At 72.3% G+C, this 55,960-nt stretch carries 55 protein-coding genes and 1 pseudogene (1 of these 56 running past the window's edge); 43 read left to right on the forward strand and 13 right to left on the reverse strand.

What is annotated here, in order from left to right:
- From AB0D67_RS06000 to AB0D67_RS06085, 18 genes and pseudogenes are all read left to right on the forward strand, one after another.
- A pseudogene (locus AB0D67_RS06000) lies at positions 1–1,194 on the forward strand (hypothetical protein); the annotation flags it as partial.
- A gap of 40 nt (positions 1,195–1,234) precedes the next feature.
- Positions 1,235–1,615, forward strand: coding sequence for a hypothetical protein (locus AB0D67_RS06005; protein WP_362930425.1), 381 nt, complete (start codon positions 1,235–1,237; stop codon positions 1,613–1,615).
- Positions 1,616–1,853: 238 nt separating this feature from the next.
- On the forward strand, positions 1,854–3,122 hold the full coding sequence (gene glyA / locus AB0D67_RS06010; RefSeq protein ID WP_362930427.1) for a serine hydroxymethyltransferase: 1,269 nt from the start codon (positions 1,854–1,856) through the stop codon (positions 3,120–3,122).
- 57 nt (positions 3,123–3,179) lie between these two features.
- Entirely contained in the window at positions 3,180–4,514 is a 1,335-nt protein-coding gene (locus AB0D67_RS06015; RefSeq protein ID WP_362930429.1) for an MraY family glycosyltransferase, read from the forward strand.
- A 153-nt stretch (positions 4,515–4,667) separates the two neighbouring features.
- On the forward strand, positions 4,668–5,093 hold the full coding sequence (locus tag AB0D67_RS06020) for a hypothetical protein (protein WP_362930430.1): 426 nt from the start codon (positions 4,668–4,670) through the stop codon (positions 5,091–5,093).
- Between the two features lie 75 nt (positions 5,094–5,168).
- Positions 5,169–5,384 (forward strand): AtpZ/AtpI family protein, encoded by a 216-nt coding sequence (locus AB0D67_RS06025; protein ID WP_362930432.1) that lies wholly within the window; start codon positions 5,169–5,171, stop codon positions 5,382–5,384.
- 64 nt (positions 5,385–5,448) lie between these two features.
- Complete coding sequence (gene atpB / locus AB0D67_RS06030) at positions 5,449–6,240, forward strand: F0F1 ATP synthase subunit A (RefSeq protein WP_362930434.1); 792 nt, start codon at positions 5,449–5,451, stop codon at positions 6,238–6,240.
- 61 nt (positions 6,241–6,301) lie between these two features.
- Positions 6,302–6,538, forward strand: a complete 237-nt coding sequence (gene atpE, locus AB0D67_RS06035; RefSeq protein ID WP_362930436.1) for an ATP synthase F0 subunit C — start codon at positions 6,302–6,304, stop codon at positions 6,536–6,538.
- A 32-nt stretch (positions 6,539–6,570) separates the two neighbouring features.
- A complete protein-coding gene (locus AB0D67_RS06040) occupies positions 6,571–7,119 on the forward strand; it encodes a F0F1 ATP synthase subunit B (RefSeq protein WP_362930438.1) in 549 nt (182 codons plus the stop codon).
- A complete protein-coding gene (locus AB0D67_RS06045; protein WP_362930440.1) occupies positions 7,119–7,928 on the forward strand; it encodes a F0F1 ATP synthase subunit delta in 810 nt (269 codons plus the stop codon). Before AB0D67_RS06040 ends, AB0D67_RS06045 begins: the two co-directional genes overlap by 1 nt.
- 23 nt (positions 7,929–7,951) lie before the next feature.
- Entirely contained in the window at positions 7,952–9,601 is a 1,650-nt protein-coding gene (gene atpA / locus AB0D67_RS06050; protein ID WP_362930442.1) for a F0F1 ATP synthase subunit alpha, read from the forward strand.
- A gap of 3 nt (positions 9,602–9,604) precedes the next feature.
- A complete protein-coding gene (locus AB0D67_RS06055) occupies positions 9,605–10,504 on the forward strand; it encodes a F0F1 ATP synthase subunit gamma (protein WP_362930444.1) in 900 nt (299 codons plus the stop codon).
- A 1-nt stretch (position 10,505) separates the two neighbouring features.
- Positions 10,506–11,933: a F0F1 ATP synthase subunit beta gene (gene atpD, locus AB0D67_RS06060; RefSeq protein ID WP_362930446.1), complete on the forward strand. Its 1,428-nt coding sequence runs from the start codon at positions 10,506–10,508 to the stop codon at positions 11,931–11,933.
- A gap of 66 nt (positions 11,934–11,999) precedes the next feature.
- Positions 12,000–12,404, forward strand: coding sequence for a F0F1 ATP synthase subunit epsilon (locus AB0D67_RS06065; protein WP_362930449.1), 405 nt, complete (start codon positions 12,000–12,002; stop codon positions 12,402–12,404).
- 37 nt (positions 12,405–12,441) lie between these two features.
- Positions 12,442–12,855, forward strand: a complete 414-nt coding sequence (locus AB0D67_RS06070; RefSeq protein WP_362930451.1) for a DUF2550 domain-containing protein — start codon at positions 12,442–12,444, stop codon at positions 12,853–12,855.
- Between the two features lie 279 nt (positions 12,856–13,134).
- A complete protein-coding gene (locus AB0D67_RS06075; protein ID WP_362930453.1) occupies positions 13,135–13,494 on the forward strand; it encodes a GntR family transcriptional regulator in 360 nt (119 codons plus the stop codon).
- Complete coding sequence (locus AB0D67_RS06080; RefSeq protein WP_362930455.1) at positions 13,491–14,357, forward strand: ABC transporter ATP-binding protein; 867 nt, start codon at positions 13,491–13,493, stop codon at positions 14,355–14,357. The genes AB0D67_RS06075 and AB0D67_RS06080 overlap by 4 nt, the downstream gene beginning before the upstream one ends.
- Complete coding sequence (locus AB0D67_RS06085; protein WP_362930457.1) at positions 14,354–15,061, forward strand: hypothetical protein; 708 nt, start codon at positions 14,354–14,356, stop codon at positions 15,059–15,061. Before AB0D67_RS06080 ends, AB0D67_RS06085 begins: the two co-directional genes overlap by 4 nt.
- Before the next feature lie 116 nt (positions 15,062–15,177).
- Here AB0D67_RS06085 and AB0D67_RS06090 read toward each other — a convergent pair whose 3' ends face one another.
- The 3 genes from AB0D67_RS06090 to AB0D67_RS06100 form a co-directional block, all read right to left on the reverse strand.
- Complete coding sequence (locus AB0D67_RS06090; protein WP_362930459.1) at positions 15,178–15,588, reverse strand: type II toxin-antitoxin system VapC family toxin; 411 nt, start codon at positions 15,586–15,588, stop codon at positions 15,178–15,180.
- Between the two features lie 3 nt (positions 15,589–15,591).
- Positions 15,592–15,828: a hypothetical protein gene (locus tag AB0D67_RS06095; RefSeq protein WP_362930461.1), complete on the reverse strand. Its 237-nt coding sequence runs from the start codon at positions 15,826–15,828 to the stop codon at positions 15,592–15,594.
- Positions 15,829–15,904: 76 nt separating this feature from the next.
- Positions 15,905–19,825: a DUF6531 domain-containing protein gene (locus tag AB0D67_RS06100; protein WP_362930463.1), complete on the reverse strand. Its 3,921-nt coding sequence runs from the start codon at positions 19,823–19,825 to the stop codon at positions 15,905–15,907.
- A gap of 145 nt (positions 19,826–19,970) precedes the next feature.
- On the opposite strand from AB0D67_RS06100, the gene AB0D67_RS06105 reads away from it, so the two are divergent.
- From AB0D67_RS06105 to AB0D67_RS06115, 3 genes are read left to right on the forward strand one after another with little or no spacing between them, the layout of a single operon-like run.
- A complete protein-coding gene (locus tag AB0D67_RS06105; protein ID WP_362930465.1) occupies positions 19,971–20,399 on the forward strand; it encodes a YbaB/EbfC family nucleoid-associated protein in 429 nt (142 codons plus the stop codon).
- Positions 20,396–20,737 (forward strand): hypothetical protein, encoded by a 342-nt coding sequence (locus AB0D67_RS06110; RefSeq protein ID WP_362930467.1) that lies wholly within the window; start codon positions 20,396–20,398, stop codon positions 20,735–20,737. The genes AB0D67_RS06105 and AB0D67_RS06110 overlap by 4 nt, the downstream gene beginning before the upstream one ends.
- A 3-nt stretch (positions 20,738–20,740) precedes the next feature.
- Positions 20,741–21,229, forward strand: coding sequence for a hypothetical protein (locus tag AB0D67_RS06115; protein ID WP_362930469.1), 489 nt, complete (start codon positions 20,741–20,743; stop codon positions 21,227–21,229).
- Between the two features lie 134 nt (positions 21,230–21,363).
- On the opposite strand, the gene AB0D67_RS06120 is transcribed toward AB0D67_RS06115, so the two are convergent.
- Positions 21,364–21,954, reverse strand: coding sequence for a cob(I)yrinic acid a,c-diamide adenosyltransferase (locus tag AB0D67_RS06120; RefSeq protein WP_362930471.1), 591 nt, complete (start codon positions 21,952–21,954; stop codon positions 21,364–21,366).
- A 65-nt stretch (positions 21,955–22,019) separates the two neighbouring features.
- Between AB0D67_RS06120 and AB0D67_RS06125 the strand changes: the two genes are divergently transcribed.
- Both AB0D67_RS06125 and AB0D67_RS06130 read left to right on the forward strand, forming a co-directional pair.
- Positions 22,020–25,217, forward strand: coding sequence for a S41 family peptidase (locus AB0D67_RS06125; protein ID WP_362930473.1), 3,198 nt, complete (start codon positions 22,020–22,022; stop codon positions 25,215–25,217).
- A gap of 343 nt (positions 25,218–25,560) precedes the next feature.
- Complete coding sequence (locus tag AB0D67_RS06130) at positions 25,561–25,878, forward strand: STAS domain-containing protein (protein ID WP_362930475.1); 318 nt, start codon at positions 25,561–25,563, stop codon at positions 25,876–25,878.
- 99 nt (positions 25,879–25,977) lie between these two features.
- On the opposite strand, the gene AB0D67_RS06135 is transcribed toward AB0D67_RS06130, so the two are convergent.
- Together AB0D67_RS06135 and nucS are read right to left on the reverse strand one after the other, a co-directional pair.
- Positions 25,978–26,568: a TetR/AcrR family transcriptional regulator gene (locus tag AB0D67_RS06135; RefSeq protein ID WP_362930477.1), complete on the reverse strand. Its 591-nt coding sequence runs from the start codon at positions 26,566–26,568 to the stop codon at positions 25,978–25,980.
- Positions 26,569–26,877: 309 nt separating this feature from the next.
- Complete coding sequence (nucS, locus tag AB0D67_RS06140; RefSeq protein ID WP_362930479.1) at positions 26,878–27,537, reverse strand: endonuclease NucS; 660 nt, start codon at positions 27,535–27,537, stop codon at positions 26,878–26,880.
- Positions 27,538–27,667: 130 nt separating this feature from the next.
- Here nucS and AB0D67_RS06145 point away from each other — a divergent pair, with 130 nt between their 5' ends.
- From AB0D67_RS06145 to AB0D67_RS06160, 4 genes are all read left to right on the forward strand, one after another.
- Positions 27,668–27,850: a hypothetical protein gene (locus AB0D67_RS06145; RefSeq protein WP_362930481.1), complete on the forward strand. Its 183-nt coding sequence runs from the start codon at positions 27,668–27,670 to the stop codon at positions 27,848–27,850.
- Complete coding sequence (locus AB0D67_RS06150) at positions 27,847–28,191, forward strand: ATP/GTP-binding protein (RefSeq protein ID WP_362930483.1); 345 nt, start codon at positions 27,847–27,849, stop codon at positions 28,189–28,191. Before AB0D67_RS06145 ends, AB0D67_RS06150 begins: the two co-directional genes overlap by 4 nt.
- 124 nt (positions 28,192–28,315) lie before the next feature.
- Positions 28,316–29,029 carry an alpha/beta hydrolase gene (locus AB0D67_RS06155; RefSeq protein ID WP_362930485.1) on the forward strand — a complete coding sequence of 238 codons (714 nt, stop codon included), beginning with the start codon at positions 28,316–28,318 and terminating at the stop codon, positions 29,027–29,029.
- A gap of 149 nt (positions 29,030–29,178) precedes the next feature.
- The gene (locus AB0D67_RS06160; protein ID WP_362930487.1) at positions 29,179–29,970 is read left to right on the forward strand and encodes an alpha/beta fold hydrolase; all 792 of its coding nucleotides are present in this window, start codon (positions 29,179–29,181) and stop codon (positions 29,968–29,970) included.
- 255 nt (positions 29,971–30,225) lie between these two features.
- Here the strand turns inward: AB0D67_RS06160 and AB0D67_RS06165 are convergent, their stop codons facing one another.
- Positions 30,226–31,521, reverse strand: coding sequence for a DivIVA domain-containing protein (locus AB0D67_RS06165; protein WP_362930489.1), 1,296 nt, complete (start codon positions 31,519–31,521; stop codon positions 30,226–30,228).
- Positions 31,522–32,006: 485 nt separating this feature from the next.
- Positions 32,007–32,453 carry a methylmalonyl-CoA epimerase gene (gene mce / locus AB0D67_RS06170; protein ID WP_362930781.1) on the reverse strand — a complete coding sequence of 149 codons (447 nt, stop codon included), beginning with the start codon at positions 32,451–32,453 and terminating at the stop codon, positions 32,007–32,009.
- 84 nt (positions 32,454–32,537) lie between these two features.
- Between mce and AB0D67_RS06175 the strand changes: the two genes are divergently transcribed.
- Together AB0D67_RS06175 and meaB are read left to right on the forward strand one after the other, a co-directional pair.
- Positions 32,538–33,725 carry an acetyl-CoA C-acetyltransferase gene (locus tag AB0D67_RS06175; protein ID WP_362930491.1) on the forward strand — a complete coding sequence of 396 codons (1,188 nt, stop codon included), beginning with the start codon at positions 32,538–32,540 and terminating at the stop codon, positions 33,723–33,725.
- Between the two features lies 1 nt (position 33,726).
- Positions 33,727–34,707, forward strand: a complete 981-nt coding sequence (meaB, locus tag AB0D67_RS06180; protein WP_362930493.1) for a methylmalonyl Co-A mutase-associated GTPase MeaB — start codon at positions 33,727–33,729, stop codon at positions 34,705–34,707.
- Positions 34,708–34,782: 75 nt separating this feature from the next.
- On the opposite strand, the gene AB0D67_RS06185 is transcribed toward meaB, so the two are convergent.
- Complete coding sequence (locus tag AB0D67_RS06185) at positions 34,783–35,457, reverse strand: DUF4230 domain-containing protein (RefSeq protein WP_362930495.1); 675 nt, start codon at positions 35,455–35,457, stop codon at positions 34,783–34,785.
- 179 nt (positions 35,458–35,636) lie between these two features.
- Positions 35,637–37,034 (reverse strand): hypothetical protein, encoded by a 1,398-nt coding sequence (locus tag AB0D67_RS06190; RefSeq protein ID WP_362930497.1) that lies wholly within the window; start codon positions 37,032–37,034, stop codon positions 35,637–35,639.
- A gap of 340 nt (positions 37,035–37,374) precedes the next feature.
- Between AB0D67_RS06190 and AB0D67_RS06195 the strand changes: the two genes are divergently transcribed.
- The 5 genes from AB0D67_RS06195 (at position 37,375) to AB0D67_RS06215 (ending at position 43,101) form a co-directional block, all read left to right on the forward strand.
- Positions 37,375–37,908 (forward strand): MarR family transcriptional regulator, encoded by a 534-nt coding sequence (locus AB0D67_RS06195; RefSeq protein ID WP_362930499.1) that lies wholly within the window; start codon positions 37,375–37,377, stop codon positions 37,906–37,908.
- Between the two features lie 271 nt (positions 37,909–38,179).
- Positions 38,180–39,847: a methylmalonyl-CoA mutase family protein gene (locus AB0D67_RS06200; RefSeq protein WP_362930501.1), complete on the forward strand. Its 1,668-nt coding sequence runs from the start codon at positions 38,180–38,182 to the stop codon at positions 39,845–39,847.
- Between the two features lie 104 nt (positions 39,848–39,951).
- The gene (locus AB0D67_RS06205; protein WP_362930503.1) at positions 39,952–40,893 is read left to right on the forward strand and encodes a tetratricopeptide repeat protein; all 942 of its coding nucleotides are present in this window, start codon (positions 39,952–39,954) and stop codon (positions 40,891–40,893) included.
- An 82-nt stretch (positions 40,894–40,975) separates the two neighbouring features.
- Complete coding sequence (locus AB0D67_RS06210; protein ID WP_362930505.1) at positions 40,976–41,605, forward strand: cytidylate kinase-like family protein; 630 nt, start codon at positions 40,976–40,978, stop codon at positions 41,603–41,605.
- Positions 41,606–41,688: 83 nt separating this feature from the next.
- Complete coding sequence (locus AB0D67_RS06215) at positions 41,689–43,101, forward strand: NAD-dependent malic enzyme (protein ID WP_362930783.1); 1,413 nt, start codon at positions 41,689–41,691, stop codon at positions 43,099–43,101.
- A 96-nt stretch (positions 43,102–43,197) separates the two neighbouring features.
- On the opposite strand, the gene AB0D67_RS06220 is transcribed toward AB0D67_RS06215, so the two are convergent.
- A complete protein-coding gene (locus tag AB0D67_RS06220) occupies positions 43,198–44,142 on the reverse strand; it encodes an NADP-dependent oxidoreductase (protein WP_362930785.1) in 945 nt (314 codons plus the stop codon).
- Between the two features lie 73 nt (positions 44,143–44,215).
- On the opposite strand from AB0D67_RS06220, the gene AB0D67_RS06225 reads away from it, so the two are divergent.
- The gene (locus tag AB0D67_RS06225) at positions 44,216–45,211 is read left to right on the forward strand and encodes a helix-turn-helix domain-containing protein (protein ID WP_362930507.1); all 996 of its coding nucleotides are present in this window, start codon (positions 44,216–44,218) and stop codon (positions 45,209–45,211) included.
- 37 nt (positions 45,212–45,248) lie between these two features.
- Entirely contained in the window at positions 45,249–45,827 is a 579-nt protein-coding gene (locus AB0D67_RS06230; protein WP_362930509.1) for a YqgE/AlgH family protein, read from the forward strand.
- On the opposite strand, the gene AB0D67_RS06235 is transcribed toward AB0D67_RS06230, so the two are convergent.
- A complete protein-coding gene (locus AB0D67_RS06235; RefSeq protein ID WP_362930511.1) occupies positions 45,824–46,462 on the reverse strand; it encodes a TetR family transcriptional regulator in 639 nt (212 codons plus the stop codon). The genes AB0D67_RS06230 and AB0D67_RS06235 overlap by 4 nt on opposite strands.
- 149 nt (positions 46,463–46,611) lie before the next feature.
- Here AB0D67_RS06235 and AB0D67_RS06240 point away from each other — a divergent pair, with 149 nt between their 5' ends.
- The 7 genes from AB0D67_RS06240 to AB0D67_RS06270 all read left to right on the forward strand — a co-directional run bounded on the left by AB0D67_RS06240 (position 46,612) and on the right by AB0D67_RS06270 (position 55,615).
- Entirely contained in the window at positions 46,612–48,204 is a 1,593-nt protein-coding gene (locus AB0D67_RS06240) for a DHA2 family efflux MFS transporter permease subunit (protein WP_362930513.1), read from the forward strand.
- Positions 48,205–48,366: 162 nt separating this feature from the next.
- Positions 48,367–49,179 carry a L,D-transpeptidase family protein gene (locus AB0D67_RS06245; RefSeq protein ID WP_362930786.1) on the forward strand — a complete coding sequence of 271 codons (813 nt, stop codon included), beginning with the start codon at positions 48,367–48,369 and terminating at the stop codon, positions 49,177–49,179.
- Positions 49,180–49,224: 45 nt separating this feature from the next.
- Positions 49,225–49,476: a DUF3039 domain-containing protein gene (locus AB0D67_RS06250; protein WP_346022096.1), complete on the forward strand. Its 252-nt coding sequence runs from the start codon at positions 49,225–49,227 to the stop codon at positions 49,474–49,476.
- 92 nt (positions 49,477–49,568) lie between these two features.
- Positions 49,569–50,801 (forward strand): M43 family zinc metalloprotease, encoded by a 1,233-nt coding sequence (locus AB0D67_RS06255; protein WP_362930516.1) that lies wholly within the window; start codon positions 49,569–49,571, stop codon positions 50,799–50,801.
- Between the two features lie 20 nt (positions 50,802–50,821).
- Positions 50,822–52,213, forward strand: a complete 1,392-nt coding sequence (locus AB0D67_RS06260) for an MFS transporter (RefSeq protein WP_362930518.1) — start codon at positions 50,822–50,824, stop codon at positions 52,211–52,213.
- Positions 52,214–52,513: 300 nt separating this feature from the next.
- Entirely contained in the window at positions 52,514–53,755 is a 1,242-nt protein-coding gene (locus AB0D67_RS06265) for a hypothetical protein (protein WP_362930520.1), read from the forward strand.
- A 111-nt stretch (positions 53,756–53,866) separates the two neighbouring features.
- A complete protein-coding gene (locus AB0D67_RS06270) occupies positions 53,867–55,615 on the forward strand; it encodes a DEAD/DEAH box helicase (RefSeq protein WP_362930522.1) in 1,749 nt (582 codons plus the stop codon).
- A gap of 113 nt (positions 55,616–55,728) precedes the next feature.
- Here the strand turns inward: AB0D67_RS06270 and AB0D67_RS06275 are convergent, their stop codons facing one another.
- Positions 55,729–55,960, reverse strand: partial view of a hypothetical protein gene (locus tag AB0D67_RS06275; RefSeq protein WP_362930524.1) — the final stretch only. 371 nt of this gene lie beyond the right edge of the window; the window shows 232 of its 603 coding nt (coding positions 372–603); the start codon falls outside the window, past its right edge — the gene reads right to left on this strand; the stop codon is at positions 55,729–55,731.

Genomic DNA, 55,960 nt, shown 5'->3' on the forward strand with positions numbered 1-55,960 from the left:
ACCGATCAGACCGGGACCGGTCAGCGGACCGCCGACCAGACCGGAACCGATCAGACGGGGACCGGACAGACCGGGACCGGGCAGACGGAGACCGGGCAGGGGACGTCCGGCGCCGACATCCTGGACACCCCGCGCAAGGACCACCCCGACGACATCGACCAGACCGACCCGAGGCCGAAGGTCGTGACGGTGGACGGCGTGAAGGTGCTGCAGATCCCGCTCAACCAGCCCACCGCCGCCGAGGTGACCGATCTGCTGAACAACGCGGGAGGCGTCCCGCCGGCCGACATGCCCACCGTGGACGGCACTCCGGATCCCGCGGGAGCGCCCCCGACTCAGGACGCCTCCCAGGGCGTCCCCCCGGCCCAGGACACTCACCGCGGCGTGCCCACCCAGGACACCGCGCAGGGCGTGCCCACCGACCAGGACGCCTCCCAGAGGGGTCCCACGACCCAGTACGGCCCTCCCGACGCCCCCACCGCCTCGCAGGGGGTCCCGACGGCCCAGGACGTCTCCCACCCCGCCTCCCAGGGAGTCCCCACGACGCACGGGACCGCGGACGCCCCGGCCACCGGGACGCCGGCCCCCTCCGGCGACTCCGGGACCGTGGGGGTCCCGCTCGACCGGCCGGGGCAGGTGGAGCCGCACGGGCCGGTGCGGGACGTCAAGCCCGCCTTCCCCATCCCGGACACCGTCGAGCCCGTCCCCGACCAGGAGATCCAGCCGCCGGGCACGGGCGGGGAGCCGGCCTCCTCGCAGCACGGCGCCCTCCGCCCGGACGGCTCCGCCGACCATCACTCCTCCGCCCATCACGTGGTGCGGCACCCCTTCGACGCCCCGGATGCCCGGAGCACCGGCACGGCCGGCGACGCCGTACCGCGGCAGGCGCCGCCGGTCGCGGGAGCGGCGGCGGGCGGCGGCCTGGGCGGTGACGCAGGCGGCGCGGGCGGTGACGTGGTCTCGGCGCGGGTGGTCCCGCCGGACCCGGACGTCCTGGCGGGGCTGGTCGACGACGCGCGGGACGTCGAGCCGATGGACATGCCGAGTGTGCGGGTCCCCGGCGGCGAGGTGTGGGGCGAGGGGGCCTGGCGGCCCATGGACGTCGGGCCGGACGGCCCGGCGGGCGACCTGGACCCGGGAGACCCGCTGCGGTCGATCCCTCCGCCCGGTGACGAGCGGCAGGGCGGACGGTGACGGTGGACGGTGACCGCGAGGCGACTGTGAGGAGCGTGTGATGTACGTGGACCCGCCGGCGCCGCAGCCCATGCGTCAGGGAGAGACCCCTCCGGTCTCCCCGAGCCCCGGCCTGCCGACCCCGGGCACGGCGACGGCCTGGGAGTTCAACCCCGACTACCAGAAACTGGTCACGCTGTGGCGGGAGGTCCTCCCCCTGCTCGACACGCTGACCACCAGCCTGGACAAGGCGTACCGGATGGCCAGGAGCGGGGACGTCTGGGACGCGCCCGTCGCCGAGCGCTACGTGGAGGACATGACCGAGTGGCGCAACCGCCTCGGCCTCTACCGGCAGGCGATCCTCACCTCGATCAGCGACCAGGCGGCCGACACGCCGAGGTGGGTGCCCGCCGACGTCGGGGCGCCGCACGCGTTCTCCTGACGGACACCCCCCCGGGCCGAAACGGCTGCCGGCCCCGGCCGGGACGGCCGCCGGACCTGGCAGGGGAGGGCGTCCGGCCCGGCTCGACGGCGGATCCAGGCCCTTCCCGGCGTCGGGTCCTGGTCCGGTCCGGCGGCCGGGCGCGGGCCCGGCTCGGCGACAGATCCGCGCCTGACCTGGGAACGGAGAGGCGGTTGGACTTAGAGTGGGGTGAGTCACCGTCCCGGGGATGTGAGCCATGGACGACGCAGATCCGTACTACGGTCCCGACTTCGGCCTCCTGCGGAGGCAGGACCCGGAGGTCGCGAGCGTCCTGCTGGACGAGCTCGAACGGCTTCGCGGGGGGCTCCAGCTCATCGCCAGCGAGAACTTCACCTCGCCCGCGGTGCTCGCCGCCCTCGGCTCGACGCTCACCAACAAGTACGCCGAGGGGTATCCCGGCAGGCGTTACTACGCCGGGTGCGAGGTCGTCGACCGGGCCGAGCGGCTCGCGATCGACCGGGCCAGGCGGCTCTTCGGCGCCGACCACGTCAACGTGCAGCCCCATTCGGGGGCCTCGGCCAACCTCGCCGCCTACGCCGCGCTGCTCCAGCCCGGTGACACCGTCCTGGCCATGGCGCTGTCGCACGGCGGTCACCTCACCCACGGCTCCAGGGTCAACTTCTCCGGCCGGTGGTTCGACGTCGTCGCGTACGGCGTGCGCCGGGACACCGAGCTGATCGACTACGACGAGGTGCGGGAGCTGGCGCTGCGGCACCGGCCCAAGATGATCATCTGTGGGGCCACGGCCTATCCCCGCGCGGTCGACTTCGCCGCCTTCCGCGGGATCGCCGACGAGGTGGGCGCGTGGTTGCTCGCCGACGTCGCGCACACCATCGGGCTGATGGCCGGGGGCGCCCTGCCGTCGGCGGTGCCGTACGCCGACGTGGTCACCTTCACCACGCACAAGGCGCTGCGCGGGCCGAGGGGCGGCGGGATCATGTGCACGGAGGAGCTGGCGGCCAGGGTCGACCGGGCGGTCTTCCCGTTCGTCCAGGGCGGTCCGCTCATGCACGCGGTGGCGGCCAAGGCGGTGGCGTTCGGGGAGGCGCTCCGGCCGGAGTTCGCCGGCTACGCCCGGCAGGTGGTGGCCAACGCCAGGGCCCTGGCCGACGGCCTGGCCGCGGAGGGCATGCGTCCCGTCTCCGGGGGCACCGACAGCCACCTGGCCCTGATCGACCTACGCGACGCCGGGATGTCCGGCGCCGTCGCCGAGACGCGGTGCACCGCCGCGGGCATCACGCTGAACCGCAACGCGATCCCCTACGACCCCGAGCCGCCCACGGTGACGTCCGGTCTCCGGGTCGGCACCCCCTGCGTCACGACGCAGGGCATGGGCGCCGAGGCGATGAAGGAGGTCGCCTCGATGGTGGCGCAGGCCGTCCGGAATCCGGACGCATCAGGAGAGATCAGGGAGCGGGTGGCGGGGCTCGTACGCGAATACCCCGCATATCCCAGCGAACTCTGAGGTGTTCCGTACCCCTTTCCGGTCACAGCTGGTCGTGGCATCCGCGAAACTAGGTCCGTGCGCGAGTATCTGTTCATGGCGCTGGTGGCGGCCGCGGTGACATACCTGCTGGTGCCTCTGGTGCGCGTGTTCGCCATCCGCATCGGAGCGATGCCGGAGGTCCGTGACCGGGACGTGCACACCACCCCGACGCCCCGGCTCGGCGGCCTGGCGATGTACGGCGGGCTCGTCGCCGGCCTGCTGGTCGCCGCCTATCTCCCGTACGCCGGGGGCAAGCTGGCCGAGGGCAAGACCGTCATCGCGCTGATCGCGGCGGGCGGTCTCATCACCCTGACCGGCTTCCTGGACGACTGGTGGGGGATGGACGCCTTCATCAAGCTGGCCGGGCAGATCGGCGCCGCCGGAGTGCTGGTGGTGTTCGACGTCAGCCTGCCCTGGCTGCCGCTGCCCGACTCGCTGGGCGGCCAGGTCATCCTCGACTCCACGCTGAGTCCGGTGATCACCATCATGGTCGTGGTGGTCATGATCAACGCGGTGAACTTCGTCGACGGCCTCGACGGGCTGGCGGCCGGGATCGTCGGCATCGCCGCGATGGCCACGTGGAGCTACTCGGTCGTCCTGTCGAAGGACTACGGCAACACCAGCATCAACGTGACGGCGGCGATCGCCGCGGTGCTCATCGGGGTGTGCCTGGGCTTCCTGCCGCACAACTTCCATCCGGCCAAGATCTTCATGGGTGACACCGGGGCGATGCTGATCGGCCTGGTCCTCGCCTCCACGATGATCACGATCACCCCGCTCGACTCCGAGACCTTCGAGGTCAACAGCTTCCCGGTGGTCCTGCCGCTGGTGGTGCCGGTCGCCATCCTGGTGCTGCCGCTGCTCGACCTGATCATGGCGGTCATCCGGCGCACGTCCAACGGGCTGTCGCCGTTCGCGCCCGACCGGGGGCACCTGCACCACCGGCTGCTGGACATCGGCCACTCCCACCGGCGCAGCGTGCTGCTGATGTACGCCTGGACCTTCCTGTTCGCCTTCGCCGTCGTGGCCATGGCCGCGTGGGGCGTGCCGCTCCTGCTGTTCCCGCTGGTGGTGCTGCTGGCCGTCGGCGTGCTGGTGATGATGGCGCTGCCGCGCTGGCGGGCGCGCCGGGGCGGCGGCGGGGCGGCGCCCGCCGCCGGGCACCACGACCGGCCGGACGCCGGTCCGGGCGGCCCGGACGGCGGCCGGGCCCGCCCGCTCCCGGGGGAGGCGCCGGGGCTGCCGCCGGAGATGCCCGGTCCCCGGTCCTCAGGCGCCGCGGGGGACGACACGGCCACGCTGGCGGTGCTGCCCGACATCACGGTCACCGCCCCCGGTCCGGGTGTTCCGGGTCCTGAGACGGGACGCTGATCGTCCTCGCGTTCACGCCTTGATCGTTTACTTGAAACGGCAGGTAAAGGCGCTCTTCCATGAGCTTGTGATAGCTTTCACTAGCAGCCGCCGAGTTGGACGCGCCCTGTAAGGTACCAATCGCTCGCTTGATAACAGTCATCTGGAGTGTCGATGCAGACCAACGACCTGCGCCTCCTGAAGGGGGCCGCGATCCCCACGTTGCTGGTGGGTCTGGTCGTGGTCGTCGTCGCCGCTCTGCTGGCGGGGGGCGGGGGAGCGCTCGGCGCGGCGATCGGCGTCGTGGTCGTCAGCGCGTTCTTCGCGCTCGGCATCCTGGCCGTCTCCTACGCCAGCCGGATCTCGCCGATGGCGATGATGACGGCCGCGGTGGTGGGCTACCTGGTGCGGATCATCGTCGTCATGGCGCTGTTCCGGATGTTCCGTGAGGCCACGCTCTTCGAGCCGAAGGCGTTCGGCTGGGGCGCCCTCGTGAGCATCGTGGCCTGGACGGCCGGCGAGATACGCGGTTTCATGAAACTCCGGATCCTCTACGTCGATCCGGCCGCCGGTCCCCCCGGGCAGGGCGGCCCGCGATGAGGCGTAGGATCCTCCCGGGCGTGATGGGGCCCGATATGACTAGCCCTCACCATGCCTGCTATCGTCGTGCCCGCGATGAGCGAGAAGAAAATCCGGCCCGAGGACGACGGCCGAGACTTCGCCGACGCCGCCTGGTCGATTCCCAGCTATCTTCTCGCCGGGATGATCCTGTACGGCGGCGCGGGGTGGTTGCTGTCCAAGTGGACCGGCGTGGTCGCCTTCACGCCGATCGGGCTGATCCTCGGAGTCGCGCTCGCCGTCTACCTGGTCTACCGGAAGTACGGTCGCTAGCCGGCGGCGGTCGCCTCGCCGACGAAGCCATTTCGATCCACTACCACGCTGAAGGGAACGCCGCGTGAGCACGCTGACGCTCCTCGCTTCCGGGGACGAGTTCGCCCCTCCGGGCCTTGAGCTCTTCAACTCCCCCCCGATCATCTCCGGCGTCGCCTGGTTCACCAAGCCGGTGCTGCTGGCACTGCTGAGCACGCTCATCGTCGTGGTCTTCTGCTGGTCGGCCTTCGCCAACCCGAAGCTGGTGCCCCGGGGCGTGCAGAACGTCGCCGAGATGGGCTACATGTTCGTCCGCGACCAGGTCGCCCGGCCGTTCCTCGGCAAGGACGCCGACCGGTGGATGGGCCTGCTGCTCAGCATCTTCTTCCTGGTGTGGATCTGGAACGTGATGGGGGTCGTCCCCGTCCTGCAGTTCCCGGTCGCCTCGCACATCGCCTTCCCGATCGTGCTGGCCCTGTCGATCTACATCCTCAAGATCTACCTGGGCGTCAAGCACCAGGGCGCCATCGGCTACTTCAAGAACATGATGTTCCCTCCGGGCCTGCCCAAGGCGATTTACGTGCTGATGGCCCCGCTCGAGCTCCTGTCGAACATGGTCATCGCGCCCTTCACGCACGCGGTGCGACTGTTCGCCAACATGTTCGCGGGCCACATCATCCTCGCGTTCTTCAGCCTGGTCGGCTTCTGGTTCCTCTTCGAGAAGCTCACGCCGCTGGGCGCCCCCCTCGGTGTGGTCGGCGTCATCATGACGATCGCCATGACCGGGTTCGAAATGTTCATCCAGTTCCTGCAGGCGTTCCTCTTCTCGATGCTCGCCGCGATGTACATCGGCAACTCGCTCCACGCCGAGCACTAGACCATCTTCCGAATGCCCAGACCGGTGAAGCCTCACCGGCCGACCAGTAAAGGAATACAGAATGAGCGTCCTCGCTGAGGTCACCGGCTCCCTCAACTCCCTCGGTTCGATCGGTTACGGCCTCGCCGCGATCGGCCCGGGCATCGGCGTCGGCATCATCTTCGGCCAGGGTGTGCAGGCCATCGCCCGCCAGCCCGAGGCGTACGGCCTCATCCGCCAGAACATGTTGCTCGGCTTCGTTCTGACCGAGGCGCTGGCCCTGATCGGCCTCGTCGCGCCGTTCATGTTCAATCTGTAAGACGCAGAGACCACTGACGGAAGGCTGCACCAATGATTAAGGCAGCTTCACTTCTGGCGGCGGCGGAGGGGGGCAACCCCCTCATCCCGCACACCTACGAGCTGGTCGTCGGTGCCTTCGCGTTCTTCGTCGTCGTTCTCGTCGTCGGCAAGATCCTCACCCCGCGCATCCAGAAGACCCTGGCCGAGCGGACCGAGGCCATCGAAGGCGGGATCCAGAAGGCGCAGGACGCCCAGGCCGAGGCCCAGGCACTGCTCCAGCAGTACAAGGACCAGCTCGCGGAGGCGCGCCACGAGGCTTCCCGCCTGCGCGAGGAGGCCCGCGAGCAGGGTGCGCAGATCAAGGCCGAGCTCCGTGAGGAGGCGCAGGCCGAGGCCCGCCGCCTCGTCGAGGCCGCGCACGCCCAGATCGAGGCCGACCGCCAGCAGGCGTTCGCGCAGCTCCGCAACGAGATCGGCCGTCTGTCGGTCGAGCTCGCCACCCGCATCGTCGGCGAGTCCCTCGAGGATGAGGCGCGTCGCCGCCGCACCGTCGACCGGTTCCTCGAGGAGCTGGAGTCCAGCAACGCGGCGGTCAGGTGATGAGGGGCTTGAGCAGGGCCTCGCTGGCCGAGGTCGAGGAGCGCTTCAACGCCGTGGCGGGAAGCGCGGACCTCGGCTCGCTGGCCGACGAGCTCTTCGCGGTCGCCGACCTGCTCGACCGTGAGCACGGGCTCCGCCGCTACCTGTCTGACCCCTCCCGCGACGCGGCCCAGAAGGGGCAGGCCGTACGGGTCCTGCTGCAGGGCAAGGTCGGCGCCGCCGCGCTGGAGACCATCGCGGCGGCCGCGTCCGCCAGGTGGACGCGGCCCGGCGACCTGGCCGACGCGCTGGAGCGGCTCGGCGTGATCGCGGCGGCCGCCGAGGCCGAGGCGCAGGGCAGGCTCGACGACGTCGAGGACGAGCTGTTCCGGTTCGGCCGCGTCGTCGCCTCCAACCGCGACCTGCACCAGGCGCTGGCCAATCCCAACGTCCCCGTGGAGGGCAAGCGGGAGCTGCTCCAGGGGCTGATCGGGGCCAAGGTCTCACCCAGCACCCTCCGCCTGGTCGGGCAGGTCGTCGCACACCCCCGAGGACGTAGCCTGGACGGGGGGCTGGAGGAGTTCGGCAGCCTGGTCGCCGCCCAGAGGCAGCGCCTCGTCGCGGTGGTGCGCAGCGCCGTCGTGCTCTCCGAGGAGCAGAAGCAGCGTCTCGCCAGGTGGCTGCGCACTACGTACGGTCACGACGTTCAGCTGAACGTCGAGGTGGATCCGCGGGTGCTGGGAGGGTTCTCGGTACAGATCGGGGACGACCTCATCGACACCACCGTCGCGGGACGAATCGAAGAAGTCCGCCGCCGGTTGGCCGGCTAGGCGAATAGGGAGACTGAAGAGAGATGGCGGAGCTTACGATCCGGCCGGACGAGATCCGGGACGCCCTTGAGCGCTTCGTCCAGGCATACGAGCCGGAAGGTGCCGCGCGCGAGGAGATCGGGACCGTCGTCGACGCCGGCGACGGCATCGCCCACGTCTCCGGCCTTCCCTCGGCGATGGCGAACGAACTGCTGGAGTTCGAGAACGGCACGCGCGGCCTGGCCCTGAACCTCGACACCCGTGAGATCGGTGTCGTCGTCCTGGGTGACTTCAGCGGCATCGAGGAGGGCCAGACGGTCCGCCGGACGGGCCAGGTCCTGTCCGTGCCGGTCGGCGACAACTTCCTCGGCCGCGTGGTCGACCCCCTGGGCAACCCCATGGACGGCAAGGGAGCCGTCGAGGCCGAGGGCATGCGCGCCCTGGAGCTTCAGGCGCCCTCCGTCGTGCAGCGCCAGCCGGTGAAGGAGCCGCTGGCCACCGGCATCAAGGCGATCGACGCCATGACCGCGATCGGCCGTGGTCAGCGTCAGCTGATCATCGGTGACCGCGGCACCGGCAAGACCGCCATCGCCGTGGACACCATCCTCAACCAGAAGGAGAACTGGCTCTCCGGCGACCCGGCCAAGCAGGTCCGCTGCGTCTACGTCGCCGTCGGCCAGAAGGGCTCCACGATCGCCCAGGTCAAGGGTCGCCTCGAGGAGGCGGGCGCGATGGAGTACACCACCATCGTCGCCGCCCCGGCGTCCGACGCGGCCGGTTACAAGTACCTCGCGCCCTACACCGGTTCGGCCATCGGTCAGCACTGGATGTACCAGGGCAAGCACGTCCTCATCGTCTTCGACGACCTGACCAAGCAGGCCGACGCCTACCGCGCCGTCTCCCTGCTGCTGCGCCGCCCGCCGGGCCGTGAGGCCTACCCCGGCGACGTCTTCTACCTCCACTCGCGTCTGCTGGAGCGCTGCGCCAAGCTCTCCAATGACATGGGCGGCGGCTCGATGACCGGTCTGCCGATCATCGAGACCAAGGGCAACGACGTCTCGGCGTTCATCCCGACCAACGTCATCTCCATCACCGACGGACAGATCTTCCTCGAGACCGACCTGTTCAACGCCGGTGTCCGTCCCGCCATCAACGTCGGTGTGTCGGTCTCCCGAGTCGGCGGCTCCGCGCAGACCAAGGCGATGCGGAAGGTCGCCGGCACGCTGCGCCTGTCGCTGTCGCAGTACCGCGACCTGGAGGCCTTCGCCTCCTTCGCCTCCGACCTGGACGCGGCGTCCAAGGCTCAGCTGGAGCGCGGCCAGCGTCTGGTCGAGCTGCTCAAGCAGCCGCAGTACAGCCCCTTCCCGGTCGAGCAGGAGGTCGTCTCCATCTGGGCCGGCACCACCGGTGAGCTCGACGAGGTACCGGTCGAGGACATCCGCCGCTTCGAGGCCGAGTTCATCGACCACCTCCAGCGCAACAACAAGGGCGTCTTCGACAGCATCCGCGAGACCAAGGAGCTGTCCGACGACACGGTGACGTCCCTCAAGGACGCCATCACCGAGTTCAAGAAGAACTTCGAGACCTCCGCGGGCGAGCTGCTGGTCCGTGACGAGCCGGTGGCCGCCCTCGGCGCCGACGAGGTCGGCCAGGAGAAGATCACCAAGCACGTCCGCACGGCTGAGAAGAAGTAGCCGATGGGTGCCCAGCTAAGACTGCTGAGGCGGCGGATCAAGTCGGTCAAGTCCACCGCGAAGATCACGCGCGCCCAGGAGCTCATCGCTTCGTCGCGCATCGTGAAGGCGCAGCAGAGGATGCAGGCGGCCATGCCGTACGAGCGTGAGATCACTCGCGCCGTCACGGGCGTCGTCAGCAACACCTCCAGCGTCGACCACCCGCTGACCGTGGCCAAGGAGCGGCCGGCGAAGGCCGCCGTGCTCATCCTGACCAGCGACCGCGGGTTCGCCGGAGGCTTCAATGCGAACGTCCTGCGTGAGGCCGAGGCCCTTCGCGGTCACCTGGAGGGCAGGGGCGTCGCGATCACTCCCTTCGTGGTGGGGCGCAAGGGCATCACCTGGCACTCCTTCCGCGGCCGTGAGATGGGCGGGCAGTGGTCGGGCTTCTCCGACAACCCCTCCTACTCCCACGCCAAGGAGATCGCCGACGCGTTGATCCAGGCGTTCTCCGCCCAGGACGGGGTGGACGAGATCCACATCATCTCCACCGGGTTCGTGTCCATGCTCACCCAGGAGGTCGCGGTCAACCGCATCCTGCCCCTGGAGGTCGAGGAGACCACCGAGGCGCCGGACACGCCGTTGCCGTACTTCGAGTTCGAGCCCAGCGCCGGCGCGGTACTGGACTCGCTGCTGCCGCGCTACGTGGAGTCGCGCATCTTCAGCGCGCTCCTGCAGTCGGCGGCCTCGGAGCACGCGGCTCGTCGCCGGGCCATGAAGTCGGCGACCGACAACGCCAACGAGCTCATCCGGGTCTTCACCCAGCAGATGAACCAGGCTCGCCAGGCCGAGATCACCCAGGAAATCAGCGAGATCGTCGGTGGCGCGAACGCGCTGGCTGACGCCGCAGCGGGGAAAGAGTGAAATGACTGCACAGACTGTTGAGACCGGCGTGGGCCGCGTCGCGCGGGTCACCGGTCCCGTCGTCGACGTGGAGTTCCCCGTCGAGGCGATGCCCGACATCTACAACGCGCTCACCGTCGACGTCGTCCTCGGCGACGAGACCAAGACCCTGACCCTGGAGGTCGCCCAGCACCTGGGTGACAACCTGGTCCGCGGCATCTCCATGCAGCCCACCGACGGCCTCACCCGCGGCGCCGCCGTCACCGACACCGGCGCACCGATCTCGGTGCCGGTCGGCGACGTCGTCAAGGGCCACGTGTGGAACGCCCTCGGTCAGCCGCTGGACGTCGATGTCGCGTCCCTGGAGGTGAACGAGCGCTGGGGCATCCACCGCCCGTCGCCCTCGTTCGACTCCCTGGAGTCGCGCACCGAGATGCTGCCCACCGGCATCAAGGTCATCGACCTGCTCACCCCGTACGTGAAGGGTGGCAAGATCGGTCTGTTCGGCGGCGCCGGTGTCGGCAAGACCGTTCTGATCCAGGAGATGATCCGCCGGGTCGCGCTGAAGTTCTCGGGCACCTCGGTGTTCGCGGGCGTCGGCGAGCGCACCCGTGAGGGCAACGACCTCTGGCTGGAGATGGAGGAGGCTGACGTCCTCAAGGACACCGCCCTCGTCTTCGGCCAGATGGACGAGCCCCCGGGCACCCGTCTGCGCGTCGCCCTGTCCGCCCTCACCATGGCGGAGTACTTCCGTGACGTGCAGAAGCAGGACGTGCTTCTGTTCATCGACAACATCTTCCGGTTCACCCAGGCCGGTTCGGAGGTCTCCACCCTCCTCGGCCGCATGCCGTCCGCGGTGGGTTACCAGCCGACGCTGGCCGACGAGATGGGTGTCCTCCAGGAGCGCATCACCTCGACCCGCGGTCACTCGATCACCTCCATGCAGGCGATCTACGTCCCCGCGGACGACATCACCGACCCGGCCCCGCACAACGCGTTCGCACACCTGGACGCGCAGACCGTGCTGTCCCGGCCGATCTCGGAGAAGGGCATCTACCCCGCGGTGGACCCGCTCGACTCCAGCTCGCGGATCCTCGACCCGCTGATCATCGGCGAGGAGCACTACCGCGTGGCCCAGGAGACCAAGCGGATCCTGCAGAAGTACAAGGAACTGCAGGACATCATCGCGATCCTCGGTATCGACGAGCTGTCCGAAGAGGACAAGGTCACCGTCCAGCGGGCCCGTCGTATCGAGCGCTTCCTCTCCCACCCGATGTACGCCGCCGAGGCGTTCACCGGCCAGCCGGGTGAGTTCGTGCCGCTGGACGAGACGATCGCCTCGTTCAAGGGCCTGTGCGCCGGTGAGTACGACCACCTCCCCGAGCAGGCGTTCTTCATGGTCGGTGGCATCGAGCAGGCCATCGCCAAGGCCAAGGAACTCGCCCGCTAGTCGCCTTGGGCGTCGGCACGGCCCCGGGCCGTGCCGGCGCCTGGTTCGAAAGGAACTGGAAAGAAAGTGGCGAAGCTGCGAGTAGGCGTCGTCTCTCCGGAGCGGGAACTCTGGTCCGGAGAGGCCGACATGGTGATTGCCAAGACCATCGAGGGTGAGATCGGCATCATGCCGAAGCACGCCCCGGTGATCGGTGTCCTCGTCGAGGGCGGCGTGCTGAGGATCAAGCGCGGTGACGACACGGACCTGGTCGCCGCGGTCCACGGCGGGTTCATCTCGGTGGCCGGCGACGAGGTGTCGATCCTGGCCGAGACGTCCGAGCTCGGCTCCGAGGTCGACGTCGACCGGGCCCGGGACGCGCTCCAGCGGGCCCAGGCCTCGATCGACGCCAACGAGAGTGACGTCGACGACGCCGCCGCCGCCAAGCGCGCCAGGGCCAGGCTGCGCGCGGCCGGCGAGGAAGTCGGTTAAATTCTGCTTCTGAGCGGTACGGCCTTTGGGAGCGGGAATGACGGCGCTGAACGTGCTCATCGTGGTGACGGCGGTCGTCGTCCTCGTCGCCCTCCGCGGGCTGGTCCTGACACGCTCCCGGGGATCGGTGCTGTGTTGCCTGCGCCCGGTTCCGGGGAAGCGGAGCTGGCGGGTGGGGGTGGCCCGCTACGCCAAGGACCAGCTCAACTGGATTCCGCTCATAGGTCTGCTGCCAAGGCCGCGCCACGTCATCGTGAGGCGCGGCCTTGTCGTTTCCGGGCGCCGCAAGGTGGGGTCCGGTGAGTTCTTCGGGTTCATCGAGGGGGTCACGGCGCTGGAGTGCCGCAACGGCCCGGACACCTTCGAGATCGCCATGGGTTACCGCGCGCTGACCGGGTTCGTCGCCTGGCTGGAGTCCGCACCGCCCAGCGCCTATCTCGACGTCGCCTGACTCCTCCTCCGCCGCCTTCCCTATCGCCGGCAGGCCCCCGTTCCCGGTCCGCCGGGGACGGGGGCCTGTCGCTTTTCCAGCCCTCTTTTCCCTGATCTATCCCTGATCCGGCCCCGTGTCCGGTACGGCTCGCGCCCCGGGTCCGGCCCTCGTGCCCGGTACGGCTCGCGCCCCGCGTCCGGTCGTCGTCCCCGGCCGGGTGCTCGCCGGAGGATTGACCGGTTTCCGCGCACCTTCTATGGTTCATTAGTAGAGTAATGAACCATAGAAGCGGGTGCCATGTTCGACGACCGGAGCCCGATCTACCGGCAGATCGCCGAGCGCATCAAGACCGATGTGCTGAGCGGGACGTTGCGCGGCGACGAGCAGGTCATGTCCACCAACCAGTACGCCGCCTTCTACCGGATCAACCCGGCGACGGCCGCCAAGGCCTTCCAGCAGCTGGTGGACGAGGGCGTGCTGTACAAGAAACGAGGGATCGGCATGTTCGTGAGTCCGGACGCCCCGGAGAGGCTCAGGGCCGGGCGCAGGGAGAGGTTCTTCACCGACGTGGTGGACCCGATGGTGGCCGAGGCCAGGGCCATCGGCATCCCGCTCGGCGAGGTCGTCGGCCGCATCGAGAAGCTGGAGGGAAGATGAGGGTCGACGTCCGGGATCTGGTGCTGCGTTACGGCGAGACCACGGCGCTCGACGGGCTGACGTTCACTCTGGAGAGCGGGAAGATCTACGGACTGCTCGGCCGCAACGGCTCGGGCAAGTCGAGCCTGACGTCGGTCCTGGCGGGCTTCCGCCGCCAGACGAGCGGCGAGGCGCTGGTGGATGGGCGACCGGTGTTCGAGAACGCCGGCCTCACCCGCGGGATCGCCCTGGTCCGCGAAGAGGGGGAGGCGATCACCATCGGCACCGCCGAGGACGCCCTCTACTTCGCCGAGGGGCTCCGCCCGAACTGGGACGCCGGCTACGCCCGCTCGCTGCTGGAGACGTTCGGGATCCCGTCCAAGGCGAACGTCAAGGCGATGTCCAAGGGGCAGCGCTCGGCGCTGGGGGTGGTGGTCGGCCTGGCGAGCCGGGCCCCGCTGACCATGTTCGACGAGGCCCACCTCGGCATGGACGTGCCGTCCCGGCAGGCGTTCCACGACGCGCTGCTCGCCGACTACATGGCGCACCCGCGCACGTTCCTCCTGGCCAGCCACCTCATCGAGGAGGCCGCCCCGCTGTTCGAGGAGGTGCTGGTCATCGACCGCGGCCGGCTCGTCGTGCAGGAGGACGCCGGGACGCTGCTGTCGAGGGGGGCCTCGGTGACCGGCCCCGCCGCCCGGGTGGACGCCTTCACCGCGGGGCTGACCGTACTGGGCGTCAAGGACCTCGGCCCGACCAGGTCGGCGATGGTCTACGGCGACCTCGACGACACGCGGCGCCGCGAGGCCGTCGAGGCCGGACTCGAACTCGGGCCGGTCGCCATGCAGGAGCTGTTCGTCCACCTGACCGGAGGCCCCCGATGAGGTTCCCCAGCCGTCTCCTGGCCGCCAACGTGTTCTTCGCGCTGCTGCTGTGGGGGGTGCTCCTGGCGGGCGTCGCGCTGGTCGCGGCGGGCGTCGCGGTCTTCGGCACGCTGAGCGGGAGCGCCTGGGAGAAGGGCGTGCAGCTCGCCCGGTGGTACGCGCTGTTCGCCGGCGTGGCCCTGGTGCGGGAGTTCCTCCCGATGTACGTCGCGCACGGGGTGACCCGCCGCGAGTTCGGCGCGCAGGCGGCCGTCACCGCCACCCTGTTCGCGCCGTTCCTGGCCGTCCTGGTCGCGGTCGGCTACCTGCTGGAGGCGGGGGCGTACGGCCTGGCCGGCCTGCCGCAGACGCTGGACCGGGTCCACCTGTTCGCCGAGCCGACCCACGTGCCGCTCGTTTTCGCCGAGTACCTGATCGAGCTCGCCGCCTGGCTGGCCGCCGGATCCTTCATCGGGGCCGGCTTCTACCGCTGGGAGGGAGGCGGCCTGCTCACCCTGCCGGTCGGCGTCGGCCTGGTCGTGCTGGCGGAGAGCGCGATCGGCACGGAGCTGCGGCTGCCGTTCGTCAGCCGCCTCGCCCTGGGCGTGGACGTCCCGCAGTCCCCGGCGGTCACCGCCGGCCTCGGGCTCGCCGCGTTCCTGATCGGCCTGGCCCTGACCTGGCTGGTCATCCGCGACGTGCCGCTGCGCAACAGGCCGGCCTGAGCGACGGGCCGGGACCGGGTTCCGCACGACGCCGCGAACCCGGTCTGGATCCGCCCCACCTTGCCCGGACTCGCTGTCGGTGGCGTCAAGGTTTCGACCACCTCGGTGTCGAGCGCTCAGGTCTGCGCGTAACTCTCGACCTCGATCGAGGTGATGCCCTTCACGCCTTCCGCCAACCGACGCTCGCTGGTGACCAGCGGCACTCCCAGTTTTTCGGCGAGCGCGACGTAGGAGGCGTCATAGGAGGAAACGTTGTGACGCAGCTCCCACACCCGGTCGGACATCTCCTCGGTCATGGCGTGCCGGGACAGGCGCAGGCTTCGATACGCCCTCCTGGACTCGGTGGCGAATTCCTCGTCGATGTCTCCCCTGAGAGTCATCTTGCGAAGCACGTTGTGCACCTCGTAGTCGATCAGATATGGAGCGCTCATCCACTCCACTCCGCCCAGTCGCTCCACGAGGTCCGGGATCTCCAGCGGATCCATGGTCAGCGCCTCGATCAGCGCGGAGGCATCGACCACCAGCACGTCTCAGCGCTCCCGATCTTCGGCGAGGATCGCCGCGACCGCCCCGGGCCGGGCGTGCCTGTGCCCCTTGGTCCGCTCCCAGTGGGCGGCCAGCACCTCTCCGATCTCGGGCTTGCCCTCGATCTGGGCGATACGCCGCAGGAGGTACTGCGAAATGGTCAGCCCTTGGGCGCGCGCCCGCTCGGATATGACCGCGTGCAGTTCCTCCGGGACGTTCCTGATCTGCAGTGTCTCCGCCATACGGTTAGGCTAACATGCGTTACGCATGCGCGCGTGTGAAAGCGTGGTGCCAACGAGACCGCCTCGGTGATCCGTGTCAGGGGACGTAGTCCGTCACATGGATCTTGATCTTGGCCCATTCGTCGTCCACGTAGACACCGGGGCGGTTTCCGGTGGTCCCCCTGGCGGCGTCGTGGCCCTCCCCGCCCCACGTCGGCCTGTCCAGCCTCGACCCCCGGTCCGGACGGACCTCGGTGTAGAAGGTGAAGCTTCCCCGCTTGTGCCGCTCGGAGGCCGGCAGCGGTCCGGCGTACGCCTGGACCTGGGGAAAGGAGCTGTAGCGCGGCGACCGGCCCCACAGCTCGCCTGAGTCGAGGACCCTCTGCAGGAAGTCCGGCTCCTGATTGGGGGTCATGATCCGGTGGAAGGGCCCGTACAGCAGTTTCTCGTTCTCCGGCACGTCCGGCGTGCAGCCCATCAGGCCGAGCGGGTCGATCAGGCCGATCGGGTTGTGGACGTAGGCGTAGGGGTTGGGGTGGGACAGCAACCCCAGCGGGTCGGCGCTCGCGTACCGCGCGGTCTCGGGGTCGTAGTGGCGGTGGTGGTTGTGGTGCAGGCCGCTCTCCGGGTCGGCGTACTGCCCGGGGAAGCGCAGCGGGCACTCGGCGGAGCCGGCCGGCTCGTCCGGATGTCCGCCCCACAGGGTCGGCCGCGCCCGCCAGACGACGGTCCCGCCGGGGCCGGCCAGCTCCGCCGGCGCGCCGGCCGGATCGGTGACGACGGCCCGGAAACGCTCGTCGGACCACCCCTGTACGGCGTCGCCGGCCGGGAAACGCGCCTCGAACCGTCCCTGTACGGCGTCGCCGGTTCGGGCGCGGCGGACCTGCGTGACGGGACGGAAGGTGCCGGGTTCGTACTCCCACACCGTGGCCTCCAGGCCGGTCGGCCCCGTCTCCGCGCCGTTCCACCCCGTGCCGCGGATCTCCTCGGCCAGCAGGAAGCCGTCCCAGGCGAAGTCCACCCGTTCCGCGACCGACCGGCCGTCCGGTCCGAGCCGCAGCTTGGAGACCCGGCGGCCCAGGGCGTCGTACAGGTACCGCCACCGGATCCGGTCGGGGGTGAGGACGCCGACGAGGCGGTCCTCGGGGTCCCAGGTGTAGCGCCAGGTGCGCGTCGCGCCGGACGGGTGCCGGTGCCGGCGCAGCACCAGACGTCCCCGGTCGTCGTACTCGTAGTGGACGTCCCCGGCGCGGCGGACGAGCGGGCCCTCGTACTCGCGGACACCCGTCGCCCCGGTGCCGGAGCCGGGCGGGCGCCGCTCGGGCCACGCCGCGTCCACGACGTTCCCCGACGGGTCGTAGGAGTACCGCTCGCTCCAGCCGTCACCGTGTACGGCGGTGATCCGCCCGGCCGCGTCCAGGTCGTGGCGCCGCGGGCCCGTGACGGAGTCGTCGACCCCGGCGAGGAGGCCGTCCGCCCGGTAGGCGAAGGCGCTGTGCCGCAGGAGCGGACCGTCCGGCGCCGTCCGGAGGGTCTGGGAGGTGAGCCGGCCCGCCGCGTCCCAGGTCCGGGCGAGCGTCATCACCGAGTCGACGTGGCGCAGGACCTCGCGGCCCGCCGCGTCGCGGCCGAACGACACCGTCCGCCCGCCGGTGCGCAGCCGCGCCGCCTGGCCCGACGCGTCGTGGTCCCACAGGCTCTCGGCGCCGGAGGGGGTGCCGCGCCGTACGCGGCGGCCCGCGGCGTCGTACGCCGAGGTGACGACGAGGCCGTCACGCCACTCGGCGACGACCCGGCCGAGCGGGTCCCGCTCGAACCGCAGGTCGGCGTCGGCGTTGACCGCCCGCACCATGCGCCCGGCGGCGTCGTAGGCGAACCTGGAGACCAGGTCGCCGGACCGCCGTTCCACGACGTTGCCGAGGGGGTCGCGGACGTAGCGCGTCGCCCGTCCCGCCCCGTCGGCCCGCTCGGCGAGCCGTCCGGCCTCGTCGTAGGAGTAGGAGCGCATGTGCCCGGCGAAGTCGGTCTCCCGTACCAGGCGGCCGGCCGCGTCGCGCTCGTACCGCCAGACCAGGCCCCGAGGGTCGGTCACCGAGACCAGTCGCCGCTCGGTGTCGTGGCCGAACTCGACGCGGGCCCCGTCCGGCCCGGTCCGGGCCGACTCCATGTCGAAGGCGGCGAACTCCGACCGTACGGCGTGCCCGGCGGCGTCGACGTACTCGACCGGGTTGCCCTCGCCGTCGTAGGTCCACCGCTCGGTCGCGCCGCCGGGGAGCGTCCTTGAGGTCAGCCGGCCCTCGGGGGTCCAGGTCAGCCGGGTGACGCCTCCCGCGGGGTCGGTGATCGAGACGACCCGGCCGAACGCGTCGCGCCCGTAGCGGGTCGTCCGGCCCTCTGGGTCGACGGCCGTGACGGGCAGCCCGGCGGCGTCGTACGCGGTACGCCATGTGCCGCCCAGCGGATCGACGAGGGCCGTCACGAGGCCGCGTCCGTCGATCTCGAAGGTCGTGGTGGCACCCGTGGGGTCGGTGACCGCCGTGCGGTTCCCCCGGGGGTCGAACCGCTGCCGCCAGACGGCCCCGTCGGCGCCGGTGATCTCGACGGGCGGCCCCGGCCCGTCGTGGACGGCGGTGACCCGGGTGCCGTCCGGGCGGGTGACGAGGGCCAGGTTGCCGTCCCGGTCGTAGGAGTAGCGGGTGGTCCCGCCGAGCGGGTCGGTGCGGGACAGGAGGCGGTCGCGGCGGTCCCACTCCGAGCGGGTGACCCGCCCGAGCGGGTCCACCTCGGCGACCACCTGCCCGGCGTCGTTCAGGTGGAAGCGGGTGGTGTGCCCGAGGGAATCGGTGAAGGCGGTCAGCCGGTCCGCGTAGACGAAGTCCGCGTTCAGGAAGCCCCCGGTGCCCCGGCCGCGCACGCAGCGCCCGGCGTCGTCGTAGGCGTAGCGGTAGTCGCTGCCGTTGCTGTCGCGCCAGCGGGTGAGCCGGCCGTCGGGGTCGTGCTCGAAGCGTACGGCGGCCCCGGAGGAGTCGGTGACCCCGGCGAGCCGGCCGGCGTGGTCGTAGCGGTACCGCCGCAGCTCCACGCCGCCCTCTCCGGCTCCGCCGTCCCCGTGGCCGCCGCCGGGCCCGGACCCGTTCGCCTCGGACCGCCCGCCGGGGCCGTTCGCACCGCCCTGCCCGTTCACACCGCCCTGCCCGTTCGCACCGCCCTGCCCGTCCGGTCGGCCGTCCCCGTCCGGTCGGCCGTCCCCGTCCGGTCCGCCGGTCTCCCCGGTCCGGGGCAGGAGGCGCAGCGCGATGATCCGTTCCCCGGAGGTCTCCACCGCGATCCGGTAGCCCCCGGAGTGCCGCACCGTCGCCGGTGCTCCGGCGTCGTCGTAGTCGACCTCGACGCGGTGCCCGTTGCGGTCGGAGATCTCCGCCAGCGGGAAGACCTCCGGCGGCGTGCCCGCCGTCCTGGTGAACCGGAAGACGTGGCCGTTCTCCGGCACGGTGACCGTGTACGTCCCGCCGTCGGCGCTCACCGTCAGCGGCCAGGGCGGTCCCTCGACGGGCAGCACCGGGGCCTCCGGCATCGGTGCCGGATAGGCGAGGATCATGCCGTCGGCCGCGGCGAAGCAGGCGCCCGACGCGTCGGCCTCCACCCGCTGGTCCAGCGTCGAGCTCCACGACTCCCCGAACCAGCGGCCCGCGCGGTAGGAGGAGGCGTGGGTGCGGGTCAGCACCAGCGGCAGCGCGCCCGGCAGGTCCACGTCCACCTGGGTCAGCAGCACCTCTCCCGTCGCCACGTCCACCGGGTCGCCGCAGGTGACCTTCAGCCGGTCCGGTACGGCCCGGCCCCGCGGGTCGGCGACTCCGCCGCGGCCGGCCCCGGCCCCGGGCCCGGCTCCGCGCCGCAGCAGCCCCGGCGCCCGCCCGCCCGCGGCGCGGGCCCCGCGGAACAGGTCGCCCGCGAGACGGCCGAAAAGGCCGGCCGCGGCCTTTCCGGCGACGCGTCCGGGAATTCTCCCACCCGCCACGGCGGCCTCCTCGTCACCACGATGCACAGGTTTACGAATGGGCATTATCGGCGCTATGACTCTCCTGTGAACAATGGGCGAACGAGAAGCCCGGCCGGACGACGCCGGATCGCGGCGGCCGGGACGGCCGGATCGGGGAGTACCGGTGCCGGAAACGTTTGATCTCGGGGCGGAAGGGCTCGACCGCCTGTACGAGGGGGTGCGGGACCTGGTGGCCGCGGGCCACGGATCCGGCGCCGCCGCGGAGGAGGCCGGGACGCGCGGAGAGGGGGAGGCCGCGGACGGCCAGATCCGGGCCGTGGTCGAGGCCGGCGGCCGCCTCGCGTCCCTGCGCGCCGATCCGAGGGTGATGCGGCTGAGCAGAGAGGAGCTGTGCGCGCAGATCGTGCTCGCGGTGAACGCGGCGCTGGATGACCTGCGGGACCGGGTCGCGCGGGCGGGCGGCGAGGTGGACCACGAGGCGCTGCTCGCGCGGCTGCGGGAACTGCAGAGCGACTCGGTGCGGCAGATGGAGTCGTTCGCCCAGTCCATCGGTGAGATCGTCGGCCGTATCGAGAGCCGGACGGAGCGGTGAGCGGGCACGGGCCGGCGCGGCCGGTGCTGATCGTCAGCTCTCCCGGCCTGCGGGCCGTGGCGGAGGACCTCCGGGAGGCCGGCGAACGGCTGACCGGCCGGTGGGACGCCCTGCGGGCGTCGGTGAACACGGCGGGCATGTGCGGGGGCGACGACATGATCAGCCAGCTGATCAGGGCGTCCTTCACCTCCGTCATGGACCGGGCGGAGGAGTCGGTGAGGTCGGTGACGGAGCTGTGCGGCGTCTACGGCGCCCACGTCTCCCGGATGGACGAGCCGGTACGGCAGGGCGAACACGCCGTGGTGAGGCACATCGCGTCGATCGAAACCGCGGGGTGACGGATGGGACTCCAGCTTCCCCCGGCCCTGGCGGCCATGCTCGTGGATCTCGGCTTCCAGTGGACCCAGTCGGACGAGGTGATCCTCGCGCAGGTGGGTGACCTGTGGCGGGACTTCGAGTCGGGGCTGGACGACGTCGAGCACCTGCTCGCGGGCGCGCTCCACCGCATGCGGGACGGTAACGCGGGAGAGGGCGTGGAGGCGTTCACGGCCGCCATGCTCGCCGGAGACGCGCCGCAGGCGACGGTGCGGGACGCGGGCACGGGCTCGCTGGCGGTCGGCGCGGGCTGCTACATCAGCGCCGCGATCGTGCTCGCGGTGAAGAGCCACGTGATCGTCCAGCTCGCCCTGCTCGCGGCGGGGCTCTCGGCGCTGTTCGCGGCGGCGGGGCCCACCATGGGGGCGTCGCTCGCCCAGGTCCCGGTCGTCAAACAGGTCACCGGCCGGCTCATCGACATGATCATCTCGCGCCTGACCGCGCTGCTCGTCTGACGGCCGCGGACGGGACCCGGCGCCCGGCCTCCGCCCGCCGTACCATCACCCGCCGTGCCGAGCCGTGCCCGCCGGTCCCGGTCCGTGCCGCCGCAGGGAAGGCCGGCGGGTTCCCGGCCCGCGCCGCCGGGGCGTCAGCGGGTGCCGCCGGGCCTCCAGAGGATCTCGTCGCCGTGGGCGGCGACCCGGCACAGGATGAACATCAGGTCGCTCAGCCGGTTGAGGTACGTGGCGGTCAACGGGTTGACGTCGTCGTGGGCGGACAGGGCCGCCCAGACGGTCCGCTCGGCCCGCCGTACGATCGTGCGGGCCACATGGAGCTGTGCGACGGCGGGGGCGCCGCCGGGCAGGATGAAGCTGCGCAGCGGCTTGAGACGCTCGTTGAACTCGTCGCAGCGCTCCTCCAGCCACTCGACGTAGGAGGGCTCGACGCGCAGCGGCGGGAACTCGGGGTTCTCGGTGATCGGGGTGCACAGGTCGGCGCCGACGTCGAACAGCTCGTTCTGGATCCGGCCGAGGACCGCCGCGACGTCCTCGTCGAGGGCGCCGGTCGCCAGGGCCACGCCGATCGCCGCGTTGGCCTCCTCGACGTCGGCGTAGGCGGCCAGCCGGGGGTCGGTCTTGTGGGTGCGGCTCATGTCCCCGAGCGCGGTCGTGCCGTCGTCGCCGGTCCGGGTGTAGATCTTGGAGAGCACCACCGGCTTGTCCCTGTCAGCTCGCGTCATGGGGTTCAGCGTAGCGACCGTAGAACCCTTACGATCCTCTTCATAGCGGACAATATGCTGGGTAAATGGGCTCTGGTTTCTACCTCCGATTTCCCCACCTCTCCCGTGACACGCTGACGTTCGTCGCCGACGACGACGTCTGGGCCGCCCCCGTGGACGGCGGGCGCGCCTGGCGCCTGACCTCCGACCGGGCCCCCGCGGCGCATCCCCGCCTCTCCCCGGACGCCACGAAGGTGGCCTGGACGAGCTTCCGCGACGGCGACCCCGAGGTGTACCTCGCGGACCTGGAGTCCGGTTCGGCCGAGAGGCTGACCTACTGGGGGGACATGCGGACCCGTACCCGCGGCTGGACGCCCGGCGGGCGGGTCCTCGCGGTCAGCGCGACCGGGGAGCCGTTCGCCGCCTGGAGCTGGGCCTACGCCATCGGTGACGGCCTGCCCGAGCGGCTGCCGTACGGGCCGGTCACCGACCTGTCGATCGCCGGGGAGAGCGAGGAGGCGGGGGAGGCGGCGGGCGCGGTGGCGCTGCTGACCGGCGCCCTGGGCCGCGACCCGGGCACGTGGAAGCGCTACCGGGGCGGCACCGCCGGCCGGCTGTGGGTACGGCGGGCGGGCGAGGAGTCGTTCACCCGGCTGCTGGCCGACCTCGACGGCCACTTCGCCAACCCGATGCTCGTCGGCGGGCGCCTGGTGTTCCTGTCCGACCACGAGGGGATCGGCAACCTCTACTCCTGCGCCCTGGACGGCACCGGCCTGCGCCGGCACACCGACCACGACGTCTTCTACGCCCGGCACGCCACCACCGACGGCGCCCGGATCGTCTACCAGAACGCCGGCGACCTCCACCTGCTGGACGGCCTGGACGCCGAGACCCGGAAACTCGACGTCAGGCTCGGCTCCCCGGCGCGTGGGCCGCAGCCGTACCGGGTGGACGCCGAACGGCGGCTGCACGACCTGGCGGTGGACGAGACCGGCCGGGCCAGCGCCGTCGAGGTACAGGGGACCGTGCACTGGATCACCCACCGGGACGGCCCGGCGCGGCAGCTCAGCTCCGGCCTGGCCGCAGGGACGCCGCGCCTCCTGGGCGCGGACCGGGTGGTGTGGGTCGTCGACGACGGGCACCGGCAGGGCCTGGAGATCGGGCCGGTCGGCGGCGGGGAGACCCGCAGGATCGCCGAGGGGCTGCTGGGCGAGGTCGGTGACCTGGCCGTCGCGCCCGACGGGAACACGATCGCGGCGGCGGCCAGGGACGGGCGGCTCCTGCTGGTGGACGTCACCTCCGGCGAGGTCGTCGAGCTGACCCGGGCCGAAGGGCAGGTCGACGGGCTGGCCTTCTCGCCCGACTCCGCCTGGCTGGCCTGGTCGCACCCCGAGGCCGACCCGTTGCGCAGGATCCGCCTGGCCCGGCTGGCGGACCGGGTGGTCACCGACGTCACCGACGGCCGGTTCGTGGACACCTCGCCGGCCTTCACCGGCGGCCACCTGGTGTTCCTGTCGCGCCGCGGCTTCGACCCGGTCTACGACGCGCACTCCTTCGACATGTCCTTCCCGTTCGGCCACCGCCCCTACCTGGTGCCGCTGTCGGCGGCCACCCCGTCGCCGTTCGCGCCCAGCGCCGAGGGGCGCCCCGTCGGGTCCTCGGACGACGACGGCGACGGCGACGACAAGGGCGAGGACATCTCCGCCGCCCCCGCGCTCACCGTCGACCTGGAGGGCATCGCCGGCCGGGTCGTGCAGGTGCCGGTCCCCGAGGGCCGCTACTCGGCGCTCAGCGCGGTCAAGGACGGGTTCGTCTGGCTGCGCGAGACGCTGACCGGGGAACTGGGCGAGGACCGCGAGAAGGTGGGGGCCGACGCGCCCAAGCCCGCGCTGGACCGCTACGACCTGGTCAAGCGCAGGTGCGAGGAGATCGTCGACGAGCTCGACGACTACTGGGTGAGCGGCGACGGCACCCACCTCGTCGTCTCCTGTGACGGCGAGCTCACCGTCCACAAGGTCGGCGGCAAGAACGACGACGACGTGACCGTGGACCTGTCGCGGATCCGGGTCACCGCCGATCCCCGCACCCACTGGCGGCTCGCCTACGACCAGTTCGGCCGCCGGATGCGGGCCGACTTCTGGGTCGAGGACATGGCGGACGTCGAGTGGGACGCCGTGCTGGAGGAGTACCGGCCGCTGGTGGAGCGCGTCGCCACCGCCGACGACTTCGCCGACCTGCTCTGGGAGGTCGCCGGCGAGCTCGGCGCCTCGCACGCCTACGTCATGGCGGCCCCGTGGGGGCAGCCGACGTGCGACCGGGTCGGCCTGCTGGGGGCGGACCTGTCCCGGGACGCCGACGGCCGCTGGCGGGTGGACCGGGTGCTGCCGGGCGAGTCGTCGGACGTGCACGCCCGCTCGCCGCTGGCCGCGCCCGGCGCGGCCGTCCGCCCGGGGGAGGGGCTGCTGGCGGTGGACGGCCGCCCGGTGCCGCCGGACGGGCCGGCGCCGCTGCTGGTCGGCGCGGCAGACAAGCCGGTCGAACTGACCCTGGACGGCGGGCGCAAGGCGGTCGTCACCCCGCTCGGCGACGATCGGCGCCTGCGCTACCAGGACTGGGTGAACGGGCGGCGGGCGCGGGTCCGCGAGCTGGGGGAGGGCCGGGTCGGCTACCTGCACATCCCGGACATGGTCGCCGAGGGCTGGGCGCAGTTCCACCGCGACCTGCACCGGGAGATGGCCCGCGAGGCGCTGGTCGTGGACGTCCGTAACAACCGGGGCGGCCACACCTCCGAGCTGGTCATCGAGAAGCTGATCCGCCGCGTCATCGCCTGGGGGAACCCCCGCGGCATGACGCCCCAGACCTACCCCCAGGACGCGCCGCGCGGCCCGCTGGTCGCGGTCGCCGACCGCGACGCCGGGTCCGACGGCGACATCGTCACCGCGGCCTTCAAGTTCCACCGGCTCGGGCCGGTGGTGGGCACCCGCACCTGGGGCGGGGTGATCGGCATCGAGGACGCCCACCGCCTGGCCGACGGGACGCGCTTCACCGTGCCGAAGTACTCCTTCTGGTTCGAGGACCTCGGCTGGGGGGTGGAGAACCACGGCGTCGAGCCGGACGTCGAGAAGGACATCACCCCCGACGACTGGGCCGCCGGACGCGACACCCAGCTGGAGGAGGCCGTACGGCTGGCACTGGCCGCGCTGCGGGAGCGCCCGGCGGTGACCCCGCCCGACCCGGCGACCCGGCCCTCCCGCCGCCGCCCGGTGCTGCCGCCGCGGCCGTAGCGGGCGGCGGCGTCACCGAAAGGCCGTGTCCGCCGTCTCTCCGGAGAGGCCGCCGCCCGTCGCCGGACCCGGTGACGGGCGGCGGGACCACGGCCGTCCGGGAGCCCCGGGAGAGACGACGGGATCGGGCCCGTCCGGTCCTCCGGAGAAAAAGGCCGGCTCCGGCAGAATTTTTTCCCTCCGCCGGGGCAGGCTTTTTCGGTAGGCGGAAGGATCGCGGGGGGTCAGACCATCGTCTTTCACATCACGTAGTCATCGAGCCGCTCCGTGTGACCGCCCCTACGGTCACACGCCACGGTTCTCGTCCGGCCGCATCCCCGGCGGCCGGACACGAGGAGGAGGCATGCGCGTCGCTGAAAACCCCGAAGCACAGGTGGTCGACGTCGGGAACCGTCTCGACGTGGGCACCGTCGCCGAGGTGCGCCCGCGGCTGCACGAAGCCGTCGACACGGGGCACGGTGACCTGATCGCCGACCTCTCCGGGCTGGAGATGATCGACGCCACCGGCCTGGGAGTGCTGGTCGGCACCCACCGGCGCGCGGCGGCCGCCGGACGCCGGCTCATCCTGCGCGGCGTGCCGCCCAGGGTCATGCGCGTTCTGGCGGTGACCCGGCTCAACCGGGTGCTCACCGTCGAGCTCCCGGTGGACGCGGTCGCCTGACCCCGGTCACCTGACCCCCGGTCTCGGGTCTCGGGTCTCCGGTCTCCGGTCTCCGGAAACGGTCCCGGGCGCCGGCGGGCCACCGGGCGGTGGGTCCCCTCACACCACCAAGGCCCGGTGGAAGACGTGCACGGCGGTGTCGATCATGTGGTCCACCTCGGGCGGGTCGTCGGCCAGCACCCATTCGGTGAGCAGCTCATGGATGGCCCCGATGACCCCGATGGCCAGCAGCCGCCGGTCCAGTCCGGCCGGGCCCGCCAGGGCGGGGTCATCGGGACTGATGATCTCGACAGCCTCGCAGAAGCCCGCCAGGGCCTGCTCACGCGCTTTGGCGAGGCAGCCGGCGGCTCGCCGTACCTCCAGGTGCATGAGGCGGGCCCGCCTCCTGTCCTCGGTGACGAAGCCGATGTATCCGCCGATGCCGGCCCTGATCCTTTCGAGCAGCGAGTCGGGGGCCTGCGCGACGGCCTTCGCCACGGACGCCAGTGACTCCTGCACGCACCGGTCGTGCACGGCCTCCATCAGCTCGTCGCGCCCGGAGAAGCACTCGTAGAAGGCGCGGTTCGAAATGCGGGCGGCGGCGCACAGCTGCTCGATCGTCGTCTCCGGGAATCCGAGATCGCAGTAGAGCGTGTACGCCGCGGTCATCAGGCGCTCGCGGCGGTCCGCCAGTCGCTCCTCGGATGACATTCCCCGATAGGGCCGTCCATTCATGTCAAGCTCCCGGTGTCGTCGTGAGCTTGACAATGCATTGCTTTATCACTTCCACCCCAAAGTCATGGCCCCAGAATCCACCATTATGGGTGCAAGATCCGTTTTTCTGGAAGAGTCAGAACGTCATGTATTCCGGTCTTCATGTAAGAAGGTTAGGAGTCTGACCGGTCGGTCAAGCGCTCGGGGAGGCCGGAGCGGAAACGCGAGAACATTTCTCATTTCGGACGGCCATGTGGATTTCCGGAAAAGGCGGCCCGGAGGGCATCCGGAGGACCGGGGAAGGCTTCAGAAGAGCGTGTCGGTGCGCTCGATGCCCCGCAGCGCGTCGTAGTCGAGGGTGACGCAGCGGATGCCGCGGTCCTCGGCGAGCGTCCTGGCCTGCGGCGCGATGGCCTGGGCCGCCAGGATGCCGGAGACGGGGGCGAGCAGCGGGTCGCGGTTCATCAGCTCCAGGTAGCGCGTCAGCTGCTCCACCGCGTCGATGCCCGCGCGGCGCTTGAGCTCCACGGCCACGGTCGAGCCCTCGTGGTCGCGGCACAGGATGTCCACCGGCCCGATCGCCGTCATGTACTCGCGGCGGACCAGCGTCCAGCCCGCGCCGAGCGTGGTGATGTGCTCGGCCAGCAGCTCCTGCAGGTGGGCCTCGACACCATCCTTGATCAGGCCGGGATCGACGCCCAACTCATGGGTGGAGTCGTGGAGGATCTCCTCCATGGTGAGGACGAGCTTCTCGCCGCTCTTGCCGTGGGTCACCGTCCAGGTGCCCTCCTCCTCGCGGAGCCGGCACGGCGGGTTCATCCAGTTGAGCGGTTTGAACGCCCTGTCGTCGGCGTGCACGGACACGCTGCCGTCCGCCTTGATGAGGATGAGCCTCGGCGCCATCGGAAGATGAGCGGTGAGCTTCCCCACGTAATCCACGCTGCATCGCGCGATGACCAGCCGCATGGGGGCCAACCTTACCGCCGGAACACCGGTGCCGGTGGCCACGCCGGCGGATCCGGCGACCCGCACCGGCGTTGAGCTGGATTTGGGGTGGTTTTGGGGAGAGCGGGGGACCTCTGGGAGACTGGTCGGCATGACGCGCAGCTTCGACCGGACCGGAGCGGCCGCCCCCGGCTCGACGGGCGCCGCGGGCGCCGTGACCTCCGTGACCTCCGTGGTTTCCCCGGTCTCCGCGGTTCCCGTGGTCTCCGCCCCCGTGCCGCCGCCCGGCCGCCCCGCCACGGCCGCGGCGCGGAGCGTCCGCGACCTGCCATGAGCCCCCGCCGATCCCGCCGCAAGGATCCCTTCGCCCGCGACGGCCGCGGCGGGCGCGGAGGCTCCGGCCGCCCGCCGTCCTCCCGCCCCGTGGGGACGTTCGTCGCCGGTGTCGACCAGGTCGAGGAGTGGCCGGACGGCGACTGGCACGTACGGCGGGTCACCGGCGCCGGGACGGACAAGACCTACCGCTGCCCCGGCTGCGACCAGGAGATCAGGTCCGGCGTGCCGCACCTGGTGAGCTGGCCCGCCTGGACCGGCGGGGAGGAGGAGCGCAGGCACTGGCACACCGCGTGCTGGCGCCACCGGACCAGACGGGGGCCGGGTCGGACCAGATACTGACCAGATACTGAAAGGCGGCCGTACGGTCCCCGCACCCAGGGCGGCCGACGGAGGCCGACGGAGGCCGTACGGTCCCGTGCCCCGCTGCTCCGGCCACGACACGACGTCACGAAGTGAGGAACACATGGAGATCCGGGCCTCCACGGTGCTGCCCGCGCGCAGGGAGCCGATCGAGCTGGTCACCGCCGACGGGCTGACGCTCGTCGGCGAGCTGGCCCTGCCCGCGGACCGGCCCCCGGCCGCCACGCTGGTCTGCCTGCACCCGCTGCCCACGCACGGCGGCATGATGGACAGCCACATCTACAAGAAGGCGGCCAACCGGCTGCCCGCGCTGGCGGACCTCGCCGTGCTGCGGTTCAACACGCGCGGCACCACCTCCGACCGCGGCACCTCCCAGGGGGCCTTCGGCGGCGGCGAGGACGAGCGCCTCGACGTCGCCGCCGCGCTGGAGTACGCCGAGTTCCACGACCTGCCCCGGGCCTGGCTGGTGGGCTGGTCCTTCGGCACCGAACTGGCGCTGAAGTGGGGTCGCGACCCGCTGGTGGAGGGGGCGATCCTGCTCTCCCCGCCGCTGCACCGGGCCACCGACGCCGACCTCGACGGCTGGGCGGAGTTCGGCCGGCCGCTGACCGCGCTGGTCCCCGAGTTCGACGACTACCTGCGACCGGCCGAGGCCCGCGAGCGCTTCGCCCGGGTGCCCCAGGCCGAGGTGGTCGGGGTGGACGGCGCCAAACACCTGTGGGTCGGCGAGCCGTACGTGCGGATCGTCCTCGACGAGATCGTCCGGCGGGTCAACCCGGCCGCGCACCCCCTGCCCACCGAGGTCCCCGAACCGTAGCGCGGGCCGGCGCGATCCGGCGAGGCCGCCGGACGGCCGGCCTCGCGATGCGCCGGAAGACCGGGGCGCGGGCCGGCGTCTCCGATCCGGCCATGCCGCTTCGCGCGTCAAGGGATGTCAGAACCGGGACGCGCGACTACCGTGGATCTGTGCATCTGTACACCCGGTCGGCGGGCGAAGGACTTCCGGTCGTCCTGCTGCATGCGTTCCCCCTGTCCTCTGCCATGTGGCTGGCCCAGCGCGAGGGCCTGTCCGCGGTCTGCAAGGTCATCACCCCCGACCTGCGCGGCTTCGGCGGCTCGGTGCTCGGGGACGAGGAGCCGTCCCTCGACGTGATGGCCGACGACGTCGCGCGGACGCTCGACCGCGAAGGCGTCGACCGGGCCGTCGTCGGGGGGCTGTCCATGGGCGGCTACGTGACGATGGCCCTGTGCCGCCGCCACCCCGACCGGCTGCTGGGGGTCGTCCTCGCCGACACCAAGGCGAGCGCCGACCCCGACCAGGCCCGGGTCAACCGTGAGCGCATCGCCGCCGCCGTGGTCGAGGACGGCCCGGCCGTACTGCTGGAGGAGGTCCTCCCGCCGCTGGTCGGACGGACCACCGCCGAGCGCCGGGCGATGGTGTACGGCAGGGTGCGCGGGCTGGTCCAGTCGGCCCCGCCGCGGGCGGTCGCCTGGGCCCAGCGGGCCATGGCGGCCCGCCCGGACTCCTTCGACACCCTGCGCGCGCTCAAGGTGCCCGCGCTGGTGCTGGTGGGGGAGGAGGACGGTCTCACCCCGCGGGCCGACGCCGAGGCGATGGCCGGGGCGGTGCCCGACGGGCGGCTGACCGTGATCGAGAAGGCCGGCCACCTGAGCGCGGTCGAGCAGCCGGAGGCGTTCAACCGCGCGCTGGCGGGCTTCGTCGCAGAGCTGGCCGGGCGGGCGCCGCTCGGCGGCTGAGCGGGAACCGGCCCGGGGACGCGGGACCCGGGACGCGCCGGCCCGGGGGCCGGGCGGAACGCGAGGACCCGGGGCGGGGGTTCCGGGACGCCGCGAGGACCCCGAGGCAGGGTTCGGGCGGAACGCGAGGATCCGGGGCGCGGGCTCGGGGACGACGCCGCGAGGGCCCGGGAAGACGAAAAGAAGCCCGGCGATCCACACGGATCGCCGGGCTCCTCCGGTCAGCCGTCTCGACGCCTCCCGATCAGCGGCCCCCTACTCCTGCCACCACTCGGCGTCGTCGTCCTTGGTCTCGGCCTTGGGCGCGGGAGCCGGGGCCGGCGCCGAAGCCGGAGCCGGGGTCTCGGCCGGAGCGGAGATGGCCGGCTTGACCGGGGCCGGGGCGATCGCCGGCTCCGGGTCGGCGGCCGGAAGCGGCGCGCCACCGAGCAGCTGGCGAAGCTGCGCGAGGTGGCTGGTGATGCTGTCGCGCTGCCGGGTCAGCTCGTCGACCTGGCGCTGGGCGACCGAGAGACCCCGCTCGGCCTCGATCTTGGCCTCGGAGACGATCGTCTCGGCGTTCGTCTTCGCCTCGGCCACGAGCTGGTCGGCGTTCTTGCGCGCGTTGGCGAGCAGCTGCTTGGCGTGGGTGTCGGCGTCGCGGCGGGCCTGCTCGGCCTGCTGCGTGGCCTTGGTGGCCCGCTGCTCGGCGGTGGCGGCGCGCTCCTCGGCCTTGGAGACCATCTGCTGGGTGTGGGCCTGCGCGGTGGCGTGGCGCTCGGCCTCCACGCGCTCGGCCTCCTCGCGCCGGGCGGCGAGCTGGATCTCGAACTCGGCCTCGTCCTGGGCCCGCTTGGCCTCCGACTCCTCCAGGACCCGCTGGGCCTGGGCGCGCATCTCGTCGGCCTGGCGCTTGGCGGTGGTGAGGATCTCGTCACGCTCGCGCTTGGTCGAGGCCCGCAGCTGGGCGACCTCGCGCTCGGTGGTGGTGCGCAGCTTGTCGATCTCGCGCTCGGCGTCGGCGCGCTTCTCGGCCACCTCGTGGTCGGCGGTGGCGCGCAGCTTGGCCACCTCGCGCTCGGTGGTGGAGGTCAGCTCGTTGGCCTCGCGGCGGGCGGTCGAGCGGATCTCCTCGGCCTCGCGCTCGGCGGTGGTGCGCATCTCGTCGGCCTCGCGGGTGGCCAGGGCCCGCTTCTCGGCCGCCTCGTTCTCCGCGGCGGCGCGCGCGTCGGCGGCATCGACCTTGGCGGCGGCCCTGATCTCGTTGGCCTCGGACCGGGCGGCCTGGACCAGCTCGGTGGCCTGCTCCTCGGCGAGCCGGAGCAGCTGCTCGATCCGCGCGCCCAGGCCGGAGTAGGTGGGGCGCTCCTGCTCCTGCAGCTGGCGCTGGGAGTCGGCCAGGTCGCGCTGCAGGCTCTGCGCCTGTTCCTTCGCCTGACGCAGCTCGGCGTCGACCTGCTTGAGATGATCATGGACCTGGTGCCGGTCATAGCCACGGAGCACCACGTCGAATTCCCGAGCGGGGGAGTCTTCAAAGAAATTGTTGAGCTGGGCGTCGATGTCGGACTGCATGGAGGCTCGATCCTGGGTTGTCGAGACGGCTACACGGGGCGGACGAAGGATTCGGACACCCGAGCTGGGATCCGTGGCGGGACCCACGTCCGGTGATAGGCCAGCGTACTCTGGAGTTGCCGCGTTGGCGGTCCCCTCTGACTTTCTGCGTGACTTGTTACGTATGAACCTTTCCTGCATGTGACGCGGCACCTGGCAGCCGCGTTGACCGCATCCGGCCGCCACGTGGCCGGGCGCGCCGGCGGCGACCGGCGGGCGCGTTGACCGGACACATTGACCGCTTCCGGCCGCCGCGTTGACCGCTTCCGGCCGTCATCCCGATCGCTCCCGGGTATCACGCCGCCCGCGTCCGCCGGACACGGGCACCCGTGCCCGGCCGTCACGCCGGCTGTGCCCGGCGGGGCCGTCAACGTCCGGCGGGGCCGTCAACGTCCGGCGGGGCCGTCAACGTCCGGCGGGGCCGTCGGCGCCCGGCGGCCGGGCCGTCAGCGTTCGTGGGACGACGTGTCGCCGGTGCCGGGGGCCTGAACCAGCTCGGTCAGCACCCCGCCCATGTCCTTGGGGTGGAGGAAGGCGATCGACGACCCCAGCGTGCCGTGCCGGGGCTCGGCGTCCAGCACCCGGACGCCCCTGCCGCCGATCTCCCGCATCGCCTCCGCCACGTCCGGCACCCCGAACGCCACGTGGTGCACCCCCTCCCCGCGCCTGGCGAGGAACTTCCCGACCGGGGTGTCGGGGCCGAGGGGCTCCAGGAGCTGGATGTAGGAGCCGCCGCCCTCGCCGTCGGCGATGTGCAGCAGCGCCTCCTTGACGCCCTGTTCCTCGTTGGTCTCGCGAGCGACCACCCTGAGGTCGAAGGTGCGCTCGAAGAACGCGATCTTCTCCTCCAGGTCGTGGCAGGCGATCCCCACATGGTCGATGCGCATGAACATATGGACGGCCTCCATGGCGATCGGTTCGGTACTCATGGGTATGGTGGCAAAGTCGTTCGAAGACTCGCCAGGAGGCCCCTGCTCATGTCTGGTTCCGTCATCGTCGCCGGAGCTCGCACCCCCATCGGACGGCTGCTCGGCTCGCTGTCCGGCCTCACCGCCGCCGAGCTCGGCGGCATAGCCATCAAGGCCGCGCTGGAGCGCGCCGGCGTCGCCCCCGAGACCGTGCAGTACGTGATCATGGGTCAGGTCCTGCAGGCCGGGGCGGGGCAGATCCCCTCCCGCCAGGCGGCCGTCCTGGCCGGGATCCCGATGACCGTGCCGTCGCTGACCATCAACAAGGTCTGCCTGTCCGGCCTGGATGCCATCGCCCTGGCCGACCAGCTCATCAGGGCCGGCGAGTTCGACATCGTGGTCGCCGGCGGCATGGAGTCGATGTCGAACGCCCCGCACCTGATGCGCGGCCTGCGCCGGGGCGTCAAGTACGGCGACGCCACCGTCGTCGACTCGATGGCCTACGACGGCCTGACCGACGCCTACGACCAGATCGCGATGGGCGAGTCCACCGAGCGGCACAACGTCCGCCTGGGCCTGACCCGCGAGGAGCAGGACGCCTACTCCGCCCGCTCCCACCAGCTCGCCGCCGCCGCGATCAAGAACGGCGCGCTCGACGACGAGATCGTCCCGGTGCCGGTCCCGCAGCGCAAGGGCGACCCGGTCCTGTTCTCCGCCGACGAGGGCGTGCGCGGTGACACCACCGTCGATGTCCTGTCGCGGCTGCGCCCGTCGTTCGTCCCGGACGGCACCATCACCGCCGGCTCCGCCTCGCAGATCTCCGACGGCGCCTGCGCGGTCGTCGTGATGTCGAAGGCCAAGGCCGAGGAGCTGGGCCTCGACTGGCTCGCCGAGATCGGCGCGCACGGCAACGTCGCGGGTCCGGACAACTCGCTGCAGTCGCAGCCGGCCAACGCCATCAAGCACGCCCTCGCCAAGGAGGGCATCACCGCCGGCGACCTCGACCTGCTGGAGATCAACGAGGCGTTCGCCCAGGTCGTCCTCCAGTCGGTCAAGGAGCTCGACGTCCCGCTGGAGAAGGTCAACGTCAACGGCGGCGGCATCGCCATCGGCCACCCGATCGGCGCGTCCGGCGCCCGCATCGTCCTGACCCTCGCCCACGAGCTGAAGCGCCGGGGCGGCGGGACCGGCGCGGCCGGCCTGTGCGGCGGCGGCGGCCAGGGCGACGCCCTGATCATCCGTGTCCCGTCGGCCTGACGTGGAGACGTCCAGCCCCGCGGCGCGGCGCGACCCGCTGCCCGCGGAGGTCTCCGAACTGGTCGCGCAGGCGCGGCAGGGCCGTCCCCGTGCGGTCGCGCGGCTGATCTCCCTCGTGGAGAACGGCTCGCCGCTGCTCCGGGAGGTCACCGCCGAGCTCTGCGCGGCCCGGCCGCCCCGGGCCCGCGTCATCGGGCTGACCGGCTCCCCGGGCGTGGGCAAGTCCACCTCGACCGCGATGCTGGTCCAGGCGTTCCGCAAGCTCGGCAGGCGGGTCGGGGTCCTCGCCGTGGACCCGTCCTCGCCGTTCACCGGCGGGGCGCTGCTCGGCGACCGGGTGCGCATGCAGGACCACGCCACCGACCCGGAGGTCTTCATCCGGTCGATGGCCAGCCGGGGCCACCTGGGCGGCCTGTCGTGGGCGACGCCGCAGGCGCTGCGGGTCCTGGACGCCGCCGGGTGCGAGGTCGTCCTCGTCGAGACCGTCGGGGTCGGACAGGCCGAGGTGGACATCGCCTCGCTGGCCGACACGACCGTCGTGCTGCTCGCCCCGGGCATGGGCGACGGCGTCCAGGCCGCCAAGGCGGGCATCCTGGAGGTCGCCGACGTGTTCGTGGTGAACAAGGCCGACCGCGACGGCGCCCAGGCGGTCGTGCGCGAGCTGCGCACCATGACCTCCCAGATCGAGGGGCCTTGGCGACCGCCGATCGTGACGACTGTGGCCTCCCGGGGCGAGGGCGCCGAGGACGTCGTCGCCGCCCTCGACGAGCACCTGGCGTACCTGGAGGAGTCGGGCGAGCTCGACCGCAGGCGCCACGTCAGGGCCCGCGACGAGATCGAGGCCATCGCGGTCGCGACGCTCCGCGCCCGCTTCGCCCACCTGCACGGCGACCGGCGGCTCGACGCGCTCGCCGGGCGCGTCGTGTCGGGCGGTCTCGACCCCTACACCGCCGCCGACGAGCTGCTGGACGCCGCCGGCTGACCCCGTGCCCGCCGTACGGCCCGCGCGGCTCGTGCCCGCCGTACGGCCCGCCGGTCCGGGACCGGCGGGCGGAGCCTACGGCCGGCCGTCCAGCGTGACGGTGACCTTCTTGAAGCCCAGGCCGCCCAGCATGCCCTGGAGCATGGCCCTGGTGTTCTGGTCGGCCCGGTCGCGCAGGTCGCTGGCCTGCGCGGCATCGGCGATCTTCTTCTCGGCCAGCTGGTAGAGCTCGCGCTGGTCGCCCGGGGAGGACGACAGGAAGTCCTGGACCCGGTCGAACAGGCCGCGCTGCTGGGCGTAGACGTAGGACCGCCGGTTGTCGAGGTTGGGCTTCTCGAGCTGCGCGTGCGGCAGCTTCACCGTCACCTCCCTGCGGTCGGGCGACACGGTCAGCGCGCCGGAGGACAGGCCGCCGAAGTCGACGTAGGCGTCGACGCCGCCGGCGCCCACGAAGAGGGTCCGGGTGCCCTTGACGGCGTCGGGCAGGAACGCGGCGTCCTTCTCCAGGTCGACGATGACCTGGAAGTTGCCGGTGGCCGCCTCGAAACGGCTGAGGTTGTGGATCGACTGCAGCAGCGCGGGCTGGCTGCGGTCGATCGAGGTCTCGCCGAACGGATTCAGCCGCGTCCAGACCAGCCAGGCGGCTCCGGCGACGATGGCGAGCGTGACGACGACCCCGGCGAGGAAGCGCAGGCCGCGTCGGCGACGCGGCGGGGACGCCCCGGGGGGTGCCTGTGGAGAAGCGTTCACGACGATCTCCTTCCCCCCACGGGGTCCTTCTCACGCCCGCCGGCCCGGCCGTGCCCCCGGAAAGGCCGTCCCGGCAGGCCATCCCGGTGAATCGGAACGGGAGACCGGGGCGGGAGCCGTCTGGCGGCCCGGTGGTCCGGCAGTGATCCGGAAACGGTCCGGAAACGGTCCGGCGGGCCTCAGCGGTCCGGCGCGGTCCGGCCGGCCGGGGCCGTCCGGGGGAGGGGCGGAGCGCCCGCCGCGGTGGGCGCGCCGCCCGGCGTCCCGTAGAGGGCGGACGCCTGGGGCGCCGGCCCGGCGGGCGCCGTGCCCCCGGTCCCCGTCCCTCCGGCCCCGAGGCCCCCGGCTCCCGGATACCCGCCCGCCGGAAGCGGCGCGGCCGGCTGCGCGACCTGCGGTACCTGCCCGCCGAAGTCGCCGCTCTGCAGCCGGCACCCGGCGAACCGGTCGTAGTGCGTCCGCAGCCAGTCGCGCCGCTGGGTGTCGGTGAGACCCGCGAACCACGCGGCGGCGTACTGGTGCTCGGCCAGCGGCCCGCCGGGCAGCGGCCGCCCCGCCAGCCACGCGACCACGATGTCGCGGTACCCCTGGGCGGTGGTGCCGGCGCAGCGGGGGGCCAGGCCCTCGACGAACTCGGCGGCCGCCTGGTCGGCGAACCCGCTGGACAGGTCGTCCACGTGGATCGGCACCGAGCCCGGCGGCAGCGGGGCGTCCTCGCGCCGAGGACGCTGCTCCAGCCGGGAGAACTCCCCGGGCGTCCCGGCCAGCCGGGAGGCGATCCTGACGAACGCCGAGCCCAGCTCGGGCAGTCCGTCGCGCATCCCCGGATGCACGCAGACCATGATCGGCCACTCCTCGCAGCTGTAGACCACCCGCTGCGCGGTGACCGTCCGCGGCTCGTTGAGCAGCCGAGCCATCCCCGCCGCCGCGGCGAGCACGGCGAGCAGCGCGCCGGCCAGCGCGAGCGACCGGCGCGTCACGACCGCGGCCCAGCCGAGCAGCAGCACGGCGCTGATGCCCAGCAGCCAGAACGTCTGGTCGGCGAATGCCGACGTGCTCAGCCCCTGGAAGGGGTCGTACGGCTCGCGTGTGGCCGGGGCGAGCCGGTCGGCCCAGGTCCCGCTCTGGGCGAGCCAGGTGAACAGGCCGTAGCAGCCGAGCCCGGCGATCACCGGGGTGATCGTCCAGGGCAGCAGCCACCCGATCACCCAGCCGACGGTGACGTACAGTGCCAAGCCGGCCATCCCCATGAACAGGCCGCTGGGCGGCAGCCGCCCGGACTGCTCGCCGAGGATCGTCCGGACGGCCAGCACTAGCGCCGTCGCGGCGAACGCCACGGCCGGCACCGCCGCCACCGCCAGCGGCGTGCGCACCGCGCGCCAGGTGGTCGGCAGCCACCGGCCGCTCTCGCGCCGCCTGCGCACCGCCACCCAGGCGGCGAACGCCGCGGACACCGGCCCCGTCAGGCGGAGCGAGCCGATCATGGCGACCACGGTGTTCTCCCAGGCTCCGACGCCGGGTATGAGGACGCTCCACGCCGCGGCCAGCCCCAGCACGAGCAGGACGGCGGCAGCCACCAACGCGCTCTGCTGGAGTTCTTCGCGTGAAACGCCCCTGTGCTCACGCACCGGCGTGCGTGGAACGCATCCACGCCGCGTCGGCCGGCCATGAGCTCGCGTGGCGCACGAGCGCCATCGGATCGTCGTTCATCAAGCACCCCCCGTGCTGTGAATGTGCGGTGGCCGGTCCCCTCGGCAACCGGTCCGGCGTGCATCCCCCGCAGCCGGACTGAGGCGACGCGGCTTTGGCCGCGCCCTCACCATTCGATGTGGGAACCATAACTGAGCGTGACGTTTGGTGCCCGGGTTCTTGGTGAAGCGGTCAAGCTTGTGACTCTACGTATACGGGCGAACCGGGATGAGCGCGCGCTACCGTAGCCCTGTGGCTACAGGTCAGCTGAATCTGCCGTTCGACCCCATCGAGCGAGCCGCCCGGACGTGGCGCGTTCACTTCGGGCCGTCCTCGGCCATGGCCGCCGTCACATCGATCATGAGAGCGCACCAGATCCTGCTCTCGCAACTGGACACGCTACTCAAACCGCATGACTTGACCTTCGCCCGCTACGAGGCGCTGGTCCTGCTGACCTTCAGCAGGACCGGGTCGCTGCCGCTGTCGAAGATCGGCGAGCGCCTGATGGTCCACCCCACGAGCGTGACCAACACCGTCGACCGGCTGGAGCGCGCCGGGCTGGTCCGGCGCATGCCCAACCCGCGCGACGGCCGGGGGGTGCTGGCCGAGATCACCGGCGGGGGACGGAAGGCCGTCGAGGCGGCCACCGCCGACCTGATGGCCGCCGACTTCGCCATGACCATGTACGGCGAGGCCGAGCTGGAGGAGATGTTCGGCCTGCTCCGCACGCTGCGGGTGGCGGCCGGCGACTTCGCGGACTGAGCCCCGGCGGGCCGTACGTCTCCCGGCTCCCCGTGACGGTCCCCGGCCTCCCCGCGCTTCCCGTGGCGGCTCCGATCCTCCCGCGCGCCGGCTCGCCGTGTTCTTCCTCGCGCCTTGACCAGAAATTATTAGGACGTCCTAGTATCTCTCCTAGGGGGATGTCCCGGGCCTCACCCGTCACGAGCGGGCGGCCCGCCGGCGTCCTCCACGAGGCCACGAGCCACGAGGCCACAAGCCGCACACGAGCCGCGAGCCGTACAAGGGAGTTGGCATGAACGCCGAGGAGATCGAGGCAGGGCGGGCGCGCTGGCAGGCGCGGTTCTACCGGACGGCCAGGCGGCCGACGGAGTTCCGGACCCTGTCGGGGCTGGAGGTGGAGCCCGTCTACGGGCCCCAGGGCGACGACCCGCGGATGGAGCGCATCGGCTGGCCGGGGGAGTACCCCTTCACCCGCGGCCTGCACGCCACCGGCTACCGCGGCAAGACCTGGACCATCCGGCAGTTCGCCGGGTTCGGCAACGCCCGGCAGACCAACGAGCGCTACAAGATGATCCTCGCCGCGGGCGGCGGCGGGCTGAGCGTCGCCTTCGACATGCCGACGCTGATGGGCCGCGACTCCGACGACCCGCGCTCGCTCGGCGAGGTGGGCCACTGCGGCGTCGCGATCGACTCCGCGCTCGACATGGACCTGCTCTTCGACGGCATCCCGCTCGGCGACATCACCACCTCGATGACGATCAGCGGCCCGGCCGTGCCGATCTTCTGCATGTACGTCGTCGCCGCCGAGCGGCAGGGCGTGCCGGTCGGCAGGCTGAACGGCACGCTGCAGACCGACATCTTCAAGGAGTACATCGCCCAGAAGGAGTGGCTGTTCGCCCCCGAGCCGCACCTGCGGCTGATCGGCGACCTGATGGAGTACTGCGCCGCCGAGATCCCGGCCTACAAGCCGCTCAGCGTGTCCGGCTACCACATCCGCGAGGCCGGCTCCACGGCCGCGCAGGAGCTGGCCTTCACCCTGGCCGACGGGTTCGGCTACGTCGAGCTCGGCCTGTCGCGGGGCCTGGACGTCGACGTCTTCGGGCCCGGCCTGTCCTTCTTCTTCGACGCGCACATCGACTTCTTCGAGGAGATCGCCAAGTTCCGGGCGGCGCGCCGGATCTGGGCGCGCTGGATGCGCGACGTCTACGGCGCGAAGACGGACAAGGCGCAGTGGCTGCGCTTCCACACCCAGACGGCCGGGGTCTCCCTGACCGCGCAGCAGCCGTACAACAACGTGGTGCGCACCGCCGTCGAGGCGCTCGCGGCGGTGCTCGGCGGCACGAACTCGCTGCACACCAACGCCCTGGACGAGGTCCTCGCGCTGCCCTCGGAGAAGGCCGCCGAGATCGCCCTGCGCACCCAGCAGGTGATCATGGAGGAGACCGAGGTCGTCAACGTCGCCGACCCCCTCGGCGGCTCGTGGTACGTCGAGGCGCTCACCGACCGGATCGAGGCCGAGGCCGAGGCGATCTTCCAGAGGATCCGCGACATGGGCTCCGACGGGACGATGACCTCCGGCATCCTGCGCGGCATCGAGGACGGCTGGTTCATGTCCGAGATCGCCGAGGCCGCCTTCGACTACCAGCGCAAGCTGGAGAAGGGCGACAAGCGGATCGTGGGGGTCAACTGCCACACCTCCTCCGTCGAGGAGCCGCTGGAGATCCTGCGGGTCAGCCACGAGGTCGAGCGCGAGCAGAACCGCGTCCTCGCCGGCCGCCGCGCCGCCCGCGACCAGAGGGCCGTCGACGCGGCGCTGGCCGAGATGACGCGGATCGCCACGGGCGAGGGCAACCTCATCCCGCCGATGCTGGAGGCGGTCCGCGCCGAGGCCACGCTGGGTGAGATCTGCGACGCCCTGCGCGGGGTGTGGGGCGTCTACAGCGAGCCCGCCCGCTTCTGAGAGCCGCCGTCCCCCGCCGGGCCCGTCGTGGAGCGGGCCCGGCGGGAGGCGGGAACCAGGGTGGCGATTCTGCGCGGCCTGCGGGATACGGCAGGATTGGAGTCATGAGCCCAGCGGACTTCAAACGACCCGGATCGCTGTACGGCGCCGTGGATCTCGGCGCGCGCAAGCAGGCAATGGAGGCGCAGGTCAAGCGCGAGGCCGTCGCGCGGGAGGGCGGCGGGACCGCGGCGCAGGTGATCCACGCCGATGACGCCACCTTCGCGACGGAGGTCGTCGAACGCTCCATGAACAGCCTCGTGCTGCTGGAGCTCACGGTGACCCGTGCCGAGCAGGCCAGGGAGTACAGCCTGCTGCTGGAGAAGCTGGCCGCCGAGAACGCCGGCCGGTGGACCCTCGCCCGGGTGGACGTGGAGACCAGCCCGCAGATCGCGCAGGCCCTGCGGGTGCAGAACGTCCCCGCCGTATACGCGATCTTCCAGGGGCAGCCGGTGGCGGTCGCCCCCGGCATCGCCACCGAGGAACAGCTCCGTGACTGGCTGTCGCAGCTCATGGAGGCCCTGGCCCAGTACCTCCAGCCGCCCGCCGAGGGCACCGAGGCGGGGGAGGAGGGCCAGGCCGCCCCGGAGCCGCAGGCCGAGCCGGAGATCATCGCCGCCGAGCAGGCCATCGACGCCGGCGACCTCGAAGGCGCCGTGGCCGCCTACGAGCGGCTGCTGGCCCGCTCCCCGAACGACGTGGACGCCAAGCTGGGGCTGGCCGGGCTCGGCCTGATCCGCCGGACCCAGGACGCCGACCCCGCCGACGTGCAGCGTCGCCTGGCCGACCCCGCCGATATCGAGGCCCAGCTGCTGGCCGCCGACTTCGAGATGCTCTCCGGCGAGGTGGACGCCGCCTTCGACCGGCTCGTCGCGGTGGTGCGCCGTACCTCGGGCGAGGAGCGCGACCGGGCCCGGGTGCACCTGCTCGGGCTGTTCGACACGCTGCCCGCCGAGGATCCGTCCATCGCCCGGGCCCGCCGCAACCTCGCCAACGCCCTCTTCTGAGACCGGCGCCCTCTTCCGGGAACCGTCCGAAGCGGCGGGCCCGGAGAATGCTGAACGCGCTCCCACGGGGCATTGAACGGGCATGCGGGTCGTCACCATCTCCGCGACGTACGGCACCGCCGGAAGCGTGATCGGTCCGGCGGTGGCCGGACGCCTGGGCGTGCCCTTCGTGGACCGGGCGATCCCCGGCGAGGTGGCCGAGGTGCTCGGCTGCACGCTGGAGGAGGCGCTGGCCCGCGACGACCGGGCCGAGCACGGGCTGTCCATGCTGCTGTCGGGGGTCATGCGGCTCCCGGCCGTCACCTTCGGCGGCCTCGACGTCTGTCTCCTGGGGGCGACGCCGCCGCTCCCGGAGGACTTCGTCGCCCACACCGAGCGGGTGATCAGGCGGACGGCGCGCGAGCGCGGCGGGGTGTTCCTCGGCCGCGCCGCGGCGATCGTCCTGGCCGACCACCCCGGCGCGCTGCATGTGCGGCTGGACGCCCCGGTGGCGCGCAGGGTCGTCCAGACCGCGACGCTGACCGGCGTCCCCGAGGAGGAGGCGCGTAGACTCGTGCGCGACGCCGACCGGGCGCGGACCGCCTACGTCCGCCATTTCTACCGCGCGGACCCGGCGTCGGCGACGCTGTACCACCTCGTGCTCGACAGCACGACCGTCCCGGTCGACACGTGCGTGGAGGTCATTGTGACCGCTTCGACGGCGCTGAGCTGACCGGGCTGGCCCGTCCACCCGTCAGGTGATGGCACGATGGATGCATCCTTGAAGCAAGTCAGTCGCAAAGGAGCGGATTGACTGTGGCCACCGTGCCGAGCGTTTCATACTCCATCACCGTGCGCCTGGAGGTGCCGGCCGGCGGCAAGGCCGTCAGCCAGCTCACCCACGCGGTAGAGTCCGCCGGGGGTGTGGTCACCGCGCTCGACGTGACCACGGCGGGCCACGAGACCTTGCGCATCGACGTGACCTGTGCCGCGAGGGACACCGAGCACGCGCAGGCGATCGTCGACAACCTCGGCGGGGTCGAGGGCGTCGTCATCCACAAGGTCTCGGACCGCACCTTCCTCATGCATCTCGGCGGCAAGATCGAGATGAAGTCGAAGGTGCCGCTGCGCAACCGCGACGAGCTGTCCATGGCCTACACCCCCGGCGTCGCCCGGGTCTCGATGGCCATCGCCCGCAACCCCGAGGACGCCCGCCGCCTCACCATCAAGCGCAACAGCGTCGCCGTCGTCACCGACGGCTCGGCCGTGCTGGGCCTGGGCAACATCGGCCCGGCCGCCGCGCTGCCCGTCATGGAGGGCAAGGCCGCGCTGTTCAAGCGGTTCGCCGACATCGACGCCTGGCCGATCTGCCTGGACACCCAGGACGTTGACAAAATCGTCGAGATCGTCCGCTGTATCGCCCCCGGCTTCGGCGGCATCAACCTGGAGGACATCTCCGCGCCGCGCTGCTTCGAGGTGGAGCGGCGGCTGCGCGAGCTGCTGGACATCCCGGTCTTCCACGACGACCAGCACGGCACCGCGATCTGCGTGCTGGCCGCGCTCACCAACGCGCTGCGCGTGGTCGGCAAGGAGCTGGGCCAGGTCCGCATCACCCTCGCCGGCGCCGGCGCCGCGGGTACGGCGGTGCTGCGCCTGCTGATGGCCGCGGGCGCGCGCAACATGATCGTCTGCGACTACCTCGGCGCGGTGCACGGCGGCCGGGACGACCTGGACGACACGCTGCGGTGGATCGCCGACCACACCAACGCCGAGGGCTACGCGGGCGACCTGCGCGGCGCGATCAAGGGCGCGGACGTGTTCATCGGCGTCTCCGCCCCGGGCATCCTCAGCGGCGACGACATCGCCACGATGGCCGACGACGCGGTGGTGTTCGCGCTGGCCAACCCCGAGCCCGAGGTCTCCCCGGACGACGCCCGCGAGCACGCCGCCGTGGTCGCCACCGGCCGCTCCGACTACCCGAACCAGATCAACAACGTGCTGGCCTTCCCCGGAGTCTTCCGCGGCCTGCTCGACGCCCAGGCCAACATCGTCAGCGAGGAGATGCTGCTCGCGGCGGCCAAGGCGCTCGCCGCCGTCGTCACCGACGAGGAGCTGGGCCCGAACTACATCATCCCCAGCGTCTTCCACGCCGACGTGGCCGGCGCCGTCGCGGCGGCCGTGCGCGAGTCGGCGGGCGGCCGGGCACGCAGCGGCATGACCGAGGCCTGACGGAGAGGTCCCCGCCGAGGGCCTCCGGGCGGTGGGACCCGGGATCGCCGGTCCCCGGCCCCACCATCCGGGGCCCGGCGCCGGTGGGGCCCACGGTCACCCCGTCCGATCCGCCACCGACAGGACGATCTTCCCGGTGGTACGGCCCGACTCGCCCAGCCGGTGCGCCTCGGCCGCCCGGGAGAGGGGGAGCACCGTCTCCACGCGCACGCGCAGTTCACCGCTCTCCAGCAGTACGGCGATCCTGCGCATGCCATCGTGGTCGGGCTCGACCAGCATGAATCCCGCGCGGATTCCCAGCTCTCGTGCCTGCGGAACCAGATCGTCCCCTCCATGCGGCAGCGATACCAGCACGCCACCCTCGCTCAGCACCCGCAGCGAGCGCGCGCCGTACGCACCGCCCACCGCGTCGATGACGACGTCCACCTGATCCACGGCGGTGACGAAGTCGACCGCGGTGTAGTCGATCACCTCGTCGGCGCCCAGGTCGCGCAGGAAACCGTGTTTGGCCGTCCGCGCCGTGCCGATGACATGCGCGCCCAGATGCTTGGCCAACTGCACCGCGAAGTGGCCGACGCCGCCCGCCGCCGCGTGGACCAGCACGCGCTGCCCGGGGTGGACACCGGCGGTGTCCACCAGCGCCTGCCAGGCGGTGAGCGCCGCCAGTGGGACGGCGGCCGCCTCCACGTGGCTCACGTTCGCCGGCTTGCGAGCGAAGTGCCGGGCCGGTGCGGTGACGTATTCGGCGTAGGCGCCCGCCTGACGGGGGAAGCACAGGAAGCCGAACACCTCATCGCCCGGTGCGAGGATCCGCACGCCGAGCCCCACCTCTTCGACGACTCCGGAGACGTCGTAGCCGAGGACGGGTGGGTCGCCCCAGGGTACGAACCCGCCGGTGGCCCGTGACTTCCAGTCGATGGGGTTCACCCCGGCCGCGTGAACCCGCACCAGCACCTCGGTGGGCAGCGGATCCGGCCGGGGAAGCTCGACCTCGGTGAGAACCTCGGGACGGCCCCAGCTCAGGGGCGTGATCGCACGCATCATGGGCTCAGCCTCGCCGGGGCCGGGCGCCTCCGCCAGCGGCCCGCATGCCAGCATGCGCAAGAATCGGGCCATGCATCGCGTCGCCGTCCTCGCTCTCGACGGGGTGGTCCCGTTCGAGCTCAGCCTGGCCGCCCGGATCTTCGGCACCGCCGAGGGACTGTACGAGGTGATCACCTGCAGCCTGGACGGTGCGCCGGTCGCGACCGGCGCGGACTACTCGGTTGTGGTCGCGCACGACGCGAGCGTGCTGGCCGAGGCCGACACCGTGGTCGTTCCGGGGTCGGAGGCGCACGCCGCGTTCACCGGGCCGCACGCGCTGCCCGAGCCGCTGGCGATCGCGCTCGGCACGATCCGCCCCGGCAGCCGGCTCGTGACGATCTGCATCGCCACCTATGTGCTGGCCGCGGCGGGATTGCTGGACGGACGGCCGGCCACCACGCACTGGCGGCACGCGGCGCACTTCCGGCGGCACTATCCCCGGGTGAGGCTCGACCCCGGCGTGTTGTTCGTCGACGACGGCGACGTACTGACCAGCGCCGGTGCGGCCGCCGGGCTGGATCTGTGCCTGCACATGCTCCGCCGTGACCACGGCAGTGACCTGGCCAACCAGGTGGCCCGCCGGTGTGTGGTGCCACCCTGGCGTGACGGCGGGCAGGCGCAGTACGTCGAGCGTCCGCTGCCCACGTCCTCCGATGCCTCTGTCGCCGCCACCCGTGAGTGGGCGATGCGGCACCTGGGTGAACCGCTGTCACTGGTCACGCTGGCCGATCACGCACGGATGAGCCTTCGCACCTTCACCCGCCGGTTCCGCGCGGAGACCGGGACCAGTCCTGGACGGTGGCTCCTGCAGCAGCGTCTCGATCTCGCCCGTACCTTGCTGGAGGCAGGGGACCTGCCGGTGGACCGGGTGGCGACGCGATCGGGGTTCGGCACGGCCGCCTCGCTCCGGCGGCACTTCGCGGCGGGGATCGGCGTCTCACCCGTCGCCTACCGGCGCACATTCCGGCGGGAGGCCGCCGTCGCGGTGAGCACCGAGTGCTTTTCCGGGAATCCGGAGCCGGGGTGAGCGGCGCGAAGCGGGCCGTACCCCTCATCATGGATGTATGGCGGAAGCGATCTACGTCGGTGGGCTGCTGGTGGCCGCGCCGCAACTCGACGACCCCAACTTCCGGCGCAGCGTCGTCCTGATCCTGGAGCACGACGCCGAGGGCGGCACCCTGGGCGTGGTGCTCAACCGGCCCAGCGACATCTCGGTGACGCAGGTGCTGCCGACCTGGGACACGATGGTCACCGGGCCGCCCGTGCTGTTCCAGGGCGGTCCCGTGCAGACCGACAGCGCCCTGGCGCTGGCCGCGGTCCCGAGCGGGCAGGAGCCGCTCGGCTGGCGGAGGCTGCACGCCGGCACCCCGGCGGTGTCGCGGCTGGGCACGGTCGACCTCGACGCCCCGCCGGAGATCCTCGCCGGTGAGATCGCCCAGATGCGGATCTTCGCGGGATACTCCGGGTGGACCGCCGGGCAGCTGGAGACCGAGATCGGGGAGGGCGCCTGGTACGTCGTGGACGCCGAACCCGGCGACACGTTCTACCCCGACCCCGGCTCGCTGTGGCGGGCGGTGCTGCGCCGCCAGCCGGGCGAGCTGGCCTACGTCGCGACCTGCCCCGACGACCCCTCCATGAACTAGCCCTCGCCGGGCGCGGGGCGGTCCCAGCCGGGGCGCAGCGAGCGCTCGGCCAGCCTGAGCATCCGCTCCACGTGGCGGGTCAGGTCGGCGAGGTCGTTGAGCTCACCCGGCCCGCACGCCTCCAGGCCGATCCGGACGGCGGAGGTGAACAGCGAGACGACGAAGTGGGGGAGCAGGTCGCCGGGGTCCTTGCCCTCGCGCCGGGCGATCTCGGCGGCCAGCATCCGCTCGTTCTGCATCATCATGCGCACACCGCCGGCGAAGAGCGCCGGGGTGCTCTCGATCAGCTCACGCGCCTTGAGGAACCTGCTCCGGTCGGCGATGTCGGACTGCTCCATCAGCGTGATCATCGCGTGCATCGCGCGGCCCAGTGCGTTGAACGGGGACTCCTCCGCGGGCCTGGCGGCCAGCTCGGCGAGCAGGATCTCGTGTGCGTCGGCGTCCAGAGAGAGTGCGACGTCCTCCTTGGTCGCGAAGTAGCGGAAGAAGGTGCGGGGGGAGACGTCGACCGCGGCGGCGATCTGGTCGACCGTCGTGGTGTCGTAGCCCTGCTCGGCGAACAGGTCGAGGGCTGCGTCGACCAGCGCCTGCCGCGTCCTCTGTTTCTTGCGTTCACGCAGGCCGGGGCGGCTCATCTCTGTCACCTCTTCGAAACGTGGTGTTCACAGTGTGCCACACGTCACTGGGTGACAAAGTAAGCGGTTTGCCAGTTGTCAGTGACTGCCATAAATTACCCCCGTATGACGCCTCATCCGGGGCGGCCGAGCGCAAGGGGGAATTATCCATGGCAGAAGCCGAGACGGTGACCGCGCCGTCGCCCGACGTCGATCCGCCGCCGGTTCAACGGCATCCGTGGCTCACCCTCCTCGCGGTCTCGCTCGGCGTGATCATGGTGATGCTCGACGGCACCGTCGTCGCCATCGCCAACCCGGTGATCGCCACGGACCTGAAGGCGTCCCTCGCCGACCTCCAGTGGGTGACCAGCGGCTACCTGCTCGCCCTCGCGGTGTTCCTGATCACCGCGGGCAAGCTCGGCGACCTGTTCGGGCACAAGATGATCTTCCTGGTCGGGGTCGCCGGCTTCGCCCTCTCCTCGCTCGCGATCGGCCTCAGCTCCTCGGTCGGCATGCTGATCGCGCTGCGCGTGCTCCAGGGCCTGTTCGGCGCGATGCTCCAGCCCGCCGCGCTCGCGCTGCTGCGCGTCGCCTTCCCCGGTGAGCGGCTGAAGACCGCGATGGGCGCCTGGGGCGGCATCATCGGCCTGTCCAGCGCCGCCGGCCCGATCGTCGGCGGCCTGCTCGTCGAGCACGTGAGCTGGCAGTCGGTCTTCTTCATCAACGTCCCGGTCGGCGCCGTCGCCCTGGCCATGGGCCTGTGGGTGCTCGTCGAGAGCAGGGCGCAGACCCTGTCCAAGGTCGACTGGCTGGGCGTCCTGCTGCTGTCACTCACGATGTTCTCCCTGGTCTGGGCCATCATCAAGGCCCCCGAATGGGGCTGGGGCGACCCGCTGACCATCGGCTTCCTGGCCGCCGCCGTGGTGCTCGGCGCCGTGTTCGTGTGGTGGCAGCGCCGCGCCGCCGAACCGCTGCTGCCGCTCAGCCTCTTCGGCAACGCCTCGGTCTCCATCGGCACCGGCCTGATGGTGCTGGTCGCGTTCTCCATGTTCGGCGCGATGTTCTTCCTGACGTTCTTCTTCCAGGGCGTGCACGGGCTCTCGCCCATGGACTCGGGCCTGCGCATGCTGCCGATGAGCGCTGGAATGATCTTCGCCTCACCGCTCGCCGCCGTGCTGATCGGCAAGCTGGGTCCCAGGGTGACGATCTCGGGTGGCATGCTCGTCACCGCCCTGGCGATGTTCCTGCTGTCGCGGCTCAGCCTCGACGCCGCCTTCATCGACAGCGCGATCCCGTTCGTGCTGCTGGCCTTCGGGCTCTCGCCGGTCTTCGTCGGCGCCACCGAGATCATCGTCGGCAACTCGCCCGAGGAGCTCAGCGGCGTCGCGGGCGGCGTCCAGCAGTCGGCCATGCAGGTAGGCGGCGCGCTCGGCACCGCGATCCTCGGCGCGATCGTCTCGGCCCGGGTCGCCGACGTCTACCCGCGGCACTGGGCCGACACCGGCCTCCCGGCGCTGCCGCCCGAGCAGGCCGAACCGCTGAAGGCACTGGCCCAATACGGCGGCGCGCCCACCGCCCAGCAGATGCCGGGCGTGCCCGAGCAGGTCATCCGGGGCATCACCGACGTCTCGCACCTGTCCTTCCTGGACGGCATGCACCTCGGTTTCACGGTCAGCACGGCGGTCGCGGTCCTCGCCGCGGTGTTCGCCCTGTTCGTCAGGGCGGGCCGCAAGACCGCCGACGCCCCGATCCACATGGGCTGACCCGCCGGACCCGGTACGGCTCCCCATCCGCCGGGGCGGGGAGCCGTACCCGTTTCGTGGCTCTGAGCTGCGGCGACGCGATCGGGAAGGGGATTGGAAGTCCCCATGAACGGTTAGACGTCAGACATGAGAACGATCACCCACTGTTTCCGTATCACAGTGATGATCACCGTTTCCACGGCGATCCTCGCCCCCGGTCCGGCTCGTGCCGGAACCGTACCCTCCCGGAACTCCCGCGACGTCCCCGCGCCGGGGCCGCCCGTCCTGAGGTTCGGCGACGGCGCCGGCCTCGGCCGGGAGATCGTCGCGGTGAAGAAGCGGCTCAACGGGCTGGGGTTCAACGCGGGCCCGCCCACCCCCGTCTACGACTCCGGCATGCGCACGGCCGTATGGGCCTTCCAGAAGGCCAACGGGATGCGCCCGCTGGACCGTATCGACACCGCCACCTGGCGGGCGCTGGTCCATCCGGCGCGGATCAGGCCGCTGGTGCGCGACGGGGAGCCGTCGAGGGTGGAGATCGACCTGCGCCGCCAGCTCCTCACCGTCTGGCGGCGCGGCAGACCCGTGCTGGTCAGCCACGTGTCCACCGGCGCGGAGCGGTCCTACTGCGAACGCGGCCACTGCGGGTTCGCCGACACCCCGCCCGGCGACTTCCGGGTGGGGGAGCGGGTGCGCGGCTGGTCGATGGGCTACCTGGGCGCGATGTACTACCCCGTCTACTTCAACGGCGGCATCGCCATCCACGGCTCCACGCTCGTCCCGCGCTACCCCGCCTCCCACGGCTGCGCCCGCATACCCCTGAACAACGCCGTGCCGCTCTTCCGCCTGGCGCGGCCGGGGGAGCCGGTCCACGTCCGCCGGCCCGCGCCGGAGCGGGACCGTCTCCCGGATCGGGGCACGGATCGGGACGCAAATCGGGGCACGGATCGAGGCACGGATCGAGGCACGGATCGGGACGCGGACGGCCGCCGATGAGCGCCGGAGCGGCGACCGGTGGGATGCGGGCATAAAATCTGCAGGGTGAGCACGAAGATTCTCCCTGAGAGCGACGTCCGGCCGAACCTCTCGCACGGTGACGGCGACCACGAGCGGTTCGCCCACTACGTCGAGAAGAACAAGATCATGGAGAGCGCGCTGAGCGGCACCCCGGTGCGCGCGCTCTGCGGGAAGGTCTGGGTGCCCAACCGCGACCCGCAGAAGTTCCCCGTCTGCCCCGAGTGCAAGGAGATCTACGAGGGCCTCCCCAAGGGTGAGGACTCCGGCGGCGAGTGAGTGTTGCTCGCGGCTGATCGCCGCAGGTCAGGCTAAGGTCGGTTCTCGCCGGACGGCGAACGACCGGCCGGGGTGACCTGTCGGGGGAGTGCATGGCTCGGCGCGCGATCGCCGTTCTCGTGATGTGCGTGTCGGCGGCGGGCTCCGCTCCCGGCGCACCGTCGCGGCCGTCCGCGGTGGCCGGACCGGCCCGGTGCGCCGAGACCGCGCGGGCTCCGGTCCCCGGCATGCCGGCCGTACGGGCGCCGTTCCCCGGCGCGCCGGCCGAGAACACCCGGGTCCGGGAGTCGTTTCCGGGCACGCGGGCGCGGGCTCCGTTCCCCGGCGTGCGGGGCGAGGCCGCGCGGGCGCGGGCGCCGCTCCCCGGCGCGCCCGTCGAATCGCACGGCTCCGGCCGGGTCCAGGCCGAGGAGATGCTGGCCGACCTGCGGGCACGCCAGGCGAGGCTGCCGCGTCCGGCGGGCCTGAGCTGGACCCCCGTCACGGTATCCGTCCAGGCGCACGTCATCACCGCCGGTTCCCTCGGCGCGCCCGACGACGCGGTGCGCGCCCAGATCGCCACGCTCAACGCCGCCTACGGGGGGCGGTACGGCGGGGCCGACACCGGGATCAAGTTCCGCCTCGACGGCCTGACCCGGACCGACGATCCCGTGCTGTTCCGTGACCCGCTGGGCCGTCTGGCGACGCTGGAGCGGATGCGCCGGGGCGGGCCGGAGACCCTCAACCTCTACATCGCCCAGCTCGGCCGCCTGGTACTGGGCTACTCGACCTACCCGTACTGGTACGCCGGCGACCCCGCGGGCGACGGCGTGGTCCTCGACTGGCGCACCCTGCCGGGCGGTTCGCTGCGCGACTTCGGACTCGGCTTCACCGGGGTCCACGAGATCGGCCACTGGCTCGGGCTGCTGCACACCTTCGAGAACGGCTGCCTGCCGCTGGGCGACACCGTCGACGACACCCCGTCCGAGGGCCTCCCCACCCAGGGCTGCCCGGTGCGCAAGGACACCTGCGCGGGCGACGGCGCGGACCCGGTGCACAACTTCATGGACTACACCCACGACCGGTGCATGTCGGGGTTCACCGAGGGCCAGGCGACCAGGATGCGGGAGATGTGGACGGCGTACCGGCGGACGCCGCCCGCCGGGCCGGAGCCCGAGGCGACGCACCGGCAGGCGCCGGCCGCGGGGCCGGAGGCCGGGACGATGCGCGAACGGGCGCGGGCCGCCGTGCCGGAGCCGGAGGCCGGGACGATGCGCGAACGGGCGCGGGCCGCCGGGCCGGAGCCGGGCACGCCGTACCGGCAGGCACCGCCCGCCCGGTCGTAGCGGGACACTACCCTTGTCAGGTGACAGTACCGAAGACGGTTGAGACTCCGTACGAACCCCCTCGTATCTTCGGCCCCGCATACCGCACCGCCTCGTTCGGCATCCTGCTCGTCGTCACGCTCATCGCGTTCGAGGGCATGTCCGTCGGTGCGATCATGCCGGCGGTCTCCAAGGACCTCCACGCGCTCGACCTGTACGGCATGAGCTTCTCCGCCTTCCTCATCGCCGGCCTGTTCGCCAACGTCGTCGCGGGGCTGTGGTCCGACCGGCGCGGGCACGCGGCGCCGTTCCTCCTCGGCGTCGGCCTGTTCGTGGCGGGCATGGCCCTGGCCGGCGCGGCCGGCTCCAAGGAGCTGTTCATCGTGGCCCGCGCCGTACAGGGCCTGGGCGGCGGCGCGACCATCGTGGCGACGTACGTGATGATCGCCCGGGTCTACCCCCCGGTGGTCCGGCCCAAGGTGTTCGCCGCGCTGTCGGCGGCCTGGGTGCTGCCCGCGATGATCGGGCCGAGCGTCGGCGGCGCCATCGCCGAGGTGTTCAGCTGGCGCTGGGTCTTCTACGGCATCGTGCCGCTGGTGATCCCGGCGATGCTCATGCTGCTGCCCGCGCTGCGCACCGGCGGGGGCCCGGCGCCCGTGCCCGCCACCGGTCCCCGCTCCCGGCCGCTGGCGATGACCCTGTCGGCGGCGGCCACCGCCGCCGGCGCCGGTGTTCTGCTGTACGGCGTGGACCGCCTGCACACCGCCCCCGTCGTCGGCGGCGTCGCCACCGCCGTGGGCCTGGCCGGACTGGTCGCGGGCCTGCCCCGGCTGCTGCCCGTGGGGGCGCTGCGGTTCGGCCGCGGCCTGCCCACCACGATCATGATGCGCGGCCTGCTGTCCTCGGCGTTCTTCGGGGTCAACTCCTTCATTCCGCTGGTGCTCACCTCGGTGCGCGGCTTCAGCGTCGCCGAGGCCGGGATCGCCCTCACCACCGGCGCGCTGGGCTGGTCCACCGGCTCCTACCTGCAGAGCCGCCGCGACTACGACCGCGCCCTGCTGGTGCGGATCGCCGCCGCCGCGGTCACCGCCGGCATCCTTGCGACCCTGCTGTCGCTGGTGCCGGGCGTCACCGGGTGGATCGACGTGCCCGCCTGGATCATCGCCGGGTTCGGCATGGGCGTCGGCGTCGCGAGCATCAGCGTCACCGCGATGCGCCAGTCTCCCGACGAGGAGCAGGGGGCGAACTCCGCCGCCCTCCAGGTCGTCGACACCCTGGGCAGCGCGCTCATGATCGGGTTCGGCGGCGTCCTGATCAACCTGGTCGGCCACGACGACATCGCCACCGGATACGCCATGATCGTCATCCTGACGGCGGCCGTGGGGCTGTTCGGCACGATCATCGCCGTGCGCATGCGCGAGCCCGTCTCCTGAACGCCGCGCCCGTCTCCTGACCGCGCGCCCGTCTCCTGACCGCCGCGCCCCGGAAGAGCCTGCCTCCTGATCGCGGCGGCCTCGGAGAGCCCGCCTCCGGGCCTCGGCTGCCCCTCCGGCGGCGTCCGCGCCCGGCCGCGGCGCTTCCCCCTGTCGGTCCACGGCCTGATCTCCGTACGAGCCGTACGGACGTCCGGAAGGCCAGGGAGGAGCGCGGCGGTTCCCGATCGGTCTATGGCCTGATCGCCCTCCGGAAGGCATGGTAGGACGGGATGACCGTGACCACCGGAGGGAGTCGTCGTGGGCGAACGGCCTCGCCGGGCGTGGCAGCCGGAGGAGCCCGGCGGGCGCCCGCACCCCCCGGAGGAACCTGAAGGACCCTCGCGTCCCGCCGGGTCCCCCGCCCCCGGACGCCAGCTGGGGGCGCCCCGGGACTTCGAGGAGTTCTGGACGCCGGACGACCACGACCCCCCGGGCTTCCGGGGGTTCCGGATGTTCCGGGGACTCCGGGGTTCCCGTGACGCCCGGGACTCCTCGAAGCCGCGGGACGCTCGGGACGCCGAGGGGGCCCGGAACCCCGGAGGCTCCGCAGGCCGCGAGGGTTCCGGTGGTCTTGAGGACTCCGGGGGCTCCGAGGGCTCCGGAGGCGACAGCCGGGTGTGGCCGCCGGAGGAGCGCGGGCGGCGGGGCCAGCACCGCGCCCGGCCCGGGGAACGGCCCGGGGAAGGACGGCCCCGGCGGCCCGAGGAGCGGGCCCGGCCCGGGGACGCCCGGTTCGCCGGGGAGCGAGCCCGGATCGCCGAGGAGCCCGCGCCTCCGCCTCCGCCCGCCCGGCCCCGCCGGGCACGGCACGCGGGGGAGCCCAAGGAGGACGACCTCCCCTCCCCGGCCCGCTGGTACGGCGGGCCCGCAGGAGTGCCGCGCGAGGACGACCTGCCGCCGTCGGCCCGCCTGTACGGCGCGCCCGCCGCCCCCGCCCAGGCCCGCGTCCCCGGCCCGCTGCGCCGCGTCCTGCTCGTGCTGCTGGCCGTACTGGTCGCCGGCGGGGCCGTCGCCTGGGGGGCCGCGCTCCTGCTGCGGACCCTGCCGTCGTCCTCGGGACCCGCCGCGGTGAGCGACCCCGCCGCCGGAGTGCGCTACCCGCTGCCCGAGGGCTGGCGGACGGGCGGCCCGCCGCCGGTCACCGGGTTCACCTCCGTGGCCGGCCGGGACGGGCTGGTGACCGTGCTGACCAGGCCCGCCGATCCGGTGACCGACGCGCGCAAGGAGACGGTCCGGCTCGCCGACCTGTACGGCAGGCTGCTGCTGCACGGCGACGAGGTGAAGGTCACCGAGGACCGGGAGGTCACCGTGGGCGGGAGGACGGGCTACAGCCGCACCCTGCGGGCGGAGTACAGGGACGTGGTCAACCGCCCGGCCTACCTGCGTGTGATGTTCCTCACCGGCCGGACGGGACCGCCGGTCGTCGTGCTCGCCGCCGCCCAGCCGGACGACCCCCGGACCCGCGCCGAGATCGACACGGTGGTGGCCGGGATCCGCTAGGGGGCGGCGCCGTACGGTGTCCGGAGCCCTTTAGCACCCGGAGGCGATATTGGCGAGCATCTCACCGGATCGGCACGTCCTGTCGGCGACTCAGATTACGCTGGTGACACTGTGAGCACTTCCGCCGCATCCCACCTGTCCCCCTCGTACCCCGACCGCGCAGCCTGGGGCACCGCGCCGAAGCTCCGTGCCTGGCAGCAGGAGGCGTTCGACCTCTACTGCCGCCGCGCGCCGCGTGACTTCCTCGCGGTCGCCACGCCCGGCGCCGGCAAGACCACCTTCGCGCTGCGCATCGCGAGCGACCTGCTGTCGCGGGGGATCATCAAGGCTGTGACGATCGTCACACCCACCGAGCACCTCAAGAGACAGTGGGCGGACGCCGCGGGCCGGGTCGGCATCGCCATCGACCCCGAGTTCAAGAACAGCCAGGGCGCGACCTCGCGCGACTACGTCGGGGTGGCCGTCACCTACGCGCAGGTCTCGATGCACCCGGCGCTGCACCGCGCGCGCACCGAGGCCCGCAAGACCCTCCTCATCTTCGACGAGATCCACCACGCGGGCGACGCGAAGTCCTGGGGCGACGGCGTGCGCGAGGCGTTCGAGCCGGCCGCGCGGCGCCTGGCGCTGACCGGCACGCCGTTCCGGTCCGACGTCAACCCCATCCCGTTCGTCACCTACGCCGAGGACGGCGAGGGCATCCGGCGCAGCGTCTCCGACTACTCCTACGGCTACGGCCCGGCGCTGGCCGACGGCGTGGTCCGCCCGGTGATCTTCCTCGCCTACTCCGGCGAGATGCGCTGGCGGACCCGTGCCGGCGACGAGATCGCCGCGACACTCGGCACCCCGCTCACCAAGGACCAGCTCGGCCAGGCGTGGAAGGCCGCGCTCGACCCCAAGGGCGACTGGATCCGGCAGGTGCTCCACGCGGCCGACCGGCGGCTGACCGAGGTGCGCCGGGGCGTCCCCGACGCGGGCGGCCTGGTGATCGCCACCGACCACGAGACGGCCCGCGCCTACGCCCGGCACATCCGTTCGATCACAGGCGAGGGCGCCACGGTCGTGCTGTCCGACGACCCCGACGCGTCCAAGAAGATCAAGATGTTCTCCACCTCGCAGGACCGCTGGCTGGTCGCGGTCCGGATGGTCTCCGAGGGCGTCGACATCCCCCGGCTGGCGGTCGGGGTGTACGCCACCAGCACCTCGACCCCGCTGTTCTTCGCCCAGGCCGTCGGCCGTTTCGTCCGGGCGAGGAAGCGGGGGGAGACCGCGTCGGTGTTCCTGCCCTCGGTGCCCACGCTGATGGGCCTGGCCGGGGAGATGGAGGCCGAGCGCGACCACGTCCTCGACCGCAGACCGGCCGAGGAGGGGCTCGACGACTTCCTGCTGGAGGACGCCCAGCGCACGAAGGACAACCCCGACGTCGTCGGCGACGAGCTGCCGTTCGAGACCCTGGAGGCGGTCGCCACCTTCGACCGGGTGCTGTTCGACGGCGGCGAGTTCGGCACCGCCGCCGAGCCCGGCTCGCCCGAGGAGGAGGACTTCCTCGGCCTGCCCGGTCTGCTGGAGCCCGACCAGGTGCGGACCCTGCTGAGCAAGCGCCAGTCCGACCAGCTCAGGGCCCAGCGCAAGGCCCCCGAGCCCAAGGAGACGGAGCTCGCCCCGCACGAGCGGATCGCCGAGCTGCGCCGCGAGCTCAACGGCTTGGTGGGGGCGTGGAACCACCGCACCGGCCAGCCGCACGGCGTCATCCACGCGGAGCTGCGCCGGGCCTGTGGCGGCCCGGCCATCGCGCAGGCCACGGCCGAGCAGGTCCAGGAGCGGATCGCCCGGATCCGCCAGTGGGCCACCCAGCGCCGCTGACCCTCCGCCCCGGCTTTCCCGGGGTGGGCCCGCTCTGACGCCGGACCCGCCCCGGTCCAGGCTCACCCGGACCGCTCCGGGCCCGGCTCACCCGGTCCCGGCTTCGGCGGCGGTCAGGCCCGGTCGAGGGCGATGAGGAGGCCGCTGCGGCCGTCCACCGTCCGCAGCCTGCCCCGGACCGGCGGCGGGGCCAGGCGCGCCCGCACGGAGGCGACGCCGTCCGACACGGCCACCGGGACGGTCCTGGCTCGGGCAGGACGGTGCTCCAGGGCGCCCTCGTTCAGCCAGATCCGCACCTCGTGTCCTTCCCGGCCCTCCCGGCGCAGGAGAACGGTGGCGGTGCCG

This window comes from Streptosporangium sp. NPDC048047, from assembly GCF_040653115.1.
GTDB lineage: Bacteria > Actinomycetota > Actinomycetes > Streptosporangiales > Streptosporangiaceae > Streptosporangium.

Bases quoted from the DNA above. Each gene is read 5' to 3' on its own strand.
- atpD (WP_362930446.1), top strand. From the start codon at position 10,506: ATGACTGCACAGACTGTTGAGACCGGCGTGGGCCGCGTCGCGCGGGTC.
- atpE (WP_362930436.1), top strand. From the start codon at position 6,302: ATGAGCGTCCTCGCTGAGGTCACCGGCTCCCTCAACTCCCTCGGTTCG.
- AB0D67_RS06225 (WP_362930507.1), top strand. From the start codon at position 44,216: ATGCATCGCGTCGCCGTCCTCGCTCTCGACGGGGTGGTCCCGTTCGAG.
- atpA (WP_362930442.1), top strand. From the start codon at position 7,952: ATGGCGGAGCTTACGATCCGGCCGGACGAGATCCGGGACGCCCTTGAG.
- AB0D67_RS06200 (WP_362930501.1), top strand. From the start codon at position 38,180: ATGAACGCCGAGGAGATCGAGGCAGGGCGGGCGCGCTGGCAGGCGCGG.
- AB0D67_RS06070 (WP_362930451.1), top strand. From the start codon at position 12,442: ATGACGGCGCTGAACGTGCTCATCGTGGTGACGGCGGTCGTCGTCCTC.
- AB0D67_RS06045 (WP_362930440.1), top strand. From the start codon at position 7,119: ATGAGGGGCTTGAGCAGGGCCTCGCTGGCCGAGGTCGAGGAGCGCTTC.
- AB0D67_RS06040 (WP_362930438.1), top strand. From the start codon at position 6,571: ATGATTAAGGCAGCTTCACTTCTGGCGGCGGCGGAGGGGGGCAACCCC.
- AB0D67_RS06125 (WP_362930473.1), top strand. From the start codon at position 22,020: ATGGGCTCTGGTTTCTACCTCCGATTTCCCCACCTCTCCCGTGACACG.
- AB0D67_RS06130 (WP_362930475.1), top strand. From the start codon at position 25,561: ATGCGCGTCGCTGAAAACCCCGAAGCACAGGTGGTCGACGTCGGGAAC.
- AB0D67_RS06095 (WP_362930461.1), bottom strand. From the start codon at position 15,828: ATGGCGGAGACACTGCAGATCAGGAACGTCCCGGAGGAACTGCACGCG.
- mce (WP_362930781.1), bottom strand. From the start codon at position 32,453: ATGTTCATGCGCATCGACCATGTGGGGATCGCCTGCCACGACCTGGAG.
- AB0D67_RS06205 (WP_362930503.1), top strand. From the start codon at position 39,952: ATGAGCCCAGCGGACTTCAAACGACCCGGATCGCTGTACGGCGCCGTG.
- glyA (WP_362930427.1), top strand. From the start codon at position 1,854: ATGGACGACGCAGATCCGTACTACGGTCCCGACTTCGGCCTCCTGCGG.
- AB0D67_RS06155 (WP_362930485.1), top strand. From the start codon at position 28,316: ATGGAGATCCGGGCCTCCACGGTGCTGCCCGCGCGCAGGGAGCCGATC.
- AB0D67_RS06255 (WP_362930516.1), top strand. From the start codon at position 49,569: ATGGCTCGGCGCGCGATCGCCGTTCTCGTGATGTGCGTGTCGGCGGCG.
- AB0D67_RS06220 (WP_362930785.1), bottom strand. From the start codon at position 44,142: ATGCGTGCGATCACGCCCCTGAGCTGGGGCCGTCCCGAGGTTCTCACC.
- AB0D67_RS06135 (WP_362930477.1), bottom strand. From the start codon at position 26,568: ATGTCATCCGAGGAGCGACTGGCGGACCGCCGCGAGCGCCTGATGACC.
- nucS (WP_362930479.1), bottom strand. From the start codon at position 27,537: ATGCGGCTGGTCATCGCGCGATGCAGCGTGGATTACGTGGGGAAGCTC.
- AB0D67_RS06085 (WP_362930457.1), top strand. From the start codon at position 14,354: ATGAGGTTCCCCAGCCGTCTCCTGGCCGCCAACGTGTTCTTCGCGCTG.
- AB0D67_RS06230 (WP_362930509.1), top strand. From the start codon at position 45,249: ATGGCGGAAGCGATCTACGTCGGTGGGCTGCTGGTGGCCGCGCCGCAA.
- AB0D67_RS06175 (WP_362930491.1), top strand. From the start codon at position 32,538: ATGTCTGGTTCCGTCATCGTCGCCGGAGCTCGCACCCCCATCGGACGG.
- AB0D67_RS06195 (WP_362930499.1), top strand. From the start codon at position 37,375: ATGAGCGCGCGCTACCGTAGCCCTGTGGCTACAGGTCAGCTGAATCTG.
- AB0D67_RS06145 (WP_362930481.1), top strand. From the start codon at position 27,668: ATGACGCGCAGCTTCGACCGGACCGGAGCGGCCGCCCCCGGCTCGACG.
- AB0D67_RS06120 (WP_362930471.1), bottom strand. From the start codon at position 21,954: ATGACGCGAGCTGACAGGGACAAGCCGGTGGTGCTCTCCAAGATCTAC.
- AB0D67_RS06210 (WP_362930505.1), top strand. From the start codon at position 40,976: ATGCGGGTCGTCACCATCTCCGCGACGTACGGCACCGCCGGAAGCGTG.
- AB0D67_RS06055 (WP_362930444.1), top strand. From the start codon at position 9,605: ATGGGTGCCCAGCTAAGACTGCTGAGGCGGCGGATCAAGTCGGTCAAG.
- AB0D67_RS06115 (WP_362930469.1), top strand. From the start codon at position 20,741: ATGGGACTCCAGCTTCCCCCGGCCCTGGCGGCCATGCTCGTGGATCTC.
- AB0D67_RS06005 (WP_362930425.1), top strand. From the start codon at position 1,235: ATGTACGTGGACCCGCCGGCGCCGCAGCCCATGCGTCAGGGAGAGACC.
- AB0D67_RS06075 (WP_362930453.1), top strand. From the start codon at position 13,135: ATGTTCGACGACCGGAGCCCGATCTACCGGCAGATCGCCGAGCGCATC.
- AB0D67_RS06245 (WP_362930786.1), top strand. From the start codon at position 48,367: ATGATCACCGTTTCCACGGCGATCCTCGCCCCCGGTCCGGCTCGTGCC.
- AB0D67_RS06235 (WP_362930511.1), bottom strand. From the start codon at position 46,462: ATGAGCCGCCCCGGCCTGCGTGAACGCAAGAAACAGAGGACGCGGCAG.
- AB0D67_RS06020 (WP_362930430.1), top strand. From the start codon at position 4,668: ATGCAGACCAACGACCTGCGCCTCCTGAAGGGGGCCGCGATCCCCACG.
- AB0D67_RS06150 (WP_362930483.1), top strand. From the start codon at position 27,847: ATGAGCCCCCGCCGATCCCGCCGCAAGGATCCCTTCGCCCGCGACGGC.
- AB0D67_RS06165 (WP_362930489.1), bottom strand. From the start codon at position 31,521: ATGCAGTCCGACATCGACGCCCAGCTCAACAATTTCTTTGAAGACTCC.
- AB0D67_RS06080 (WP_362930455.1), top strand. From the start codon at position 13,491: ATGAGGGTCGACGTCCGGGATCTGGTGCTGCGTTACGGCGAGACCACG.
- AB0D67_RS06240 (WP_362930513.1), top strand. From the start codon at position 46,612: ATGGCAGAAGCCGAGACGGTGACCGCGCCGTCGCCCGACGTCGATCCG.
- AB0D67_RS06025 (WP_362930432.1), top strand. From the start codon at position 5,169: ATGAGCGAGAAGAAAATCCGGCCCGAGGACGACGGCCGAGACTTCGCC.